This is a genomic window from Trinickia sp. Z7, from assembly GCF_056498045.1.
On sequence record NZ_JAUEQW010000002.1, the window covers coordinates 173015 to 229565 of the forward strand.

Annotated in this window: 54 protein-coding genes and 1 pseudogene (1 of these 55 only partly in view); 25 read left to right on the forward strand and 30 right to left on the reverse strand. The window is 63.9% G+C overall.

Annotated features, from left to right (window positions below):
• The first annotated feature begins 34 nt into the window (after positions 1-34).
• Complete coding sequence (locus QQS38_RS04825; protein WP_479644236.1) at positions 35-562, forward strand: PRC-barrel domain-containing protein; 528 nt, start codon at positions 35-37, stop codon at positions 560-562.
• Positions 563-723: 161 nt separating this feature from the next.
• Here the strand turns inward: QQS38_RS04825 and QQS38_RS04830 are convergent, their stop codons facing one another.
• The 7 genes from QQS38_RS04830 to QQS38_RS04860 all read right to left on the reverse strand — a co-directional run bounded on the left by QQS38_RS04830 (position 724) and on the right by QQS38_RS04860 (position 6832).
• Positions 724-1035: a hypothetical protein gene (locus QQS38_RS04830; protein WP_479644237.1), complete on the reverse strand. Its 312-nt coding sequence runs from the start codon at positions 1033-1035 to the stop codon at positions 724-726.
• Positions 1036-1155: 120 nt separating this feature from the next.
• A complete protein-coding gene (locus QQS38_RS04835; protein ID WP_479644238.1) occupies positions 1156-2421 on the reverse strand; it encodes a c-type cytochrome in 1266 nt (421 codons plus the stop codon).
• A 110-nt stretch (positions 2422-2531) separates the two neighbouring features.
• Positions 2532-2948, reverse strand: coding sequence for a hypothetical protein (locus QQS38_RS04840; protein ID WP_479644239.1), 417 nt, complete (start codon positions 2946-2948; stop codon positions 2532-2534).
• Between the two features lie 3 nt (positions 2949-2951).
• Positions 2952-3566, reverse strand: coding sequence for a cytochrome c oxidase subunit 3 (locus QQS38_RS04845; RefSeq protein WP_479644240.1), 615 nt, complete (start codon positions 3564-3566; stop codon positions 2952-2954).
• A 1-nt stretch (position 3567) separates the two neighbouring features.
• Positions 3568-5577, reverse strand: a complete 2010-nt coding sequence (ctaD, locus tag QQS38_RS04850) for a cytochrome c oxidase subunit I (RefSeq protein WP_479644241.1) — start codon at positions 5575-5577, stop codon at positions 3568-3570.
• A 10-nt stretch (positions 5578-5587) separates the two neighbouring features.
• Positions 5588-6550, reverse strand: coding sequence for a cytochrome c oxidase subunit II (gene coxB, locus QQS38_RS04855; RefSeq protein WP_479644242.1), 963 nt, complete (start codon positions 6548-6550; stop codon positions 5588-5590).
• 12 nt (positions 6551-6562) lie between these two features.
• Positions 6563-6832: a hypothetical protein gene (locus QQS38_RS04860; RefSeq protein ID WP_479644550.1), complete on the reverse strand. Its 270-nt coding sequence runs from the start codon at positions 6830-6832 to the stop codon at positions 6563-6565.
• Between the two features lie 228 nt (positions 6833-7060).
• Between QQS38_RS04860 and QQS38_RS04865 the strand changes: the two genes are divergently transcribed.
• From QQS38_RS04865 to QQS38_RS04890, 6 genes are all read left to right on the forward strand, one after another.
• A complete protein-coding gene (locus QQS38_RS04865) occupies positions 7061-7207 on the forward strand; it encodes a TolC family protein (protein ID WP_479644243.1) in 147 nt (48 codons plus the stop codon).
• A gap of 86 nt (positions 7208-7293) precedes the next feature.
• Positions 7294-8472 (forward strand): enolase C-terminal domain-like protein, encoded by a 1179-nt coding sequence (locus QQS38_RS04870; RefSeq protein ID WP_479644244.1) that lies wholly within the window; start codon positions 7294-7296, stop codon positions 8470-8472.
• 16 nt (positions 8473-8488) lie between these two features.
• Positions 8489-9487, forward strand: a complete 999-nt coding sequence (locus QQS38_RS04875; RefSeq protein WP_479644245.1) for a hypothetical protein — start codon at positions 8489-8491, stop codon at positions 9485-9487.
• A complete protein-coding gene (locus tag QQS38_RS04880; protein WP_479644246.1) occupies positions 9484-10197 on the forward strand; it encodes a gluconate 2-dehydrogenase subunit 3 family protein in 714 nt (237 codons plus the stop codon). Before QQS38_RS04875 ends, QQS38_RS04880 begins: the two co-directional genes overlap by 4 nt.
• Complete coding sequence (locus QQS38_RS04885; RefSeq protein ID WP_479644247.1) at positions 10187-11830, forward strand: GMC family oxidoreductase; 1644 nt, start codon at positions 10187-10189, stop codon at positions 11828-11830. Before QQS38_RS04880 ends, QQS38_RS04885 begins: the two co-directional genes overlap by 11 nt.
• 76 nt (positions 11831-11906) lie before the next feature.
• Positions 11907-12479 (forward strand): DUF3005 domain-containing protein, encoded by a 573-nt coding sequence (locus QQS38_RS04890; RefSeq protein ID WP_479644248.1) that lies wholly within the window; start codon positions 11907-11909, stop codon positions 12477-12479.
• Between the two features lie 57 nt (positions 12480-12536).
• Here QQS38_RS04890 and QQS38_RS04895 read toward each other — a convergent pair whose 3' ends face one another.
• Both QQS38_RS04895 and QQS38_RS04900 read right to left on the reverse strand, forming a co-directional pair.
• Positions 12537-12899, reverse strand: coding sequence for an HVO_A0114 family putative DNA-binding protein (locus tag QQS38_RS04895; RefSeq protein WP_479644249.1), 363 nt, complete (start codon positions 12897-12899; stop codon positions 12537-12539).
• Complete coding sequence (locus QQS38_RS04900) at positions 12896-13180, reverse strand: toxin-antitoxin system TumE family protein (protein WP_479644250.1); 285 nt, start codon at positions 13178-13180, stop codon at positions 12896-12898. The genes QQS38_RS04895 and QQS38_RS04900 overlap by 4 nt, the downstream gene beginning before the upstream one ends.
• 162 nt (positions 13181-13342) lie before the next feature.
• On the opposite strand from QQS38_RS04900, the gene QQS38_RS04905 reads away from it, so the two are divergent.
• Positions 13343-14350, forward strand: coding sequence for an SDR family oxidoreductase (locus QQS38_RS04905; RefSeq protein ID WP_479644251.1), 1008 nt, complete (start codon positions 13343-13345; stop codon positions 14348-14350).
• Here the strand turns inward: QQS38_RS04905 and QQS38_RS04910 are convergent.
• The 4 genes from QQS38_RS04910 to QQS38_RS04925 form a co-directional block, all read right to left on the reverse strand.
• On the reverse strand, positions 14347-15858 hold the full coding sequence (locus QQS38_RS04910; protein WP_479644252.1) for a hypothetical protein: 1512 nt from the start codon (positions 15856-15858) through the stop codon (positions 14347-14349). The genes QQS38_RS04905 and QQS38_RS04910 overlap by 4 nt on opposite strands.
• A complete protein-coding gene (locus QQS38_RS04915) occupies positions 15851-17305 on the reverse strand; it encodes a hypothetical protein (protein ID WP_479644253.1) in 1455 nt (484 codons plus the stop codon). The genes QQS38_RS04910 and QQS38_RS04915 overlap by 8 nt, the downstream gene beginning before the upstream one ends.
• Positions 17302-18081: a hypothetical protein gene (locus QQS38_RS04920; RefSeq protein WP_479644254.1), complete on the reverse strand. Its 780-nt coding sequence runs from the start codon at positions 18079-18081 to the stop codon at positions 17302-17304. The genes QQS38_RS04915 and QQS38_RS04920 overlap by 4 nt, the downstream gene beginning before the upstream one ends.
• Before the next feature lie 106 nt (positions 18082-18187).
• Positions 18188-19897 (reverse strand): hypothetical protein, encoded by a 1710-nt coding sequence (locus QQS38_RS04925; RefSeq protein ID WP_479644255.1) that lies wholly within the window; start codon positions 19895-19897, stop codon positions 18188-18190.
• A 733-nt stretch (positions 19898-20630) separates the two neighbouring features.
• On the opposite strand from QQS38_RS04925, the gene QQS38_RS04930 reads away from it, so the two are divergent.
• A complete protein-coding gene (locus QQS38_RS04930; RefSeq protein ID WP_479644256.1) occupies positions 20631-25745 on the forward strand; it encodes an autotransporter domain-containing protein in 5115 nt (1704 codons plus the stop codon).
• A 22-nt stretch (positions 25746-25767) separates the two neighbouring features.
• Here the strand turns inward: QQS38_RS04930 and QQS38_RS04935 are convergent, their stop codons facing one another.
• From QQS38_RS04935 to QQS38_RS04970, 8 genes are all read right to left on the reverse strand, one after another.
• Positions 25768-27561: a thiamine pyrophosphate-requiring protein gene (locus QQS38_RS04935; protein WP_479644257.1), complete on the reverse strand. Its 1794-nt coding sequence runs from the start codon at positions 27559-27561 to the stop codon at positions 25768-25770.
• A 78-nt stretch (positions 27562-27639) separates the two neighbouring features.
• Entirely contained in the window at positions 27640-30471 is a 2832-nt protein-coding gene (ligD, locus tag QQS38_RS04940; protein ID WP_479644258.1) for a DNA ligase D, read from the reverse strand.
• Positions 30472-30516: 45 nt separating this feature from the next.
• Positions 30517-31335, reverse strand: coding sequence for a non-homologous end joining protein Ku (gene ku, locus QQS38_RS04945; protein WP_479644259.1), 819 nt, complete (start codon positions 31333-31335; stop codon positions 30517-30519).
• 146 nt (positions 31336-31481) lie between these two features.
• The gene (locus QQS38_RS04950; protein WP_479644260.1) at positions 31482-31640 is read right to left on the reverse strand and encodes a DUF1328 domain-containing protein; all 159 of its coding nucleotides are present in this window, start codon (positions 31638-31640) and stop codon (positions 31482-31484) included.
• A gap of 271 nt (positions 31641-31911) precedes the next feature.
• The gene (locus QQS38_RS04955) at positions 31912-32526 is read right to left on the reverse strand and encodes a hypothetical protein (RefSeq protein ID WP_479644261.1); all 615 of its coding nucleotides are present in this window, start codon (positions 32524-32526) and stop codon (positions 31912-31914) included.
• Positions 32527-32595: 69 nt separating this feature from the next.
• The gene (locus QQS38_RS04960) at positions 32596-32865 is read right to left on the reverse strand and encodes a DUF1488 family protein (RefSeq protein WP_479644262.1); all 270 of its coding nucleotides are present in this window, start codon (positions 32863-32865) and stop codon (positions 32596-32598) included.
• A gap of 67 nt (positions 32866-32932) precedes the next feature.
• Positions 32933-33496, reverse strand: a complete 564-nt coding sequence (locus tag QQS38_RS04965) for a type 1 glutamine amidotransferase domain-containing protein (RefSeq protein ID WP_479644263.1) — start codon at positions 33494-33496, stop codon at positions 32933-32935.
• Positions 33497-33562: 66 nt separating this feature from the next.
• Positions 33563-34117, reverse strand: a complete 555-nt coding sequence (locus QQS38_RS04970; RefSeq protein ID WP_479644264.1) for a ferritin-like domain-containing protein — start codon at positions 34115-34117, stop codon at positions 33563-33565.
• Between the two features lie 250 nt (positions 34118-34367).
• On the opposite strand from QQS38_RS04970, the gene QQS38_RS04975 reads away from it, so the two are divergent.
• Together QQS38_RS04975 and QQS38_RS04980 are read left to right on the forward strand one after the other, a co-directional pair.
• Positions 34368-34763, forward strand: coding sequence for a DUF3175 domain-containing protein (locus QQS38_RS04975; protein ID WP_479644265.1), 396 nt, complete (start codon positions 34368-34370; stop codon positions 34761-34763).
• Between the two features lie 30 nt (positions 34764-34793).
• Positions 34794-36116, forward strand: a complete 1323-nt coding sequence (locus tag QQS38_RS04980; RefSeq protein WP_479644266.1) for a cation:proton antiporter — start codon at positions 34794-34796, stop codon at positions 36114-36116.
• Here the strand turns inward: QQS38_RS04980 and QQS38_RS04985 are convergent.
• The gene (locus QQS38_RS04985; RefSeq protein WP_479644533.1) at positions 36113-36616 is read right to left on the reverse strand and encodes a hypothetical protein; all 504 of its coding nucleotides are present in this window, start codon (positions 36614-36616) and stop codon (positions 36113-36115) included. The genes QQS38_RS04980 and QQS38_RS04985 overlap by 4 nt on opposite strands.
• A 207-nt stretch (positions 36617-36823) precedes the next feature.
• Positions 36824-37258 carry a response regulator gene (locus QQS38_RS04990; RefSeq protein WP_479644534.1) on the reverse strand — a complete coding sequence of 145 codons (435 nt, stop codon included), beginning with the start codon at positions 37256-37258 and terminating at the stop codon, positions 36824-36826.
• A gap of 237 nt (positions 37259-37495) precedes the next feature.
• Here QQS38_RS04990 and QQS38_RS04995 point away from each other — a divergent pair, with 237 nt between their 5' ends.
• Positions 37496-38350, forward strand: a complete 855-nt coding sequence (locus QQS38_RS04995; RefSeq protein ID WP_479644267.1) for a MipA/OmpV family protein — start codon at positions 37496-37498, stop codon at positions 38348-38350.
• Between the two features lie 100 nt (positions 38351-38450).
• Here QQS38_RS04995 and QQS38_RS05000 read toward each other — a convergent pair whose 3' ends face one another.
• Positions 38451-39917: a PAS domain-containing sensor histidine kinase gene (locus tag QQS38_RS05000; protein WP_479644535.1), complete on the reverse strand. Its 1467-nt coding sequence runs from the start codon at positions 39915-39917 to the stop codon at positions 38451-38453.
• 278 nt (positions 39918-40195) lie between these two features.
• Between QQS38_RS05000 and QQS38_RS05005 the strand changes: the two genes are divergently transcribed.
• From QQS38_RS05005 to QQS38_RS05035, 7 genes and pseudogenes are all read left to right on the forward strand, one after another.
• On the forward strand, positions 40196-40576 hold the full coding sequence (locus tag QQS38_RS05005; RefSeq protein ID WP_479644268.1) for a response regulator: 381 nt from the start codon (positions 40196-40198) through the stop codon (positions 40574-40576).
• A 249-nt stretch (positions 40577-40825) separates the two neighbouring features.
• Complete coding sequence (locus tag QQS38_RS05010) at positions 40826-41173, forward strand: hypothetical protein (protein WP_479644269.1); 348 nt, start codon at positions 40826-40828, stop codon at positions 41171-41173.
• A 206-nt stretch (positions 41174-41379) separates the two neighbouring features.
• Positions 41380-41568, forward strand: a complete 189-nt coding sequence (locus QQS38_RS05015; RefSeq protein WP_479644551.1) for a hypothetical protein — start codon at positions 41380-41382, stop codon at positions 41566-41568.
• Positions 41569-41623: 55 nt separating this feature from the next.
• Positions 41624-41808 (forward strand): annotated as a pseudogene (locus QQS38_RS05020) (phophatidylserine decarboxylase associated domain-containing protein); the annotation flags it as partial.
• Between the two features lie 227 nt (positions 41809-42035).
• Positions 42036-44225, forward strand: a complete 2190-nt coding sequence (locus QQS38_RS05025) for a PAS domain S-box protein (protein WP_479644270.1) — start codon at positions 42036-42038, stop codon at positions 44223-44225.
• On the forward strand, positions 44222-44869 hold the full coding sequence (locus tag QQS38_RS05030; protein WP_479644271.1) for a response regulator: 648 nt from the start codon (positions 44222-44224) through the stop codon (positions 44867-44869). Before QQS38_RS05025 ends, QQS38_RS05030 begins: the two co-directional genes overlap by 4 nt.
• A gap of 162 nt (positions 44870-45031) precedes the next feature.
• The gene (locus QQS38_RS05035; RefSeq protein ID WP_479644272.1) at positions 45032-45442 is read left to right on the forward strand and encodes a response regulator; all 411 of its coding nucleotides are present in this window, start codon (positions 45032-45034) and stop codon (positions 45440-45442) included.
• 34 nt (positions 45443-45476) lie between these two features.
• On the opposite strand, the gene QQS38_RS05040 is transcribed toward QQS38_RS05035, so the two are convergent.
• Together QQS38_RS05040 and QQS38_RS05045 are read right to left on the reverse strand one after the other, a co-directional pair.
• A complete protein-coding gene (locus QQS38_RS05040) occupies positions 45477-45794 on the reverse strand; it encodes a hypothetical protein (protein ID WP_479644273.1) in 318 nt (105 codons plus the stop codon).
• 194 nt (positions 45795-45988) lie between these two features.
• Complete coding sequence (locus QQS38_RS05045; RefSeq protein WP_479644274.1) at positions 45989-46882, reverse strand: LysR family transcriptional regulator; 894 nt, start codon at positions 46880-46882, stop codon at positions 45989-45991.
• A gap of 162 nt (positions 46883-47044) precedes the next feature.
• Here QQS38_RS05045 and QQS38_RS05050 point away from each other — a divergent pair, with 162 nt between their 5' ends.
• The gene (locus QQS38_RS05050; protein ID WP_479644275.1) at positions 47045-47452 is read left to right on the forward strand and encodes a DoxX family protein; all 408 of its coding nucleotides are present in this window, start codon (positions 47045-47047) and stop codon (positions 47450-47452) included.
• Positions 47453-47468: 16 nt separating this feature from the next.
• Here the strand turns inward: QQS38_RS05050 and QQS38_RS05055 are convergent, their stop codons facing one another.
• Positions 47469-48653 (reverse strand): YVTN family beta-propeller repeat protein, encoded by a 1185-nt coding sequence (locus QQS38_RS05055; RefSeq protein WP_479644276.1) that lies wholly within the window; start codon positions 48651-48653, stop codon positions 47469-47471.
• Positions 48654-48708: 55 nt separating this feature from the next.
• Positions 48709-49524: a creatininase family protein gene (locus QQS38_RS05060; RefSeq protein ID WP_479644277.1), complete on the reverse strand. Its 816-nt coding sequence runs from the start codon at positions 49522-49524 to the stop codon at positions 48709-48711.
• A 186-nt stretch (positions 49525-49710) separates the two neighbouring features.
• On the opposite strand from QQS38_RS05060, the gene QQS38_RS05065 reads away from it, so the two are divergent.
• Together QQS38_RS05065 and QQS38_RS05070 are read left to right on the forward strand one after the other, a co-directional pair.
• Positions 49711-50019, forward strand: coding sequence for a DUF4148 domain-containing protein (locus tag QQS38_RS05065; protein ID WP_479644278.1), 309 nt, complete (start codon positions 49711-49713; stop codon positions 50017-50019).
• 285 nt (positions 50020-50304) lie between these two features.
• Positions 50305-51300, forward strand: coding sequence for a DedA family protein/thiosulfate sulfurtransferase GlpE (locus QQS38_RS05070; protein ID WP_479644279.1), 996 nt, complete (start codon positions 50305-50307; stop codon positions 51298-51300).
• Here QQS38_RS05070 and QQS38_RS05075 read toward each other — a convergent pair.
• Positions 51297-52112, reverse strand: coding sequence for an alpha/beta fold hydrolase (locus tag QQS38_RS05075; protein WP_479644280.1), 816 nt, complete (start codon positions 52110-52112; stop codon positions 51297-51299). The genes QQS38_RS05070 and QQS38_RS05075 overlap by 4 nt on opposite strands.
• A 232-nt stretch (positions 52113-52344) precedes the next feature.
• Here QQS38_RS05075 and QQS38_RS05080 point away from each other — a divergent pair, with 232 nt between their 5' ends.
• Entirely contained in the window at positions 52345-53277 is a 933-nt protein-coding gene (locus tag QQS38_RS05080; RefSeq protein ID WP_479644281.1) for a LysR family transcriptional regulator, read from the forward strand.
• 214 nt (positions 53278-53491) lie between these two features.
• On the forward strand, positions 53492-54220 hold the full coding sequence (locus tag QQS38_RS05085) for a pirin family protein (RefSeq protein WP_479644282.1): 729 nt from the start codon (positions 53492-53494) through the stop codon (positions 54218-54220).
• A 215-nt stretch (positions 54221-54435) separates the two neighbouring features.
• Here the strand turns inward: QQS38_RS05085 and QQS38_RS05090 are convergent, their stop codons facing one another.
• On the reverse strand, positions 54436-55101 hold the full coding sequence (locus QQS38_RS05090) for a DUF1345 domain-containing protein (protein ID WP_479644283.1): 666 nt from the start codon (positions 55099-55101) through the stop codon (positions 54436-54438).
• Positions 55102-55273: 172 nt separating this feature from the next.
• Here QQS38_RS05090 and QQS38_RS05095 point away from each other — a divergent pair, with 172 nt between their 5' ends.
• Positions 55274-56551, forward strand: the 5' portion of a protein-coding gene (locus tag QQS38_RS05095; protein ID WP_479644284.1) for a VRR-NUC domain-containing protein. The gene runs 408 nt beyond the window's last position; 1278 of the gene's 1686 nt are visible here — the first part of the coding sequence; its start codon is at positions 55274-55276; its stop codon lies beyond the right edge, outside the window.

Here is a 56551-nt window from a genome sequence, read left to right on the forward strand (position 1 = left end):
CCGAGTGCTTCACCACACGATTAGGAGAGATGCTATGCGTACCCATACCACCCCAACGACTCCCGGCATGACGCAAGGCGCGCGCATCGTCGGCAAAGGCAGCGAAACGGCGTCCGGCCCAGGTCCGGATGTCATGGCCGCCAGCACCTTGGACGGCGATAAGATTCTGAGCACCGACGGCGACGAGGTGGGTAAGGTCAAAGACATCATGCTCGACGTGCAAAGCGGCCGCATCGCGTATGTGGTCATGTCCTCGGGCGGCTTCCTCGGCATCGGGGATAAATTGATGGCCATTCCATGGAGCGCGTTGACGTTGGACACCACTCGCAAGTGTTTCCTACTCGCGCTCTCTTCGGAGCGCATCAAGAACGCGCCGGGGTTCGACAAACAGCACTGGCCGTCGATGGCCGATGCGACCTGGGCAACCTCGATCCACCAGTACTACGGACGAGAGCCCTATTGGCGCAGCCTCGGGGCCGATGACGAGTACGAAGCCGACTACGACGTGGCGCGCGACGACTTGGACCCGGATGCCCCTGAGGCTGGCGGAGTCAAGCTTTAGGGTTGGTCGTCATAGACGGCGCGTGTCGAGCAGATAAGCGTCGTCGGTTCGCGCTTCGGCGTTAGCCCCGTAACCGCAAATGACGAGCGCGGCCGCCCGCATGGGGGCCGCGCTCGTCGCTTGCAGCCTGCCAGGCAAACGCCGGGCAGCACCGGCATTCGTTACGGCTTGGTGGTCGAGGCCGCCTGGGCGGCGGTCGCATGGCGACGATAGTGGTGCGATTTTCCGTGCTTCTTGTGATGCCTGAGCGCAGGGGTCGACGCCCCATCGTCCGGCGCCGGCGCAGCGGTCATCCCCGGCGGCGCCGATGCCCCTGCAACGCCCGCAGCCCCTTCGCCGCCCGGAGTCCTTCCCATCCCCGGCGAGCCGCCGCCTGTCGTCGGCTGCTGCGCGAACGATGGTGGGCAAAGCCACGCCAATGCCGCCGACATGACCGACATCAGAAGCGCTCGGCCTATGGTTTGGCTCTTCATTCAATTCCCTCCTTCAACGATGACGATTCCAAGGATCGACACGGCGCGTCAAAAGCGCAGCATGTCGGTCCGATGCGCCGCAACACGCATGCCTCGGCGCATGACGCAGACGCTCGCGCCTCATCGGTGCAAGACGCTTCTCATCCGGGAAACTTCGCGCGGTGCGACGGGCCGCGCCTCGTTGCCCCATGCATTGCGGACAAACGTGAGCACGCGCGCTATCTCCGTGTCGCTCAACTTGTCTTTGAACGAAGGCATCCGCTGCGGCTTCGGTCCACCCTTCGTCTCGGCGCTGCGACCGCCTTCGAGCAACAAACGAACGAGCGAAGTCGCGTGCGGCGCGACCACCGTCGGATTGCCCGCCAACGAAGGGTACTTGCCCGGCTCGCCGCGGCCGTCGGCATGGTGGCAGCGCGCGCAATAAGCGTTGTAGAGCCCCGCACCCGGATATTCGATCGCGCCCGTTCGCAACACGCCGACCGTGGCCGCGTTACGAGCCGGGTCCGTATCCACGTGCCCGCTCCTTTGTCGCGGCGGCAGCGTCTTCAAGTAAGTCGCGATCGCATGAAGATCATCGTCGGTCATGTATTGGCCGCTGTTTTCGATTACCTCCGTCATGCTGCCGAACGCCGCCAATCCGGCGCCATGACCATGCTCGAGGAATGCAGCGATGTCATCGGGCGAGAGGCGGCCGAGCCCGGAATCCGGATCGCCCGTCAAATTCGGCGCGAACCAGTGATCGTTCGTTCCGCCCGTCAAATAAAGCGGATCGCCGTCGTTGTACCCGCGCTCTTCATAGGCAGGGCCGCGCGGAGTGTGGCAAGCGCCGCAGTGACCCAACGCTTGGACGAGGTAGGCCCCGCGATTCCACTGCGCGCTTCGGTCCGTACGCGGATCGAAGCGCTCCTGCGGCGCAAACAGTTCATCCCAGACGGCAAGCCCCAGGCGCTGATTGAACGGAAACGGCAGCTTCGTCTCGGGCGAAGGTTTCGGTACCGGTGCGACACCGTGCATGAAGTACGCGTAAAGCGCATGCATATCGTCGTCGCTGATCTTCGAGAAGGACGGAAACGGCATGGCCGGATACAAGCGTTTGCCGCCCGGCGCGACTCCCTCGCGCACCGCGCGCTCGAAGTCTTCGTAGCTGTAGCGGCCAATGCCGTAAGTGGGATCGGGCGTGATGTTCGTCGTCCAAATCGTGCCGAACGGCGAGCCCATGGGCAAGCCGCCCGCGAAAGGCGCAGAGGGCCGCGGCGGTTGACCTGTCGGCGCATTCGTATGACAGCCGGCGCAATCGGCTAGCTTGGCAAGATAAGCGCCGCGCGCAATCAGCGCGGCATCAGCCGATTCGCCGGCGCGGCACGGCAACGACACTGTCATGCTCATTGCCATTGCCCAGACGCAGGCGAATCCGCATACGCCACGCACAGCGCGCCGAACGAGCGCACGAGTCCACGAGCCGGGCACCATTTCTCCCTCGTTATCGACGCATTGCATCAGAGGCACGCCTTGACGAGCGCGGTGGCGACGTCGGTCGCCACGAGCGCGAACAGAAACAATCCGCTTGCCATGAGCCCCACCCTTGCCACGAAAGCTTGTCCCTCCACTCTCGCATCGGGCGCATCCGGCGCCTGGCCGCGCTGCGCGCGCGCAAGGCGGCGCCAGTTGCGCCATGCGAGCGACGCGCCGAGCGCCCCGACGATCAGCAACAGCGCGCTCATGCCGGCGACACCCCATCCCACCGCCGGCGCGAGCGGCACGTGCAACGGCACGTCGTGAGGAAAACACGTTTGAGCGATCAACGCCTCCCCCGCGCAAATTTGCAGGAGCCACGCGGCCGGCGTCGCCAGCACGCCGACCGTGAGCGTCCATTTCGAAACGGGTTCGCCGCTTACGGCACGCTTCGCTTCCATTTGCTAAAACCAATAAGGCGTCAGATACAGTGTCGTGAAGATGAAGAGCCAAACGACATCGACGAAGTGCCAATACAAGCTGCCGATGGTCAACGCGGCATGGCGTCGTTCGTCGAAATAGCCGAGTGCAGTCCACCATCCGAGCAACACGAGCACGAAGAGGCCCACGAGCACGTGGGCCAAATGAAACCCCGTTATCGTGAAATAAAGCGAGCCGTAAAGGTGCGACGTGGGGCCATAAGGATGGTCGTGCCATTCGTGCAGTTGAATGCCGACGAACGACACGCCTAGCGCCACGGCCACCGCCATTGCCGCCACGGCCCACTTCTTCTTCCGACGGCGCACGAACCGCTCGCACAGCCAGGCGAACACGCTACTGGTAATGAGGATCGCGGTATTGACCGACGACAGGCCGAGCTTGGGCAACCCCTCGGGCGGCCAATGCGTCGTCTGCTGCACGGCCAGGTAGAGGTACGAGAAGATCAAATAGCCGAACAGCGCCGCCTCGGTTGCAATCAGCATCACGCATCCGAGCAAGCCGCTCGCACGCTCGCCTGCACTGCCGACGGGCAGCGCATTGGCCGGACGCAGCAGGACCGCTTGCGCATCGTCGCTCATTTCACCCCTCCTCGATAGGCGCGGGCTCGCGTTGAATCAGTTCGCGCTGCGGCCAGAGCCAGAGCGCGATCGAGACCGCACAGCCGAGCAACATCGCAAGCGCAGCGCCCCACCACTGCAACGCGAGCGCCGCGAAGAACAACGCGGCGAACACGCTCAACATGAACGGCGCGTACGAATCCTCGGGCATTTTCAGAATGACATAGGGCTTGCCGCTCAACGCGGTCGTGCCGAGCGCTTCGCGCCCCTGCACCAGCAGGTAACCTTCGTCGAGATGCGAGCGCGCCTCGACCAGTTTGTCGGCCTCGCCTTCCATGCGCGCTTCCCATAGCGGGTGCCTGCTTGCGACGATCGGTAGGACTGCGAAGTTATAGGGCGGCGGCGGCGAGGGCACGGACCATTCGAGCGACGGCGCATCCCACGGATTGGGCCCTGCGATCGGCCCGCGCTTCAGGCTGCGGATGACATCGACGAGGAAGACGAGAATGCCGAAGGCGAACACGAACGAGCCGATCGAAGTCAGCATGTTCACCGTATTCCAGCCCATGTCCGGCGGATACGTGTAAATCCGGCGCGGCATGCCGAGCAGGCCGGCGATGTGCATGGGAAAGAAGCCGAGATTGAATCCGACGAACATGAGCCAGAACGCAATGCGGCCGAGCCGTTCGCTCATCATGCGGCCCGTGAACTTCGGAAACCAAAAATAAGTGCCTCCCACAACCGGGAAGACGTTGATGCCGATGAGCACGTAGTGCAGATGCGCGACGACGAAGTAAGTGTCGGTCAGTTGCCAATCGAGCGGCACGGCCGCGGTCATGACGCCCGATACGCCGCCGATGACGAACAGCAGGACGAATCCGGCAAAAAACAAAAACGGCGTTTTGAACACCGGACGGCCGAGCCAGATCGTGGCGATCCATGCGAACGTCGCCACGGCGCTCGGAATGGAGATGATCATGCTGGCCGAGCCGAAAAACGCGAGCGCGAGCGGAGGCAAACCCGTCGCGAACATGTGATGAATCCAGACGACGAAGCCGACCACCATCGTCGCCACCGTCGAGATGGCGACGGGTCCGTAGCCCACGAGCGGCCTGCGGCAAAACACCGGCAACGCATCGGAGACGATGCCCATGGCAGGCAGCACCACCACATACACCCACGGATGCGCGAAGATCCAAAAAAGATGTTGCCAAAGCAGCGCCCGCCCGCCGCCGCCGGTGACGTCGAAGAAATGCATGCCGATGCGGCGATCGAGCCACAGCATCAAAAACGCCAAACTCACCGAAGGAACCGCAAACAAGTTGCCGACGGAAATCGTCAAGGTGCCCCAAACCAGCACCGGAATCCGATCGATCGACATGCCGGGCGCGCGCATGCGCAGCAACGTCACGACGAAGTTGGCCGCGCCGACCGACGTGGAGACGCCGAGCAGCACCATGCCGAGCGCGTAGACGTCGATATTCGGACCGACATCGTAGGTCAAGCTCGAAAGCGGAACGTAATTGAACCAGCCTGCGTCCGCCCCCTGCCCCAGCGGAAAACTCGCATACAGGAAGATGCCGGCGAACAGGAACACCCAATACGAAAACGCGTTGAGCCGTGGGAACGCCATGTCCCGGCTGCCGAGCACGAGCGGCCACAGGTAATTCGAAAAACCGGAAAGCACCGGCAGCGCGTAAAGAAAGATCATCGTCACGCCGTGCATCGTGAACAGTTGATCGTATTGCTCGGGCGTGAGGATGCTCGCGTTCGGACGCGCGAGCTGGACCCGCATCACCAGGGCTTCCAAGCCGCCGATCAGCAAGAACACGAACGCCGTCACGAGGTAGCGCAGGCCGATGGCTTTGTGATCGACGGTCGAAAGCCACCCGCGCCAGCCGGGGCGCGTCTCCCACAGCTCGTGCAAGCGCGCTTTCCCGGCTTCGTCGAGCACGCCGCGTTGCAGCGGGCGGGAAAGGCGAACGGTGCCGGGCGGGTCGCCGGGCAATGCGGAGATAGGCGTCTCTGACATCGTGCTTCGCTCACTGCAAAGTGGAGAGATAGGCCGATAACGCCGCCGCTTCGGAGGCGGGCAGCGCGATCGACGGCATCAGCGAGTCGGGCTTGATGCGCTGCGCGTGCTCGATCCAATCGAGCCGGTGCTCGGGCGTGTTCGTCATTTGCCCCGCGGCAATCAAGCGGCGCGAGGCCAAGTGGGTGAGGTCGGGCGCTTGCATGCCGGCCGCCTCGGTGCCGCGCACCGCATGGCAGCCCGCGCAGCGTTCGCCGAAAATATGTTGGCCCGCGCGCGCATCGCGGGTGGTCGCGGCCTGCGCGCTGCGCCCCTGGGCGTCGCGCCAAGCATCGAATTCGGCCTGCGATTGAGCGACGACTTCGAACGCCATATGCGCATGTTGCACGCCGCAAAACTGGGAGCATTGGCCGCGGTAGACGCCCGGTACATCGGCCTCGATCCATTGCATGTTGGTTTGCCCCGGGATCATCTCCGTCTTGCCCGCAAGTTTGGGCGCCCAAAACGTATGAATCACATCGGCGCTGCGAAGCTCCACACGCACGGGCACCCCCACCGGAATATGAATTTCGTTAGCCGTGACGAACGGGCGCGAGGGATCCTCGGGGTCGAGATAGTCGACTTTCCACCACCAGTCGTATGCGGTGACGACGATAGTCAGCGGCGCTTCGCGCGAGGGCGAGGCCACCGATTCGAGCGTGACCATGGCATAGACCAGTGCGGCGAACAAGGCGACTGAGGACAAGCCCGTCCCGATCGCGAGCCACCGCAAGCCGCCGGCGTCGGCGGGCAGCCGCTCGGCCTCGCCGGCCGCCGGCACACGCCGTCGCCTCGCGATCGCGGCCACGAGCAGGACGGCGATGAGCACCGTCACTGTCGTGACGAGCGCGATCAGCGCCCAACCGAGCCGATAGGTCGGAGCGGCCGCCGGCCCGGCCGCGTGAGTCAGATATTGCAGCGGCGCAGCACTCATCGCCGTTCGCGCTCAACCTGCAATTCCGCTGAGACCGTTATCGCTGTCGGCGCTGGGGTTGGCCCCACCGCGCTTGGCGCGCGAATCCTTCGTGTCGTCGCTGCCGCCGCCGTCCTCGCTCGCCCCGCCTTCGCCGGGCTTGGGCGATCGCTTCGGATCGATGCGCGTGGCGCCACCCACGGCAGGCGAATCGCTCGCGGGAAAGCTTTCGTCCACCCCGTGATCGATGCGCGCCTCTTCATGGCTCTTTTCATCCGATTGCTTGCCGCTTGCGTTCGACATGGCCTGTCCTCCACAACGCTTGAAAACGAGCGTTGCCGTGCAATACGCATGCCCGGCGGCGCGAGCCCCGCAAGCCTTCGCGTTCCCGGCCGATCGTCGCCGCGGAGCGCTTCTCGCAGAGCCGCATGCGCTCGCCTTCTATCGACCGGACCTCGCGTATCGGGATGCGCTCTCCACCACCGCGGATACCCAACAAAGCGCTTGCGCGCGGATGCTATCGAAAAGGCTTTGTCAGCTTCGTTCATCGACGTGCTCGATGCCCAACGGCAATTGGCGCAGGTACGGGCGCAATACATACAGGCGCGAACACAAATCGAAACCGACCTCGCCACGCTTCACAAGGCACTCGGCGGCGGATGGCAATTGGCGGCATAGTGCTTGCTGGTTCGTCGAAGGCGACAGCATCGCGCCTTCGAGCATTGCCCGATGCACCCACCCGCATCCGCACGACCGGTAAGATAATGAGGCCCGTTTCCAGCGATACCTACGGCAACACACCCGCACGAACGCAAGCCACCGCTTGCGCGTCGCGCGTGACCGATGCGCTGGATGTGACGCCGATCGCCGCGGTGCGCGCGCACGCCTATCGAATTCCCACCGACGCACCGGAAGCCGACGGCACGTTCGAGTGGACGTCGACCACGCTCGTCGTCGTGGAAATCGACGCGGGGGGATGCACGGGCCTGGGCTATACCTACACCGACGCCAGCGCGGCCGCATTGATCAGGGAAACGTTAGCCACGACGTTGCTTCACGAGCACGCGGCGCGCGTGCGGGCGTTGACCGCGCGCCTATGGCGTCGTGTGCGCAACATCGGCCGCTCCGGTCTGTGTGCAACGGCGATCTCCGCACTCGATTTCGCGCTGTGGGACCTCAACGCGAAGTTGCTGGAGGTTCCGCTCGTGCGCTTGCTCGGCGGCGGGCTGCGCGAGCGCGTGCCGATTTACGGCAGCGGAGGATTCACGAGCTACGACGATGCCCGATTGCGCGAGCAGTTGGCGCATTGGGTCGAAGCGGATGGTTGCGCCGCGGTGAAGATGAAGATCGGCGCGCAGCCCGAGCGCGATCCGCAGCGCGTGAAAGCCGCGCGCGAAGCGATCGGCGACGCCGAACTGTTCGTCGATGCGAACGGCGCGCTCACCGTCAACCAAGCGCTGCAGTGCGCCGATCGCTTCGCAGGCGAGGGCGTAGCGTGGTTCGAAGAGCCGGTTTCGTCGGATGATCTTGCTGGGCTGCGTCTCGTGCGCGAAGCTGCGCCGCCCTCGATGGACATCGCAGCGGGCGAATACGCGTATACAGGCGACGATTTTCGCCGAATGTTGGAAGCGCAGGCGGTCGATGTGCTGCAAGCGGACGCTACCCGCTGCGGCGGCGTCACCGGCTTCATGCAGGCGGCGCAGCTGTGCGACGCGTGGCACATTCCGCTCTCGGCGCACTGCGCCCCGGCGCTGCACCGCCACTTGGCCGCGGCGGCCCCGCGGCTACGGCACATCGAGTGGTTTCACGATCACGTACGGATCGAATCGATGTTGTTCGACGGCGCGCCGCGCGCCGAACGCGGCGCGATCGCGCCCGACCTCTCGCGCCCCGGTTGCGGTCTCGAGTTCAAGCGCACCGATGCGACACCCTACGCCTTATGAACGGAGAACATCACCCATGAATCGCAAGGCGGACGGCATCGTCGCCGTCTTGGGCCTCACCGCCAGTGCGTTAGCCGCCGCGGCGCTGACCAAAGGCGCCGCGGCCCGCTACACGAAGCGCGGCGAGCCAGCCGCGCACGCGTTGCGCGCTGTGCGCGACGCGGGTGCGTCGGTCCTACCTCGTGCGCATGCACATACGCAACAGGATGCCCACATCCATGCGGCCCGCGCATTCAACCGCAGTTCGGCCTTGCTTGCGTGGTCCGCGCTAGCGGACTCGGCCGTCGAGCATTACCGCGGCTCGTTCGAGAACCGCGCGATGTATGCACCGCTCATCGTCGGCGCGCTGTCATTGACTGCGGGCCTTCATGGGGGCGCCGATCCCGCGGGTAATCGCCACCGCGTGCGCAACGGCATTTATTTGGCGGCTGCCGGTGTCGGTATCGCGGGCACGGGCTTCCATCTTTACAACGTCACGAAACGGCCGGGCCGATTCAACTGGCACAACTTGTTTTATGGCGCGCCGCTCGGCGCGCCGATGTCGCTGCTGCTTTCCGGAGCGCTCGGCGCGGTGGGCGAGCGGCTGCGCGACGAACCATGGCACGACCCGCAATTGTTCGGCATGCCGGCGGGCAAAGCGCTCGCGTTGTTCGCGGCCGCGGGCATGGCAGGCACCGTGGGTGAAGTCGCGCTGCTGCATTTTCGGGGTGCCTTTCAAAACCCGGCCATGTATGCGCCCGTGACCGTGCCGCCGATCGCCGCCGCGCTGCTCGCGCGCGCCGCGCTCGGGCCGCCCCGGACGAATTGGTGGACCCGCCTATGGTTGCGGATGACAGCCGCACTCGGGGCGATCGGCGTCGGTTTTCACATCCGCGGCGTCGCGCGCAATCAAGGCGGCTGGCGCAATTGGTCGCAAAACCTTTTGAGCGGACCGCCGCTGCCTGCGCCACCGAGCTTCACCGCACTGGCAACCGCGGGCCTCGCCGCGTTGCGTTTGAGGGACACGGAACGATGAACACCGAGCGCCGCACGCGCTATCCGGGCTATGACGTCATGCGCAAGCGCGACACGCCGTCGTGGGACGACGCGACGCGTGAGGTGATAGACGCGCGGCTCGCACAGCGCAACACCCCGAGCTTTTGCAACGATGTGCAGTGGCGCGCACTCGATGTGCTATGCGCGGTGATCGTTCCGCACTCACGCGCCGCGCCGCAAGAAACGACCGCGTCCGAGGACGGCACACAAACCGGCCGCCTCGATTGGAGCCAAGCGAGTGTGCCAGTCGCGGCGCTCGTCGATATGAAGCTTCTTCATGACGGCCGCGATGGCTATCGCGACGCGCGGCTGCCCCCCCTGCGCGACGCATGGCGCATCGGCCTTGCCGCGCTCGACGCCGAGAGCCGTCGCGCTCACGGCGCGGCGTTTGCCGACATCGACGATATGCATCGACGCGAACTGGTGACGCGCATGCAGCGGGGCGAGCTGGCCGACCCCGCGTGGGAAGGCATGGCGTGCGATGTCTTCTTCAGCTTGCGTGTGCTCAATGACATTGTCAGCGCGTACTATGCGCATCCGCAGGCCTGGAACGAGATCGGCTTCGGCGGGCCCGCGAATCCGCGCGGCTATGTGCGGATGCAGGCGAACCGGCGCGATCCGTGGGAAGCGGCGGAAGCCACGCCCGGGGACGAAGCGCGCGCGCTCGAGGAGAACCGCCGTGCGCGATGACGCACTACACACCCCGCGCGGCAAGGACGGGCGTGCGCCCGACGTGTTCACCGTGGGCGGATGGGTGCCGATGCAGGAGTACCGGCAAGACGACGCAGTCGATTTCGCGATCGTCGGCACCGGGGCGGGCGGCGGCACGCTCGCTTGCCGCTTGGCCGAACAGGGCTTCCGTGTGGTGGCGTTCGACGCCGGGGCTTGGTGGCGACCGCTCGAGGAATTCGCTTCCGACGAGACCCATCAATCGAAGCTGTACTGGACCGACGAGCGCATTTGCGATGGCGAACAGCCGCTCAAGATGGGCAGCAACAACAGCGGTAAAGCGGTGGGGGGCAGCACGGTCCACTTCGCGATGGTATCGCTGCGCTTTCGTCCCGAATGGTTCAAGGCGCGCAGCCTGCTGGGCTACGGCGCGGATTGGCCCATCGATTGGCGCGAGATGTGGCGCTATTACGCTTACGTCGAAGACGCGCTGAAGATTTCCGGTCCCGTCAATTACCCCTGGGGGCCGCATCGTCCTCGCTACCCCTACCGCGCCCACGAACTGAACGCAGCCGCGTTGGTGCTCGCGCGCGGCTGCGACGCGCTGGGCATCCCGTGGACCCCCACGCCGCTCGCCACCGTTTCGGCGCCGCGCGGCAAGTCCCACCCGTGCGTCTATCGCGGCTTTTGCGTGACCGGTTGTGCAACGAATGCGAAGCAAAGCGCACTCGTCACGTGGATTCCCCGCGCCGTGAAAGCGGGGGCGGAAATTCGCGACCTGTCGATGGTGGGACGCATCGTGCTCGACGAGCACGATCGCGCTCGCGGCGTCGAATATTTTCGCGAGGGACGCTGGCAATTTCAGCCCGCCCGCAATGTGGTGGTGGCCGGTTATGCAATCGAGACGCCCCGATTGTTGCTGATGTCGGCCACGACTCGCTTTCCCGATGGCCTCGCGAATCGCTCGGGCCTCGTCGGCAAGAATCTGATGGTGCAGTCCAATCAAGCCGTGTGGGGCCTGATGGACGAAGAGATCCGCTGGTACAAAGGTCCGCCTTCGCTGGCGATGACCGAGCACTGGAATTACACCGATGAGGGCAAGGACTTCTTCGGCGGCTACTGCTATATGAGCCAAGGTCCGTTGCCGAACGCGTGGGCCGCCGTGCAAACTGGCCGGGGCCTTTGGGGCGAAGCACTGCATCGCGAGATGGAGAAATACAACCATCAAGCAGGGTTGAAGATCGTCGGCGAGACGCTCCCGCAGGAAATGAATCGCGTCACGCTTGCCGACGAGAAAGATGCTTACGGCTTGCCGATCGCACGCATCACGCATTCACTTTGCGACAGCGATAAGCGTCTGGTTCGACATGCGCTCGATTTCATGACGAATGCGCTCGAGGCCGCCGGCGCGAAAGAAGTGTGGCGTCAGGAGGACGATACGTGCCATTTGAACGGCACCGCGCGCATGGGGGACGATCCGCGCACGAGTGTCGTGAACGCCGACTGCCGCAGTTGGGATATTCCGAACCTTTGGATCTGCGATGGTTCCGTGTTTCCAACGGTCGGCGGCGTCAATCCATCGTTGACCATTCAAGCCATCGCATGCCGCACGGCCGATCGCATCGCGGCATTGCGCTCGCGCGGCGAACTGTGAGGGAGCGAGGCGGTCCCACGGGCATGATCGTTGCGCGAAATTCCGCAGGACGTCCAACTTTCAGAGGACAGCTACCGTGGAAAACGCGCAGAACAATCCAACTCAGAGCCAGCAAAACGAAATCGCGGCCAAGAGCCCGGCGAAGACGCCGGCCGCGGGTGATATGCCCGATGCGAAGACGCAAGGGCGCGAATTCGCTCAGAACAAGGGTACGACCTCGCCCGCATCGGTGGCGGCCAAGGAGCCCGCCCCGTTGCCGTCGATCGAGCATGGCACGAAGGATATCGACAGTCCCGATCCGGTCGCGCGAGCCAATGCGCGGACCGTGTCCGTCGACAATGCGGGCATGGCGGCGTCGGACGACACCGTCGATACGGACGGCAAGGGTCTCGAAGCGCGACGCGGGGCCTCGATGTGGCAGGACAACGTCATCAATTCCAACGCAACCCTTGAAAACAATATGCCGGTGCCACCTGTGGGGCTGGTCGATCTCGACAGCCGCCCGAGCGGCAACGTGCCGGTCATCGCGACACGAGCGGGCTGGCGCGTGGCCTATCACGGGACGGTCGAGGTGAAAGAGCGCAATGGCTCGCGCGCCGAACAGGTGATCAGCTTGGAGCGAACCGGGAACGGATACTCGCACGGATAGCCGCCGGGTGACGGAGCGCCTGCGCGCTTTGGGCGCGAGGCCGCCTGGCGCGAATCGTCAGGCCGCGGCTAACAGGTCGAACTCAGTATGAATTTTTTCGTACGGCACATGGATCTTCCCTTCGGGCGTGCGTTGTACGAGGCCCCACTCCAGCAATATCGCGACGTCTTCATGAACTCGCTTGACGTCTCGCGACAGACTACGCGCGAGCGCACGTAGGCTGATCTCGCCGAGCGCCTGCAGGCGTTCGATGAGTTCCCACCGTTTTGGAGTCAGTACGGAGAACAACGCCCTAGGGGATTCGAACTCGAACGTATCGGTGTCGGATTTGCCGTCGTGCCAGGATTGAACGAATCGCTCGCTCATTTCCGCGAGCGCTGTGGCCGTATCTCGACGGATGCGAATAATGGCGGTTTTCATAGTGTCCTCCTGCGCTTGACTTCCGCGATGAACGCCCCAATTAGGTCCTGCGGCCCGGTGAAACGATAGGGTTCTTCGACGCCATCGACATGCCGATGATCATCCTTCGGCCGCTCATTGTCGTATCCAACGAGCCGGTGGCCGGGGTAGCCGTAGAACAATCGATATTTATAACGATGAGAACCGCCTTCGACCGGTTCAGGCACTTCCCAAATCACCATCTCGAGGATCGCGCCGTCGTCGAATGCCATCCTGTCACGGTGGATCAGTCGTGCTTTCATGTTGGCGATCATGCCAACAATTTTGACTGTTGTCAAACATGCCAACAGTACGGCGACTACACCGTGCAGACAAGCGTGGCACGGCATATGCGGCTTGCTACCCGGCGGCTCGCGCATGACATCGCGACTCGCGGACAATAGAACCCTTCCCAGGAGCCCGGCATGCCGCACTCGCGTCGTTTTCCGAACATCGTAGTCATCACCGGCGCCAGCGCGGGTGTAGGCTGCGCCGCAGCGCTCGCCTTCGCCCAACAGGGGGCCGATGTCGCCCTGCTCGCCCGCGACGAAGAAGCGCTCTCCCAAGTCGCGCAGATCGCCCGCGGCTACGGCGTGCGTGCATTGACCATCGCCACCGACATGAGCTCGGTGCAAGCGGTCGAAGCCGCCGCCGAGCGCATCGAGAACGAACTCGGCCCCATCGACGTCTGGGTCAACAACGCCATGGTGACGATGTTCGCGCCCGTCGCGGGCATGACCGCCGACGAGTTCGCGCGCATCACCGAAGTGACCTATCTGGGATACGTTTGGGGAACGATGGCCGCGCTCAAGCGCATGACCGAACGCAACAAAGGCGTGATCGTGCAAGTCGGCTCGGCCCTCGCCTACCGCGCCATTCCGCTGCAATCGGCGTATTGCGGCGCCAAGCATGCGATCCGAGGGTTCACCGACGCATTGAGATGCGAATTGATGCATGACGAAAGCCGCGTGCGGGTAACCATGGTGCAGATGCCCGCGCTCAATACGCCCCAATTCGATTGGGCGGCCAGCCGTATGCCTGGGGCGCCGCGCCCGGTCGCTCCCGTCTACGAACCGGAAGTGGCGGCACGCGCGATCGTATGGGCCGCGCGGCATCCCCGCCGCGAACTGTATGTAGGGCTTTCGTCCATCAAAGCGATCGTCGCCAACAAAATCGCACCGGGCTTGTTGGATCGCTATCTGGCCAAACGCGGGTTCAAAGCGCAGCAACGCAAGAGCGCCACCGATCCCGGCCATGCGGTCGACCTGTGGCAGCCCGTCCCGGGACTGCATAGCATGCGTGGCTCTTTCAGCAAGGAAGCGAAGTCGACATGCGCCTCGCTATGGATCGACACCCATCGCGGCGCGGCGGTGCTCGCGGCGCTCGCGTTGGGCTTGGGCGTCGCGCGGTTGCTCGCCCCGCGGCGCGGTTAGTGTTCGTCGTCCCCGTGCGGCAGCGAAGATCGCTGCTGGACCGGCGGATCGTAAAAGGTGAAGAACTTCGTCGCGGGGCAAGAGCCCACGGAGTTGGCAACCTGAAGGATGACCCACTCCGGGATGGTATCGGTGAAGTACGCGTCGGCGACGACCTGATTCAGCTCGCCCACGTAACTCGGCACCACGAACAGCATCCGGCTGGTCGAATTGGGTTGAACCGAACCGCAATCCGTCGGCTTGGTCGTATCGAACTTCGGCGATCCACTCATGAACAGAAATCGCACGGCGAGCGTCCAATCTTTGGGCGGCAGACCGTTCCAGGTAACGATCGCTCGAGCGTGAATCTCGGCTTTTCCGTCCGCCGGTTGGCCGTCGCGTGTGAGCGATACGAGCGAAAAGTTCAAGCCCGATGGCGGCGGAAAAAACTCGAACGGTTGCGTTTGGGGCTCCACCTCCGGATGGTCGACGAGGGAGGCGATGACCGTGACCGCTTCGGGAGAGGTATCGGCGAAGCACGCTTGCGCGATGTGGTAGCCGTATAGCGGGCGCGCCTTCACATACAGGACGGCGCTGGTGGAATTCGGCTGTATGTAAGACGACCCCTGAATATTGAACGTTGCGGAAGATCCGGGCGAAAATTCGAATTTTACGATTCGCTCGACTTGGGACGTTGCGTCGCTGCAGCTGATGACGGCTCGCGCGAGGTTCTCGGCAATTCCGTCTGCGACCTCGCCACTGCGCGTGATCGCATACAGCGCAAGGCCGTAGACCGGTGGCGAACTGGGCGTGACGAATTCGAAGACTTGCGCTGCGGCCGGCACTTCGGAGTGATCGACGAGACTTGCCGTCAACGTGACGTTTTCTGCAACCGTATCGTGGAAATAGGCATCTGCGATGTCCTTGCGCGTCTGTTCGTCGAAATGCGTTTTTACATTAAGGACGGTGGCGCTGGAATCCGGTTGAACGTATCCTGCGGGCTTGGTTATATCGAAGAGGGTCGACGCTGCGCGATCGAATTCGAACTTCACGATCTGCGGCTGTGCGAGCTTTTCGCCGTTTTGCGTGACGATGGCGCGTCCCGCGTTCTCGGCCTCGCCGTCTGCCGGTTCCTCGTCCGTGAGCGAGCCCAATCGCACACCATAGCCCTGCCCGACGCGGAACGTATAGGGCGCCGTGCTGCCAACGCTCGGGTTGCGCTTCATCCAAGCTTGCATCTCGCCAGACTCGGACACCGTGTCGGTAAACGTCACGTATGAGCGACCGAACGCGTCGGTTGCCGGACCGACCTTTTCGGTCGTTCCATCATCGAATACGGCCGACCCGCTCGTGATTTGGAAGACAACGACTTCCTGCGGCTCGAGCCAATCGTCGAGCGTTAGCTTCGCGCACGCTCGATTGGTCATCTCGCCGTCGGCCACTGGCGGAATATCGAGGGAAAGGGTGTAGCCCGAAGCATCGGCCTCGCCGGCCGGCTGCGACGCAAGCGAGTCTGTCGATTCATTCATGGACGACCCCATGGATTGACGATACCGGTCGTTGGACCGCTTCGGCCGATGAAGCCGTTGGAAACGAAATGAATTCCACCGGCGCGGGCAATTGGACCGATTGCGGCTGCCCGGTCACCGTCAAAGTCACATTGACTTTCTCCGCGCATGTGTCGACGATCTGCGCGAACCCGCTGCCGTCGTCATATAGCCAGATCGTACGGGTATGGGGCGTATCTTTCTCGGCGCCCACCACCATCGCTCGACTGTTTTCGTCGACGATCGTGACCGTCACCGTTTGATTGACGAAAGCGGGCATCACTTGGAAGAAGATCGAACAGGCCGTCACGCCGTCGCTCGGCACGTAGGTGGTATAGATGTACCCTTCGATGCCCGCGGCGCTTCCGTCCAGATAGTTGTCGAACGTCGTGGTTGCCAATGGCGGCTTGCCCACCATCGCATCGGAGCGAGCGATGATCGCAACGGTGCGTTCGTTGCTCGACGACACACTGAAGCTGGCCAGGCCGGCGCCATTGAGCCGCGTTCGATAAGTCGTCGGGTCGCTCGGGCCCGCCTCGACGATCGCGCCGCCGGACACGTAAATCGTCACGTCCAGCCCGGGCTCGCCGAATACGGTGCCGCAATTGCAAGGGTTGAAGTTGGGCAGTTGCGGGGATATCAACGGTGCGCCTACCGTGGACGTCACCTGCAACGCAGTGATGTCGGACCAAGAAATTTCGACCCTGGTAGGCAGCGAACGATGCGTCACGCCCTCGCGCAGCACCTCGTAATAGGCGACGCCCGAACCCAGGTTGCCGAGCGGTTGGATGCAACGCAAAGGGATCGTATCCGACGCATAACCGTTGCCCACATCGCGCTGACCGACCTTCAACGACGGGGACGTCTCGTAGGCCGCTTCCGGAATCTCGTTTCCCCAGATATCGAAACCTTGCCAGTAGAACGTCACCTCATCGCCTAGCTGCAATAGATATTGCGTGTCGAGGCTCGCTCCGTTTTGTCCGGAAATCTTCGCGTAAAGCAATACGCCGTTCGCGGCATCGGGAAAGATGGGCCCGGGATAGCGCTGAGCCGTGGACCCTTTGATCATGACCGGAATAGGCAGAGAGGGGGCGACATCGCCTACTAGGTTCGTCTTTTTATATGTCGCGACGTACGATCCATCCGGCACCTTGCTCGGATCGAACTTCGCATCCCAGGAAAGCCGATCCACGCTGTCCACGACGACCGCGATTTCGGAAGGTAAATCGTCGAGATACGCCCAAACGGTATCGCCCGGCGTGGGATGCCAAAAATCCTGACCATTCGGAATTCGGACGACGATCATCTCGCCGGGCGATAGCGCGCCGATATCGATCGCACCGTCCTGACCGGCTTGCGGGAGACTCGGTGGAACCAAGACGATATCCAACCCCGATAGCGCCTCGCACGCTGCCGTTTCGAAGCTCATGCCGCACTCGCTCGATCCTGCGAACTCGGCGCTGGATAGCCCGGATATTCACAAAAATTCACCGTGAACGGCTTGAGCTGATCGGTTCCGGGAGCATGCGGCAAGCCGATCGTGAATTGCACGATTTCCGCCTTGATATCGGTAAGCACGATCACGGCGCTGCCGTCGCTTTGCAAATTGACCCAGCCTTCGCGCGTCGCTCCGACCACTTTGGCGAGCGAATTCTTGGTGACGATGTCGATTTGGACGACACCCCACTTCGCGCTATCGGCCTTCACGTAGATGCAGCAAGGCGTGAGGCCGTCGGCAGGCGCGCCGGTCGTATAGTTATACGCGACGAAATGCTCGGTTTTGAGGTTCTGCGGATTAGCGTCCGTGTACGGTTGAAACGTCGGGTACCCGAACAGCGGAGGGCCGCCACGCGGGTCCCTCGCAGACGCGGTCACCAACAGCAGGTTCGATCGCGCATTGATCGACGGCGATGGGAATTGCGCTCTGACGATGAACGAAGCCATCCCATTCACGTCGAGGATCGCGTTGTAGGGTCCCGTACCGTAAGAGGCGCCATCGCCGTCATAGGACTGCGGCGGCGGCACGAGCAGCGTCGCATTTTCCGACACGTTGCACACCATCGTATCGCCCGGCGGGCCGTACACGTTGACCCAACAGCAGGGTTGCAGCGAAGTGCCCTCGGCATAATAAGCCGCCTGCGCGGTACTGATGATTGCCGGCGTGCCGGTAGGAGGCGCCGTCGCTTCACGGTTGTCGCTGCCCATGGGTACGCTTTCCTCGAAATGACCCAAGCGTGGTGTGCAAGCGGCGGCCACCGCAGTGCATGGGGAGCCGCCGCTCGCTCGGAACGAGCGATAACGATCCGACTCGTCAGCTTCGATTCGCCGTATTCAATATGACCGACAGTACGCCGGAATTGAGCGGATAGCGCTGCCCCACCGGTTGAACCGTATAGACGATATAGCACATGCTATTCGCGAATTTCGGATCCTGCTGCGAATCGTATCCCTCGAATTTCGTGATATCGGGAAACGGCAGCGTTACCGTAGTCGCGGCGTTGGGACCGAAGTTGCTAGGACCAAGCGTCATGCCGGTCGCGCTCGCAGAGCCCGATTTCGGCTTGCGACCGCCGGGGCCGTAGCCCCTCATGAATGCGACCGCCGTCAACCGGTCGCCCGCTTTCGGTGTCCAGCCGTAGTCTTGAGAAGACTGCTGCAGGTCGACCGTGATCGCCACGCCGTTTGCCTTGAGCCACGCTAAGCTGATGTGTCCCGTCGCCGGGAATAGCCGAGGTGTCTCGAGCGGCCCGGCTTGCGGCACGCCCGGTTGATTCTCGCCCGTGCCATAAAAGCCATTGATCCCGCTCGGCAGGATCTCTCCCGAACCGGGATTGGCGACAACGAAAAGCACCTGGTTCAGATCGCCTGCATTGGGTCCCTCGTTGCTGTGACAAAGGCTGTCGGGAAACGTGGGGCTCCATGTCCAGGAGTCGCCGTTGGGGGCGATATGGGGACCGGCGACGATCGCGCCGTTCACGACCAGATAGACTTGATCGCCCGGCCTTTGATATTGATAAGCGTTGATATCGGCTTTGACGTTGGGCGGGTCGGTGAGCGTGGCGAAATCCAACCAATATTCCGTGCCGCTGCCCGTATCGATCGACGTCACGCCTTCAACGATCGGGCTATACCCGGAAATCTGCGTGTCGCCCGAATTCACGATCAGGAACGACAATGGCAGCGGCGTGAAATCCGTGAAATCGTACTGGGGAATTACGCTGCTTGCCAGTGCGAGGCTACTGCTTTTTGCAACCAAGTAAAGGCTCGCCACCCCTTCGCTGTTCGTGACCATGCGAACGTAATAGCCATCTTGCTGCGAATTGTAGATGAGCGACCCGTCACCGATCGCCAGGCGGTCATCATAGGTCGCCGTGGCCGACGTATAAGCGTTGACCAAGGCGCTGAAAAGCCCCGAGGACTTCAATCCCCCTTCATGCCATTCGACTACATAGTCGGAAATCGAAACTTCGGTAGGCGGATCGATGACGGTATCCACCACTTTGCAGGAAACCTGCGTCGTGTACTTGCCCTGCGCGCTGCCCGGAGCGAGTTCGTCGCCGTCCGCATGGCTGGGCAGCGGAAGCAGGGTCTGCGTGGGACCCGATAAGGTGATCGTCGGGTCGTAATCCAAGACGGTGTATGTCACGGCAGTTGGGGCCGCGGGTGGGATGACCGATCCCCAACCGGACGCCACCGGCGCCACCGTTATCCGATTCGTGCCGTCGGATGGATCATGGCGAATGCAAACCCTCGCGGTACCCTGCGTTTTGTCGCTTTGATCGATGTCGATCTTCACTTTCAGCTGCTCGCCGGGAAGCGCGATCAGGTTGGCGCTGGGGTCGCTCGGGCTCCCGCTGAAATCGATCATGGCGCCTGCTGGAATATCGACGTCGCCGTTTTTGATGGTCGCCACGATATAGCGCCCCTGGTGCCGATACAGCTTCGTACCGTCGGCGGGGCTGATGGTGATGGTTCCGGAGCCACCAAGGTCCTGGCTGGTTCCTAGTTCACTGTGCGACATGGGAGTGCCTCCATGATTGGGCGCTGGCTGCTTCGGGACCTGCCGCGGGACGATCGATTGGCGCGTGCCGGAAAAGACGCTTTCACTGTCGCCCCTCTGTCTCTCGCGGCGCCCAGTAGGCACCATATTCTCGATACGTATCCTCGATGTCAAACCTGCAATTGCGAACTTTCTCAAGTCATCTCAATTGACGGGAATATCTGAAATTTCTGTAACTCGACGGTACCCGCAATATTTAGAATTTCAACGAGAACGCCTCGCAAGCGGCATCGATCTCCGCAGAACGGTCTTACTAAGATTCAGAAGATTCTCGCGCCGCCTAACACAAGGACAAGGCGATTTCATTCCCATTATTTAAGAACATGTCGCACACTCACACTCCATAATATTGCAATTTTCTTTCAACCCATGCTAGATCGATATTTGTCAAAAGCGATTCAAAAAGACAAAGATCGAATTTTGGAAGCACTTCTCAATTATTGAGCACGCTCGCTCCGACCTTGATTCCCAATAAGCCGCCATTCGAGTCATGAAAATTCGACCAAAAGCGGGGGTTCGAAACGCCCCACGACAAGACGCCGCGGGTCGGGGCATCTGCGACGACATCGCAGGCCCAGGCCAATCCGCTCGTTGCGCGTCGCACCGCCCGCATGGCGCCAAGTGCTCGCCTAGTCCGACGATGCCTCGTTTGCGCGCTTGCGCAGCACTTTTATCAATGGCCGGTGCGATCACCGTGTCCGGGATCTCCCCCTGTGTTGCACAAGTCGTCAACGCCGGAGGCGGGGCCGGTGCGTCGGCGGCGTCCGGCAACGGCGGCAGCGGCGGCGGCAACAACGGCGGCGGGGCCGGCGGCAGCGTCGGTTCGACGGCGGGCCTGACCGGGACGCTGCAGCGGGGCGGCGACGGCGCGGGCGCAACGTGCGACGTCAACGTCTATCTGACGGGCTGCGGCGGCATGACGCAAGTCACCAACTCGCCGTTCAGCGGTCCGGTGACGGGGGCAAACGGGGCCGACGGCGGAGCCGGTATCGGCGGCGGGGGCGGCGCAGCCGCTGTCGTCATGACTTCCGGCGACTTGGCGATCGGCCCACCCGGCAGCTCCACGGTGCGAGGCGGCGCAGGCGGCGCAAGCGGGTCGGCCGGCGCCGGAGGCGGTGGCGCGGCGTTGATCTTCACCGGCGGCACGCTGGTCGTCGACGGCAACAACGTATACGGCGGCAGGGGCGGCCCCGGCACATCGGCGAACGCGGGCGGTGGCGGCGGCGTCGGCCTGTACTTCCAGGGCCAGAGGTTCACGTTCAACGCGGAAGGCACCTATCAGATCAGCGGAGGCTGGGGCGGGCAATCCGGCGGCAACGGCGCCGCGGCCGTCGTGGTCAGCAGCGACGGCGCGACGATCACCAACATCGGCCTGAGTGTCGGCACGGGCTTCAACGGCGGCACGGGAGCCTCCGGAGTAGGCGCGATCCCGGACGGCAGCGGCGGCGACGGCATCGACATCTTTGGCAGCAACAACACGCTCGTCAACCGGGGCCTCATCAACCCCGGCGCTTCGGCGGGCAACGCGGCGCTCGCGACCGGCGTCCACGTTCACGGCGACGGCAATACCCTCATCGACGCCAATGGCGGGGACATGGAGGGAGGATGGCGGCTGACGGACCCAACGCAAGCCGCGCCTGGCGGCGTCGCGGTCAGGATCGACGGCAACGGAAATACGCTCGTGCTGCAAGCGGGCGCCATCGTCGGCGGCAAGGCCATTGCAGCCGGGGGCGGCAACATCCTCGCGCTGGGCGGTCCGGCGGACGGCACGTTCGACCTGTCGAAGATCGTCACCGCGCTCGACAACACGTCCAGCGCAGCGCAATACCAAGGCTTCGCCGAATACGAAAAAACCGGCCTCGGCACTTGGACCGTCACGGGCCGCGTGGGCGACGGTCATCCGTGGGCCATCGAACAAAGCACGCTCAAGCTCGGCGCCGACGGCGATCTCTCGCCCGCGAGCAACGTGAGCGTCGACGCCACGCTCGATGTATCCGGCGTTGCGGCAAACAGCACGAGCATTCAAAGCCTATCGGGCGCTTCGACGGGCGCCGTCGCGCTCGGCGCTAAAACGCTCGTCCTGACCAACGGCCAAGGTGGCAGCACCCCCGTCGATGCGGGCAACTTCGCCGGCAACGTCTCGGGCGCCGGCGGCGTCGAAATCGCGGGCGGCACTCAAGTCTTCTCGGGCATCAATACCTATGCAGGCGGCACGCTTCTGAGCGGCGGCACGCTATCCGTATCGACGGACGCCAATCTCGGCACGGGCGCACTCTCGTTCAACGGCGGGACGCTCGAGAACACGGCGGCCTTTCATTCGTCGCGCACGATCGCATTGAACGGCGGCGGCGGCACATTCGAAACCGACGCTGCGCTCGCGCTCGCAGGCACGATCAACGGCGCGGGCGGCTTGACGAAGACGGGATCGGGCTCGCTGACCCTCACCGGCGCAGGCACCTATTCAGGGTCCACTACGATCGCGGGCGGCACGCTCGCGATCGGCAACGGCTTCGATAGTTCGTTCGTTAGCGCCATCGTCGATAACGCCACCCTTCTGTTCAACGATAGCAGGGCGTTCTCCTACAGCGGCGCCATCAGCGGCGCCGGCAGCATCGTGCAAAGCGGCGCAGGCGTCGTGACCCTATCCGGCAATAGCGGCAGTTTTTCCGGGGTGACAACGGTCAATGCAGGCACGCTTTCCGTCAACGGCGAACTCGGCGGCGCCGTGACCGTCAACGGCGGTACGCTCAAAGGCACGGGCACGATCGCAGGCGACACTACGGTGGGGGCGGGAACGCTCGCGGGCCGGCAAGGCGACGTGCTCGATTTCGGCGGCAACCTGACCTTGTCGAGCAACTCGTCGGTGAACGCCTCGCTCGGCGCGCCGGACGGTTCGGCGGGGCTGTTCAACGTGGCGGGCAATCTCACGCTCGCGGGCGCACTCGATGTCACGGACCTCGGCGGCTTCGGCCCGGGGCTTTATCGCTTGTTCGACTATGCGGGCAACTTAACCGACAACGGCTTGCAGATCGACCGCGTTCCCGCCGGCATCAGTTCGAGCGACGTGTCCGTGCAAACGTCGATCCTCCACCAGGTCAATCTAGTCAACACCGGCGGCGCGGCGGTCAACTTCTGGGACGGGGGCAATGCGGCGAACCACAACAACGGCGCAGTGGATGGCGGCAGCGGCATCTGGAACACGGCGAACGACAATTGGACGAGCGCAAGCGGCGCCGTCAATGCGCCCTGGCAAGCGGGCCAATTCGCGGTCTTCGCCGGACAAGCGGGGACCGTCACGGTGGACGACAGCGCCGGCGCCGTCTCCGTCGCCGGCATGCAGTTCGCAGCAGATGGCTACGTGCTCGACGGCGGCCCGGTCACGCTCGCCAACACGCCGACGATCATCCGCGTGGGCACGGGAGGCGGCGCCATCAGCCGGGGCATTACCGCGACGATCGCCGCGCCGCTGACGGGCTCGGGCGCGTTGGAAAAAACCGATAACGGCACGCTCGTCCTATCGGGGGCAAACAGCTATACGGGTGGCACGTTCGTCGAAGGCGGCACGCTGTCGGTTGCATCGGACGCGAATCTGGGCGCGGCTTCCGGTGCGCTCACGCTCGATGGGGGCACGCTCGAGAGCACGGCAAGACTCACCTCCGCGCGCAGCGTCACGCTCGGGGCCAGTGGCGGCGAACTGAAGACGGACGCCGATCTCGCGTTGACAGGCGTCGTCGGCGGCGCCGGAGGGTTGCTGAAAAGCGGCGCCGGCACGCTAACGCTGAGTGCGAACAATACGTACGCGGGCGGCACGGAGATCGCGGCAGGAACGCTGCAATTGGGCAACGGCGGGACCTCGGGCTCGATCGTTGGAGATATCGACAATGACGCCAAGCTCGTTTTCGATCGCTCCGACGCTTGGACGCTGGCCGGCGCGATCAGCGGCAGCGGCAGCGTGACGCAAGCCGGCGCCGGCACTGTCGTGCTGACCGGCGACAGCAGCTATCAAGGCGGCACGACGATCTCGGCCGGGACGCTGCGACTGGGAGACGGCGGCGCCTCCGGTTCGATCGCGGGCGACGTAGCCGATAACGGCACGCTGGCCTTCGATCGCTCCGATGCCATCGTCTTCGACGGAAAGATCAGCGGCAACGGCAAAGTGCAGCAGATCGGCGCGGGGCTCACCGATTTGACCGGCGATTCGACCGCATTCACAGGCACGACCGCTGTCGCGAACGGCACCCTGGCGGTCGACGGCACGCTCGGCGGGATCCTGTCGGTGCTCGCAGGCGGCACGCTGGCCGGCACGGGCACCGTGGGCACGACCACGGTCGCGGCAGGCGGCGTCATCGCCCCGGGGCATTCGCCGGGCACGCTGCACGTGAACGGCGACTTGACCTTCAATGCCGGTTCGACCTATGCCGTCGACATCAGCCCGAATCAAAGCGGCGATCTCATCGCCAGCAGCGGCAAAGTCACGATCAACGGGGGTACGGTAGAGGCCGTCAAAGCGGGGGGCGTCTATACGCCCGCCAGCCAGTGGACCATCGTAGCGGCAAACGGCGGCGTCGCGGGCAAGTTCGACGGCCTGACGCAGAACTTGCCGTTCGTCGACCTGTCGCTCGCCTACGACGCTAATCACGTCTACATCGGTTCGGCGCGCAATAACGCCGCATTCTGCAGCGTCGCGCTCACGCCGAACCAATGCGCCACCGGCGGCGGCGTGGAAAGCCTCGGCCAAGGCAACGCGCTATACAACGCCCTGGCAGCCGCGCCCGACGACGCCACCGCGCGCCGCGCGCTCGATGCGCTGTCCGGCGACACCTATGCTTCGCAAAAGAGCGCGATGATCGACGACAGCCGCATCCCTCGCGACGCCGCCGTGGCCCGGCTGCGCGTCGCCTTCGACGATGTCGGCGCGGCCATGGCGACGCAGGTCGCCTCCACCGGCGACGGCTTCCTACCGCTGGCCGCCGGTGCGAAACGCGTAGCCTTCTGGGCGCAAGGCGCCGGCGCATGGAACCAGTGGGACGGCGACGGCAACGCAGCGACTTACAGCCGCTCCAGCGGCGGCTTGTTCGTCGGCGCGGACACCCCGGTGATGCGAAACTGGCGCGTCGGCGTCATGGCGGGCGCCAGCAACTCGCGCTTCGATGTGGACGCGCGCAACGCGTCCGGCTCCATCGTGAATGGCGATCTGGCGCTCTACGCAGGATCGCAATGGGGACCGCTCGGTTTGCGCTTCGGCTTGGGCTACGCCTGGCACGACATCGATACGCATCGCTCGATCGCCTTCCCGGGGTTCGCCGCCGATCTGAACTCGCATTACGGTGCGCAAACCATGCAAGCGTTCGGTGAAGCCGCTTACCGTCTCGTCTTCCCCGCGCTCACGCTCGAGCCCTTCATCGACCTCGCAACGATCGACCTGCATACGAACGCCTTCACCGAAACGGGGACGGGCAGCGCCGCGGCGTTGACTAGCCCCGGGAGCACGAGCAACGTCACGTTCTCCACGATGGGCGTCAGGGGCGAAAAAGCCTATGTGTTCCACGGTTGGAAGACGACTGTGCATGCGACGCTCGGCTGGCGTAATGCCGCTGGCGATACGAGACCGCTGTCATCGTTCGCGTTCCCGGGCGGCAGCGCCTTCACCATCGCGGGCGTGCCGATCGCCCGCGACGCCGCGAGCGTGGACGCGGGCGTCGATTTGGCATTGAGCCGTGCGGTGACCTTGAGCATCGACTACTCGGGACAATATGCGCACCACGCTGCCGACTACGGCGCCGAAGCCAAGCTCATCGTGGCGTTCTGAACCTGCGGATCGGATCGATCGGCTATTCCTTCTTCCCCGGCAAAACCGAGGCCATGACCTGCTTCGCCGTATTGACGATGACGCTGCCCTCTTCGGGATCGCCCTCCATCAACGTGCGCGCGAACTTGCGGGCCTGCACGAGCGTGACGTGCGGCGGCAGCGGCGGCACTTCGGGATCGGTCTTGATTTCGAGCACGACGGGACGGCCCGCCGCGAGCGCTTCGTCCCATGCCGGGCCGATCGCTTCGGGCGTATCGACGTAAATCCCCCTCAGCCCGATCAATTCCGCAAAACGGTGGTACGGCACGTTCGGCAGTTCCTGCGACGCCTCGAACTTCGGATCGCCCTCCATGACGCGCTGCTCCCACGTCACTTGGTTCAGGTCCTCGTTGTTCATCACCATGCAGATCCAGCGGCCGTCCTTCCATTGCTGCCAATACTTGGCCACGGTGATCAGCTCGGCCATGTTGTTCATCTGCATGGCGCCGTCGCCCACGAATGCAATCACGGGGCGATCCGGATGCGCGAACTTCGCTGCGATTGCATAGGGCACGGCCGCGCCCATCGACGCGAGCCCGCCCGATAGCGAGCACATCATCCCGCGCCGCATCTTCAGATCGCGCGCGTACCAGTTCGCGCATGACCCCGAGTCGCTCGTCAAGATCACCTCGTTCGGCAACTTCGGCGAAAGCTCGGTGAAAATGCGCTGCGGATTGACGCCGTGCTTGGCCGATTCCATCGCGCGCTTATCGAGCGTCTCCCACCATTCCGCGGTCCACCCTTCGATGCGCTTGTGCCATGCGTCGTCGGTCTTTTGATCGAGCAGCGGCAACAGGGCGCGTAGCGTCTCCGCGCTATCGCCCACGAGATTGACTTCCATCGGATAGCGCAGGCTCAACATGTCGGCGCCGATGTCGATTTGCACCCCGCGCGCATCGCCTTCCTTCGGCAGGAATTCGGAATACGGAAAGCCCGAGCCGACCATCAACAACGTGTCGCAATGCGTCATCAGCTCCCAACTCGGTTTCGTGCCGAGCAAACCGATCGAACCCGTCACCCAGGGGTATTCATCCGGCACTACGGCCTTGCCCAAGAGCGCCTTCGCCACCCCCGCTTTCAATCGTTCGGCCACGGCGATCACTTCGTCGGTGGCATGCAAAGCGCCCGCGCCCACCAGCATCGCGACGCGGCGGCCGGCGTTGAGCACTTCGGCCGCGCGGGCCAGATCGGCAGGCTCGGGCATGATCCGCGGCCGCGAGTAGCCGACGCCGGAATGCGCCGTGCCGTGTTTGCGCGGCGGCGGGCAATACTCGAGTTCCTGCAAATCGTTGGGCAGAATGATGGCCGTCACGCGGCGCTGCGAGAGCGCGATGCGCACGGCGCGATCGACCATGTGCCGCACTTGCGCGGGCACGCTCGCCTGCTGCACATACGATCCGGCTACGTCTTTGAGTAGCGAGGCGAGATCGACTTCCTGCTGGTAATGCGAGCCGAGCGCCGCGCGCGCTTGTTGGCCGCAGATCGCGAGCACGGGCATATGGTCGAGCCTGGCATCGTAAAGGCCCGTGACGAGGTGCGCGGCGCCGGGGCCCGACGTCGCGATGCACACGCCGAGCTCGCCCGTGAACTTCGCGTGCGCGCTCGCCATGAATGCCGCCATTTCCTCGTGGCGGGCCTGCACGAACTCGATCTTGCCGTCCGCGCGGCGCAGTGCGCCGAACACCCCGTTGATGCCGTCGCCGGGGTAGCCGAACATGCGTCGCACGCCCCATTGATGCAACCTTTCGACGATGAAATCGCCTACCGTGTGCGCCATCTGTGCCTCCGATAGAGTGTGTTTGCCAGACTCTATGCAGCGCAAAAAGTGCGCCCGAGACAACGCTTACGGCAGCCGTCAAATACCCTTCAATCCCAAGCGCTCGCGCATGCCGTTCGTAATGCGCTGCTTGGCCGCGGCATAGTCGTCCCACGGGTCCGCCCCCAGCGATCGAAGCCGCTCGTGCACGTTTTGGACGGTCCATTGCGCCCCGCCCGTGGTGTCGGCCAGTTCGTCCCACGCAAGAGGAACCGAGACCCCCATGCCCGGCCGCGCCCTGGGAGAGAATGCCGCGACCGTGCTGGAGCCGCGGTTGTTGCGCAAGTAATCGACGAAAATCCGGCCGCGGCGGTTTTGCGCCCCCATCTTCGCGCTGAAGCGGTCGGGCAGCGTCGCGGCCATGTGCTGCGCGGCCGCTTGAGCGAACGCCTTGACGTCGTCCCATCCGGCATGGCGCGCGAGCGGCACCACCACATGCAGGCCCTTGCCTCCGCTCGTTTTGCACCACGATTGCAAGCCCAGCTCGGTCAGCAGATCGCGCGTCAGTTGCGCCGCTTCGATCATCCGCTCCCAGCCCAGCGACGGATCGGGGTCGAGATCGAACACGATCCGGTCGGGCTTTTCGATGTTCGTCGCGAGTGCATTCCACGTATGGAGCTCGACGGTTCCCATTTGAGCGACGCCGACGAGCGCTTGCGCGCTGTCGATCGTGAGCAATGGCGGATGACCGGGATCGAGCCCTTCGTGTTGCGTGATATGGGGAAGCGACAGGCGGGAGCTGTGCTTCTGAAAGAACAGCTCCCCGCCGATGCCGTCGGGCGCCCTCACGAGCGCGACCGGCCGCCCCTTCACATGGGGCAGCAGCCAAGGGGCGATGCGTTCGAAGTAACGCACGAGGTCTTGCTTGGCGAAGCCGATCGACGGGTCGATCATCCTGCCGGGGTGCGAGATTCGAACCCCCGCCACCGTATCGCCCTCTTTGATTGCGTCGTCCATTTGATCTGGATTCCTAACTGTTTTGCTTCTTGGTTCATCATTCGTGACCTTGGCTGTTTTCTTTGTCGGAGTCTTTTGTTTTCCGCCTCGCTCGGCCCGGCTGTCCCCTTGCTCGGCCGCATCCCGCGCCGTCGCCTGTTCCGCTTGCACGGCATCGGCCCGATGCGGCGCTTCCTGCACGATCTCGCGCGCCGGCTTGTCTCGGCGCAGGCTGATGAACGAAGCCTGCCGCACGATGCGCTCGCTCGTCCATTCCGAAAAATTGCATTCGGCGACGAGTTCGGGACGTACCCAATGAATCTTCGTCCGGCTGCGCTCGCTGGGCGGCTCGGCGAACGGCGAGTGCGTTGTCTCTAGCGCGTCGAGTTCGCGCTTGATGGCGCGCAATGCCGTCGCACCGAAGCCCGTCCCCACACGCCCGGCATAATGCAGCTTGCCCCGGGCGTCGAAGACGCCGAGCAATAGCGCGCCGAAGCCGCTGCGGCTGCCGGAGGGCTCCGAATAGCCGCCAATCACGAATTCTTGCCGGCGGCGGCATCGCAGCTTGATCCACGCACCGCTGCGCGTCGAGGTATAGCGGCTGTCGCGCCGCTTGCCGACGATTCCTTCCAGCGCCATTTCGCAGGCGCTATGCAGTAGGTCGTGCGCATCGAGGGCGAAGTCTTCGGAAAAGCGCACCGTGTCGTCGCCGAAATCGGCCAGCAAGGCCCGCAACAGCGCTCTGCGCTGAACGAGCGGCACACCGCGCAAGTCATAGCCGTTCAGGTAGGGGAGATCGAACGCGAAGAAGACGATGTCCTGCGGACGATTCGCATCGAACGCGTTCTGCAGCGCTTGAAAACTCGGCACGCCATGTTCGTCGAGCACCACGGCTTCACCGTCTATCCAAGCCGTTTCCACCTCGATCGCGGCGAGCGCCTGGGCCTGCCGTTCGAACTTGGCAGTCCAATCGAGACCGCTGCGCGTCAACACGCGCACCGGCTTCGCCGCGCCGTGGTCGATGCGGATCAACGCGCGATAGCCGTCGAACTTGATCTCGTACGACCAATCGTCGCCGCTCGGCACATCGTCGACCAGCGTCGCCAACTGCGGTTTGAGCGAGTCGGGCAAGCGCGCTTTGACCGCGCCTTCGATCGACGGCGAGACGGCAAGCTCGCGCAGCGACTGAGTCGTGCGCGTGGCGACGATGTCCGGGTGCCCCGAGGCCGATTGCCCCGCGTGGGCGGCGTGGGCGGGCACCGGCAAGTCGCTCTTGCGGGATTTTTTGGCCGCGCCGCCATTCGCGGCGCGCTTGCCCGCTTTGGCCGGCTTGCTCGCCGCAGCGTCGCCGCCAGATAGCGCGCTGCCCGGTCGCTCCGCAATCACGTCGAACTCGCTCTCGGGCCGCGCCTCGTCGTCGCGCTCCTTGATCAACAGCCATTGTTCCTTGTCGCCGCTGCCGCGCATACCGCTGCGCACGAGCGCCCATCCTCCGTGCAGCTTCTCGCCGTGCAGCGTGAACTTGAGCTTGCCGGCCGCGTAGGCTTTGCGGGCTTGCTCGACGCCACCGGCCGGCTCCCACGTGCCGCGATCCCAGACGATGACCGTCCCGGCGCCGTAGTTGCCGGGCGGGATTTCACCTTCGAAGGTTCCGTATTCGACGGGGTGATCCTCGACGTGAACCGCGAGCCGCTTGACCGACGGGTCGAGGCATGGCCCCTTGGGCACCGCCCACGACTTGAGCGTTCCGTCGAGTTCCAGTCTGAAATCGTAGTGCAAGCGTCGCGCGTGATGTTCCTGAATCAAGTAGGACAGCGCCGGACCTGCGCCGCGCCGCGCCGCCTGCTGATCGCGACGTGCGCGCTCGGCGCCCGACGGCTCCGGCGTGTCCGCGAAGCGGCGTTTCTTGCGATAGGTTTCGAGTTTGTCCGCCATGCTGTTTCACTCGCCTCGTTGCGCCGACCAGCCGCGGGCGGCATCTCATGCGGCATGCTTGCCCTTGCCTCTGCCCAAGCTGCGCTTGAGCAATTCCGACAAATCGACGACATCGGCCGTGGCGCGCGTGCGTACGGGCGCTGTGCCGCCTTCGCTGATCTCATGCGTCTTGCCTTCACGCACTTTCCGATCGACGAGCGCGAGAATATCGTCGCGAAACGTGTCGTGATACCGCATCGGCTCCCATTCCTCGGTCATGTCTTCGATCAACTTCTTGGCCATGTCCAACTCGCGCGGACTGACGCCCGCGGATTTGGCGTCGGCCGGCGGCAATGAAAGATCGCCTGCGTCGAGCACTTCGCCGCCCCAGCGCAGGGTGTTCAGCGCCAGTACGGGTCCGGCGGGGATCAGCGCCGCCAGGTGCTGCTTGTTGTGCAGCACCACGTTGGCGATGCCGATCTTGCCCGATTGGGCGAGCGCCTCGCGCAAGAGTGCATACGCTTTCTTGCCTTGCCGCTCGGGCACGAGATAGTACGGCGTGTCGAGATAGAGGAAGGAGACGGCGTAAGCTTGGACGAACGCGAGAATGTCCACCGTCTGCGTGGACTCGGGGCTCGCCGAGCGGATCTCGTCGTCGGTGAGAATGACGTAGTTGTTTTTTTCGTATTCATAGCCGCGCACGATGTTCTCGCGGCGCACTTCCTTGCCGGTCCGCTTATTGATCTGCTTATAGCCGATCGGATCGGCCGTGGCTTTATCGAGCAGATTGAAGCTCGTGCGCTCCGCTCGCGTAGCCGGATGCAATTGCACCGGCACGTTGACGAGACCGAAACTGATCGCCCCTTTCCAAATCACGCGTGACATGGCGGCTCTCCTTGTGCTGCCGGTCCCCGCTGCCGACGGCGGGTGCGGGAGCCGGCCGCGCTTGGCTCGCAGGACGAGCGCCGAGCATTCCTTGCAAAGCGCTCGTAATCCCTGCAACGCCAGCAACGATTACGTTCCTCGCATCGTCACCTGAGCACACCTATCAGGAGCGTCGCCAGGAAAATGACGAGGAAGATGAAAAACAAGATCTTCGCGATCTCCGCGGCGCCGGCCGCAATGCCGGTGAAACCGAAGATAGCCGCGATGACCGCGATGATGAAAAATACGACTGCGTATCGAAGCATGGCGTCCTCCTGATGAAAGCCGGCGCGCCGGCAAGCGTCGCCGCCGCGCTGGCTTACCGCGGCAGGCACTCAGCGTTGTGGTTGTTCAAGTCAACGCTCGATCTGGTACTGCAATGACTATGCCCATCAGCGACGGCCGCGACCGTGGGATGCGCCGCATTGCCGGATCTCGAGCGCGCTTCGGGTCGCTGCGGCTCGATGCGTTGGAAAAAGACCGCGACGGCCTATCGGCCGATCGCGGTCCAGGACACAGCTGTCGGATCTCTTCCTACTAATGATGCGCGGGCGCTTGCGTGCCCGTTGCCGAAGGGGGGCGCGCAGCCGCGCCGCCCTCGATCGGCTCGACGTCCTTGGTCGGATCGAAGTCGGCCCAGCGGCCATGCTGCCACCTTCCGTGGGCGCGCTCCACTTCGAGGCTGCCCGCTTCGCGCAATACGCGCGCCGCTTCCTGCTGGTTATCGGGAGACACGTGCACCGCAACGAGCACCCCCGAATCGCGCGCCTCGTGCATGACCCGATGCGCGGGCACGTTGCCGCCGCCGCGCGTATGCGTCATCGCACCGATCAACGAACCCAAGTAGGCGCCCACCCCGGCGGCCACGACCAATATCAGAAATGGCGAGGAAAATGCGCTGAACAACGCAACGCCTATCACGGCGCCTATCACCGCGCCGATGGCCCCGCCTTTACCCGCACCTTTGGACGCGTTCGCCGCCTGCGGGTCGGCGTAGTGATCGCCCCCGATCGGATAGCGCGCGTGCTGGCCGCGCGGATTGACGAAGAACAGCGTGACATCCTCTTGCACGAACCCCGCCGCGAAGAGGCGGTTTGCGGCGGCCTCGGCATCGGCGAACGTGGTGAAGCGGCCTGCGACGATGAGCGACATGACATGTCCTCCTAGTTCGTTTTGGCGCGACTTGGCAACTTGGCGACGTAGCGCCCGACGGCAAGCGCGCTAGATGCGGAACAGGCCGCTGCGCAATACGACGGCGGCCCCGCCGCTTTGTTCGATGGTGCGCTTGCATACCTCGTGAATACGTTCGCGGCCTTGCTCGAAGGCGCGCAGCAATTGAGCCTCGAGCGTGGATTCGGCGCCGAAATGGTCTTCCAACGCCTCGGCCGTGATCGCGCACGACACGGGCACCCCATCGACGATGGCAACGAAACGCACCACCATCTGGGCACCGTCGAACACCGGGACGTCATCGGAAAAGATTACGCGCATGGCCGGCCCCGCGCTCTTCGCAGAAGCGGCCGGCCACCCGCGCTTCGCGGCATGCCTCGCGCGCGCCTCATGCGGCCTGCCCGCGATGTTCGAGCTGCTCGATCAGCTTTTGATTGAACGCCGGGATGTCGTCGGGTTTGCGGCTCGTGATGAAGTTGCCGTCCTCGACGACTTCCTCGTCCACCCAGGTCGCTCCCGCGTTGCGCAAGTCGTCTTGCAAGCTCGGCCAGCTCGTCATGGTGTGACCTGCGACGATGCCCGCAGAGATCGGAAGCCAACCGCCATGACAAATCACGGCGACGGGCTTATGGGCTTCGTCGATGCCGCGCACGAACGCCTGCGCCTCGGGCACCGTGCGCAGCGCATCGGCGTTGACCACGCCCCCGGGCAACACGACCGCGTCGTATTGCTCGGGGCGCACTTGGTCGAAGGTCGCATCGACGGTTACGGTGCCGCCGCGTTCGACGTGGCGAAAGCCTTGAATTTGCCCGTGCTTGTTCGAAATCACATGCACGAGCGCGCCCGCCTCCGACAACGCCCGTTTCGGTTCGGCAAGCTCCGCCTCTTCGAAGCCGTCCGTTGCCAGCATCGCGACCTTGCAACCCTCTAGCGGTTTGATCTTCGTGGTCATCGGCCCCGCTCCTTTCATTGGATGAAGTGCTGTACGCACCGCAGCAATCGCGGTGCCCAGCGTCGATCAACGCCCCTTGTGCTCACCCGGCAAACCGGCCAGCAAGTCCGCCATATCGTCGGCATGCTCCTCTTCGACGGCGAGGATGCTTTCCATGACGCGCCGCGTAGTAGGGTCCTTTTCGCCCAAGTATTGAATGATCTCGCGATAGCTGTCGATCGCCACGCGCTCGGCGACGAGGTCTTCCTTGATCATGTCGACGAGCGAGGTCCCCTCCACGTATTCGGCATGGCTGCGCGAAAGCAGTCCCTCGGGGGAAAAGTTCGGTTCGCCGCCGAGCTGCACGATGCGTTCCGCCAGTTGATCGGCGTGGCCTTGCTCCTCGTTCGAATGCTGCAAGAACTCATCGGCGATGCTTTTCGATTGAATGCCTTTCGCCATGAAATAGTGCCGGCGATAGCGCAGCGTGCAGACCAATTCCGTGGCCAACGCGTCGTTCAGCAGCTTGAGCACCGTTGTGCGGTCGGCCTGATAGCCGGCGGTCACGGCCCCTTCCTCCATATGCTCGCGCGCACGTTTTCGAATGGCCTGGACGTCCGACACGAAAGGTTGATTCGCCATGGGATTTCTCCATCGATTTGTATTTACGAAATGCAGCTTAGACTGCGCGCCGCCTGGGGTGGGGGGCGAAGCGCGACCTATCGCTTGGCACGCATCAATCGTGCCAAAACGCATGCCGCGTCACAGCAACACGCCGGGCATAGGCATTGCGTGACTTCCGCCCGACGAACAACGCGGGCCAAGCAGCCGATGCTCCGTGTGCACTGTGCCGCTCCCGGCCCGTGCCACCTATCCACATGGGAGACGACCAATGGCCTCCAACACTGCTCACGCATCGACGCGACGCCGCGCCGGCCGTCCGCCGCGACAACGCCACGCCCATAGCCGGGCCGAACACAACAAAACCAACCGGCATGCACGAGCGCGCAAGCCATCGCAACGCTGGTCGCACGAAGTGATGGCGCGTAGCGATGCCCTCGATCTCGAACCGGGCATTTTCAAATCGGGGAGCGCGCAAGAGATCGCGCAATCGCTCAAACGCTCGTCGCTCGCCAGCAAGCGCAGGCGCGGGACGCCTTATCAATCCGCGATGTCGATGCTCAACTTCTTCATCAACCGGGCGGGCAAGAACCTGCCCAAGACGCGCCGCAACGTGCTGCAAGCCGCCAAAGGCAAACTGCGCGAAGCGTTCGGTCGTCCCCGATAACGCCGCACGAGTTCGATTCACCTCAATCGCATGCGCGAAACAACCTGGTTTCTGATCGTCGGCGGCATGTTCGTCGGCATGGGCATCGCAAGTTCGCTGCTCAAGCGCTTGCCTCTGACGGGCGCGATGCTGTATTTGGCGACCGGGTTCGCACTGGGGCCGAGCGGCGCCGGCCTCTTGGCGATCGATATCGTCAAACAGACGCCGCTCGTGCGCATCGTGACCGAAGTGGCACTGCTCGCTTCATTGTTTGCGATCGGGCTGCGTTTGCGAGCGCCCATTCTCGCGGCGCTCTGGTCACTCCCCGTGCGTCTGGGCTTGCTGGCGATGATCGTCACCGTGCCCTTGCTCGCGGCGTTTTGCGCTTGGGGGCTAGGGCTCGAATGGGGTCCCGCTTGGGTCCTGGCGGCGATGCTCGCACCCACCGACCCGGTGCTCGCGCACGACGTGCAAGTGCGCGACGCGAACGATCTCGACATCGTGCGGTTTTCGCTCTCGGGCGAAGGCGGGCTGAACGACGGCATCGCTCTGCCCTTCATGTTGTTCGCGCTCGCCTTCAGCATCCACGGCGCACCGCACGCGGACGCGCTCGCCACGCTGCGTGGGCTGGGAGTAGCAGCATGGGGCATCGTCGGGGCCATCGCCGTCGGCGCGTTGCTCGGCTTTGCGACGACGCACGCGGTGGCATGGCTGCGAACGCGCTACGCACAAGCGCTCGGGCTCGAAGGCTTCTTCGCCCTGGGTCTGATCGAGCTGTCGTACGGCACCGCGCAATTGCTCCATACGTTCGGGTTCCTTGCCGCCTTCGCGGCCGGCGTTGCGATGCGCCGCGTCGAGCATCGGGCGACGGGCGCGCGTTCGCCGCAGGATGCGATAGGCGCGATCGACTCATCCGACGTCGCGGCCACCGCGGCAGACCCGGCGAAAGCCCATGCGTACATGGCCGAATCCGTGCTGCATTTCACCATCGAGCTCGAACGCATCGCCGAAATGGGGATGATGATCATGATCGGGAATTTGCTGAGCACGGTCTCGGCGCCGCTCGTCACGTGGCGCACAGCCGCGCTGGTGCTCGCGCTGTTCGTGGCGATCCGGCCCGCCGCCGTCGAGCTCGCGCTCTTGGGCTCCCGCGCCGAGCCGGTGGAGCGGCGGATGATGAGTTGGTTCGGCATTCGCGGCATCGGCACCGTCTACTACCTGGCCTACGCGCTCGAAAGCGGTCGCAGCGAGGACATCGCACCGCTCGCGCCCTATGCGCTCGCCGTCGTAACGGCTTCGGTGTTCGTGCATGGCATGTCCGCCATGCCGCTCATGAAGAGCTACCGGCGCGCGCGTGCGGCAACGCGGCGCTAGTCTGCACCGTGCGGATAGGCGGGCTTATCGGGATCGGCCAACGTGCGATAGGGCAGCGACGAGGATGCTGGATCGGCCGTCGTCTCGTCGATGACGCGCTCGACGTCGGCCGTTTTCCCCAGCTCGGAAAGAAACGCTTGCTTGTCGAAGTCCGGCGCGACGCACCCTTGCACGTAAATGAAGCGCCGCTGCAAGGTCAACCAGAGCGTCGTGCGCTCGCGCCAGTGCGTCGCGGCCTCGATATTGGTCAGACGCCGCTTGGCCGCTTCCTCGACTTCCTTGTCGTAGAGATAGCCGTTCGGCAACCTACAGCGCCCCTCCCACCAGCAACTGTTGCCGCGCTCGATTCGATAATGCGATTCGCCGAGCCACTCCTGCTCGGTCTCGAGCGGCCCGAGCGGGGCCGGGCACCCAGGTATGGCCTGCGAAACCTGAAAGAACGGGTCGTTGCCATGATTTGCGCGCGAGGCGTCGGCCCAGGCCGGCCCGCTCACCGTCATGGCGACCGCTTCGACGGCCGCGATGACGCATGCGTGCAGCGAATGCTTCATCGTCTGTCCCCCCCCGGATTGGCGCTACGCCTCACGGTATCGGCGCAGCCTCGGCTCGGCGCGATTGGATCACGCCGTAACGGCCTTGGCAAGTGGAGTGGAACGTTGGGAACGTTGCGCGCGCAACCTATGCGACGACCGCAGCGGCCGCGCCGTTCAAAGACGCGTGCAAGCCGCGTCGCCGCTCGACCCGTCCATCTCGTCGGCGGCGCGACGCGTGCCTTCGCTCGCGAACTCGAGCACGCGCAAAATCAGTTGCGGCGTGAGCGGCTTCGCGCAATGAGCGTCGAAGCCTGCCTGGCGCGCGCGCGCCCGATCCTCCGAGGAGGCGTAGCCCGTGCACGCGATCAGCAGCATGTGCTCGGTGGCGGGGTCAGCTCGCAGCCGCCGCGCCAGTTCGAGACCGTCGATACCCGGCATGGCGATATCGAGCAAAACGGCGAACGGCTGCCATTCACGCGCGATCGCGCAGGCAGCGTGCGGATCGCTCGTCGCCCGGCATTCGAAGCCATCGGCATCGAGCAAAAGTTGCAAGGCCTCGGCGGCATCGCGGTAGTCGTCGACCACCAGCACCCGGCGATGATCGGCCATCGCCGGTCTGAACGATCGCCACAGCACGACGTCTTCGCTCGTTTTGTCAGGCTCGGTCACAGCCGCTTCTCCTAGGTTGGTCTCGACGCAGAGCCGAAGCAATGCAATTTGCGAACCCGAGCCGCACACTGCGACAAAAAAAAGGCATGCGCTTTGCTGTCAGCTCTGGCACGATTTGCTCAGGCAGCGCGCGCACCGTTCGCATGCCGTCGGGCCGTTCCATAAGGAAAACAGTTTATGTCGACCTCACACGCGGCATCGCGCATCGTCATCGCCGGCGCGGCTCTCGCGGTCCTCGCGCCCGCATCGGTCCGTGCGCAAACGCCCTCGCCGCTCGCCGAGTGGCAATACTCGTCGGGCATTCTGCTCGAGCAAATGTTCGAGCCGCAAATGCCGACCTGGCGCGTTCGCGTCGGCCCATCCGCGAGCTTCCAACCGCTCTACGACGGCTCCGACCGTTACCACTGGCTAGCCGGCCCCAGCATCGACGTTCGCTATCGCGATCGTTTCTTCCTTTCGACGGGAGAAGGCATCGGCGTGAACCTCGCGACCGGACCGAATTGGCGGCTCGGCATCGCAGCCAGCTACGATCTCGGAAGGCGAGCAGCGGACGATCTAGGTCACCTGAATGGAATGGGCAACATCAATCCCGCTCCAAGCCTGCGATTGCTCGGCGAATATGCGATTTCGAAATCGTTTCCGCTCGTGCTGCGCGCCGATCTTCGCCGCAACTTCGGCGGCGACAACGGATGGATAGGCGATCTGGGGGCTTATATGCCGATGCCCGGGAGTTCGGAGCGATTCGCATGGTTCGCCGGCCCGACGATGACGATCGCCGATTCCCGCTACATGAACAGTTGGTTCGGCGTCAATGCGCAGCAGTCGGCGCGGTCGGGGTACCGGCAATACAATGCATCGGCCGGGATCCGATCGGTCGGGTTCGGCGTCACTGCGTCGCTGACGCTCAACAAGCATTGGATCGTGAGCGCCGACGGGGCATTCCAGCAACTCGTGGGCGCGGCCGCGCACAGCCCCATCACGCAAACGCGCGCCTCCGGCGTGTTCGACGTTTCCGTCAACTACCAATTCTGAACCGCGCGCCCCGGTGCCCCCGCCTCGGGGAAGCCGCTCGTTTGCGGCAGGCTTGCGGCGCGGCGCGAGCCGCACATCGCGCGGCGTCGCTGGGTGAGCGTCAGGACGATGCCGGCAATTCCACGGCCGCGCGGGGCACCGACAAGCGGATCGAAAACCCCTCGCCCGATTCCCTGCCGATCGCTACCGAGCCGCCGAGGCGGCGCACCCGCTCACGGATCCCCGCAAGCCCGGAAGGACTCGGCCGCCCCTCGTGCCCGGCCGCGCGCGCATCCCCTTCCACGCCGTTATCGCGAATCGCCACCTCGCACGTCGTATCGTCGCACGCGAGTTCGATGCGGACGGCGGTCGCGTTGTGCGCATGCCGCACGACGTTGGTCAGTGCTTCCTGCACGATGCGAAAGATCGCTGTCGATGCGGCCTCGTTGAACATGACATCGTGTGCGTCGCTCTCGATGTCGATTCGCAAGCGAGAACGCTGGCGAAAATCGTCGACGAGCCATTCGAGTGCCGGCAGCAAGCCGAGATCGTCCAGCACCGCGGGACGCAGGCCGGCCGCGAGCCGGCGCACGGAGGCGATCGCATGATCGACGGCGTCGCGCATCGCGAGCGCCCGTGTTCGCACCGCATCGAGCGCCTGCGGCTCGCTTTCGAACGCCCGGGCGTCCGCGGTCGCGAGTGTCGCTAGATCCATCTTCAGCGCGGTGAGCTGCTGCCCCAAGTCATCGTGCAACTCGCGCGCAATGCGCTTCTTCTCTTCTTCGCGGGTGGCCTCGATCCGCGCGGCGAGCTCGCTCGCGTATTCGAGTTGCCGCAACTGGTTGCGCTCGGTGATGTCGCGCACCACCTTGGCAAAGCCGACGAGTTCCCCTGCCACGCCATGAACGGCTGTCACGACGATATTCGCGCAAAAGCGCGTGCCATCGCGGCGCATCCGCCAGCCTTCCTGCTCGATCCGGCCATGGGCGGCGGCCTCGTCCAGGTCGTGCTCCGGGCGGCGCGCGGCCGTCTCCTCGATCGGATAAAGACGCGAAAAATGCCGGCCGATGATTTCCTCCGCGCGAAAACCGAGCACGCGCGTAGCACCGCCATTCCAACTCGTGATCTGCCCTCGTGGGTCGAGCATGAAGATCGCGTCTTCGACGGCATCCATGAGCCGGCGCAAACGCTCCTCGCTTTGGCGCAGTCGCTCCTCGTTGCGGCGCCGTTCGGTCAGGTCGCGCGTGATCTTGGCGAAACCCAACAGATCGCCCTTCTCGTCGCGCATTGCCGTAATCACGACGTTGGCCCATAGGCGCGAGCCGTCTTTGCGGACCCGCCAGCCCTCGTCCTCCCAACGGCCGAGTTCGGCGGCGTGACGCAGCTCTTCGTCGGGATAGCCGCGCGCGGCGACCTCTTGGGGATAAAACACCGAAAGATGGCGGCCGATGATTTCCTGCGCCCGATAACCCTGGATCCGCTCGGCCCCCGCATTCCATGTCGCGATCCGGCCCTTCGCATCGAGTAGAAAGATCGCGTAATCCTTGATCGAATCGACTAGCGCGCGATAGCGATCTTCCGGCGAAATGCGGGCCGATAGCGTGTCGCCAAAAGGCGTGTTCGAAGGTGAGGGTTGACTATCCACTGACCCGGCTCCCGCTTGCGCAGATACCTCAGTCTAGCCTCAGCGCAAGAAACGTGTCACGCAAGGCCGCCCCGCGTCGCAAACGTTTGCCTCGACCCGCTTGTAGGCTTTGCCTGACAAGGCGGCCGAAAGGCGCACAGAAATCACGTCCACCGCTGATTTTCTCGGCGAATCGTTTCATGGAAACTCGGAGCGTCAAGTCGAATTCATAGCTGTCAATCATGAAGGTGTTACTCGTAGAAGACTTTGCGCCCATCCGCGACCGCTTGTGCGAACTCGTGCAGATGGTCCCGGGCGCACACATCGTGGGGCAAGCCGACGAGCCCGTCGCCGCACTTGCCGCCATCCGCGACAGCGAACCCGACGTCGTGATCCTGGACCTGCAGCTCAGAGCCGGCACGAGCGGCCTCACGATCCTGAAGTGGTTGCACGAGCATCGGCCGGCAATTGCGGCGATCGTGCTCAGCAATTCAGCCTACGCGCAGATGCGGACGGCTTGTCTGAAGCTCGGCGCGCGGCTTTTTCTCGACAAGGCGAGCGAATTTGCGCGCCTGCCCGGTGCATTGGCCGAGTTGAGCGCTCAGTTGCCGCCTTCGGCCTAGCGCTCGGACTCGGGCTCGGGCTCGGGCTCGGGCTCGGGCTCGGGCTCGGGCTCGTGCGCGTTCGGAAAGGCTCGCTGCCGCGCAAAGCCGTCGCTTTACTTTCTTTGTCTTTTCGATTGACTTTCATTAACGATACAACGCTCACAAATACGTTGCAGGACCAAGGCGCTGCGCTTTACCGGTTGATTCATGTCAAAAGCGTGGCGTCGACGCCCCCATAGAGTGAAGCCGACACGGACGGAGATCGTCATGCAGCAGACTCATCACGTTGATCGCACAATCGCGCCGCAGGGCGCGCCCACGTACCTGGGCAGCTATGTCTTTCCCGTGCTGCTTCTCGTCTTCGAGGTGTATCGGGTGGGCCATTGGATGGCCGCGCACGGAGTGGACTTCGCGGGGTTCGGCGAGCGCAGTTTCGAATATCCGCTGATGCTCGCCATGTTCGCCGTTCAACTCGTAGCCGAAGGCGTGTTTCTCGCCATCGCGTGGGTGAGCCGGCAATCCGACCTCGAGCGCCGCTTCACCACGCTCTCGCTCGGCCTCGTCAGCTCGTTGCTCGTCCTCGCCTTCGACTACGGTTTGCAAATCGCGTTTTGACGGTCACCCAGCGCGGCGCAACTTCACACGCTCGATGTAGGCAAATGCCGACAACGATGCTCGCGCACCTACGCGAAGTTCGGCGGCCCCTTATTTTCAACGCACGCGGCGCAGCCAATACTTTAGACAACGGATACCGATCCGCAGAGCCGCGCACCGGACTTCCCAATCTCGGCTCTCGATCAAACGCCATACGGAGAGCCGCCATGTCACCCCATGTCACGAAAAAAGCCCCGGCCGGGAGCGTCGAAGCCATCCTCGAGCTTGCGCGCGACGCCGGTTTGCTCATCACGCTCGATGGCCAGATCGGACGCGAGAAATACCAAAGCGTGGCCGGTTCGCTCACGTCGTTTTTGCGGTTCGTCGACGCGCTGCGCGAGACGAACGGCAACTGAGCTTGGCCGCTTGGCGCACGCGCCGGGCAAGCGCGTTGCTCCCTGTCTACCCTGTTTGCTGTCGCAATGCGAGCGAAGCGCAAGCCAAAGCCGGAACGACACGAGCATCGACGAGTTGATGGGCGTCATCGATCATCCGATGACCTACCCGCGCCATTCAGCAGATCGAGCCTCATCCATTGCCCACTCGATGCCGTGCTGGGCTGGCTGATGTGCATGCCTTCCGAATATGCGCCGTTTTCGCAATCAAGTGCGCGCTAATTCATCGCGTCTTTTTCTTCTCTGATCTATTCTTTGCGTGAGCGGCGCCGGTACGCACGATAAACGCCCGCCATTGGCATGCGGGCGTTTATCCAGCACAATTGCCCGGTGCACGCATAAAGCGCGCCAGGCAGTCAACAGCCAGCACCACCCATTTCGGCCCCGGCCTGTTGGCGGCACGGGAATTGGACCTCCGCAGGATGCGCATGCCCGCAGCAGGAAACACGCCCTCATCCGCCACACCAGCCGCTGCACGAAAGGACGGCGGCACGCCGCTGCGCGCGCCCTCGCTGGCAGCTGCGCTGACGGCGGCCATTTTCCTGGCCGCGGCCCTCGTCGCCGCATTCGTCGTGCGCGACCATCTACTAGACGTCGCGCAGGCCAACTTCGATGCGCGGGCCGCGCACGTCACCTCCGACATCAGGCGCGAACTGTCGCTGTGCACCGAGTTGCTGCGCGGCGCCAGCGGCCTCATCGTCGCCCAAACGCAGTCGAGCGGCGACGGCAAGCCGTCGGCGGAGGTCTGGGACCGGTATATCTCGCGCCTGGATTTGGACGATACGCCGCCCTGCGTACGCACATTGGGTTACGCCGACGCATCGCCGGCTGCGATCGCGGCGGCCCCCGTGGGCGCGAGCGGGGGCGCGGCGACGGGTCCGCTCGCTCATGCGGTCCTGATGTGGCCGCCGCGCGGGGACGCGACCGATGGCACGGACCTCGGCGTTAGCGAAGCGACGCGCGCCGCCCTGATGCGCGCCGCCAATAGCGGCGACGTGGCGATGTCGGTGCGGCCGATCGCACGAGAAGGCGCGAACGCGACGGAGCCCGCCGAAAGCCAAACGCGCGCGCGGGTCGACCTCTATTTGCCCGTCTACCGAGTGGCGCCGCCGCCCGTGCTCGTGCCCGAGCGCCGCGCCGCGCTACTCGGTTTCGTCCTCGCGCGTCTGGACACCGAGTACCTGTTCGCGAGCATCGCCGCGCATGAACCCAATATGCAAATGCGTGTCTCGGCCGGCCAGCCGCTCATCGCGCTTTATCCACCGGGCGCCGCCGTTTCGGCGCAAGACGACCGCAACCAGCGTTTTCGCCATACCGATACGCTGCGTGTGGGCGGCCAGCCGCTCTCGCTCGACTACGCGACGAGCGATCCCGCACTCACGGCCTCGGCAGATTTCAGCAGCAGCGCGATCTTGTCCGCGGGCTTCGCGGCCGCTCTGATTACCGGCGCGGCGGTGTTCGTGTTTATGCGCAAGCGCGGCATGACGCTTGCGGAAGCCGGATTGGCGCGTTCTCGCTCTTCCGTGAACGAAGCACGAATGATGGCGATTTTTCACTCGTCGGGTGAAGCGATCATCACGCTCGACGAACGACAGCGGATCGTGATGTTCAATCCCAGCGCGGAACAAGTGTTTCGCTGCTCGGCGATGGACGCGATCGGCACGTCGATCGACCGCTTCATTCCCGCGCGCTTTCGCGAGGCGCACCGCAATCATGTCGAGCGCTTCGGCGAAACGGGCGTCACGCAACGCAAAATGGGCCGGCAGCAGTTGGTGCTCATGGGGCTGAGGGCCGATGGCGAAGAGTTTCCGCTCGAAGCCTCGATCGCGCAGGTGAGCGACGGCCAGGGCGGAAAACTATTCGCGGTCATGCTGCGCGACGTCACCGAGCGCGTTCAAGCGGAAGAGGCGCTGAAGGCGTCGCGCCAGGAGCTGCGCGAGCTGTCGGCCAACTTGCAGAACGTTCGCGAAGACGAGAAGACCCGTATCGCGCGGGAGCTGCACGACGACCTCGGTCAGCAATTGACCGCATTGAAGATGGATTTGTCCTCGGTCGAGCAGACCTTGGCCGAAGTGCCGACGGCGCCCCCGCCCGTGTTGGCGCAACTGCATGGCATGCGACGGCTCATCGATTCGACGGTCGGCTCGGTGCGGCGCATCGCGGCCGATTTGCGACCCGTCATGCTCGACGACCTAGGCTTGCTGCCGGCGATCGATTGGTTGCTCAACGATTTCACGACGCGCTATGGGATCGACATAGAGCGCCGCATCGAACCGGGCAATACGAGCTTTTCGAAGAGCGGTGCAACGACGATATTTCGCATCGTCCAAGAGGCGTTGACGAACGTGGTGAAACACGCAGAAGCCACGCGTGTGTCGATTTCGCTCGTCGGCGAAGATGGCCACTGCACGGTGTGCATTGCCGACAACGGGCGCGGAGCGCGCGATGCGCAAGCAACCGAAGGGCATGGGGAAAAATCCTTCGGGTTACTGGGGATACGTGAACGGGTGCATATCTTGGGCGGGTCGGTTTCGATCGATACGGCGCTCGGCCGCGGCTTCGCGCTGACCGTGCGCATCCCGCTGGCCGCAATACAACAGGAAGAGGCCCTGCAATGACCAAAGTACTTCTGGCAGACGACCATGCGCTCGTGCGCGACGGCCTGCGCCATATTCTCGAAGGCACGAGCGGCTTCGAGGTAGTCGGGGAGGCATACGATGGACCCACCACCATCGCGCTCGTGCGCAGCACGCCCGCGGACGTTCTCGTGCTCGATCTGTCGATGCCAGGGCGCAACGGCATCGAGCTCGTCAAGCAAATCAAAGATGAGTTGCCGATGTTGCGGGTGCTCGTATTGACGATGCATGCCGAGCAACAATACGCCGTACGCGCGTTCAAAGCGGGCGCCTCGGGCTATTTGACCAAGGAAAGCGCGAGCAAGGAACTCGTATCGGCACTGAGCAAAATCTCGGCCGGCGGCGTATACGTGAGCTTGTCGATGGCGGAGCGGCTCGCGCAAAGCCTGAACGAGCCCACCGATATGCTGCCGCATCAACGGTTGTCGGACCGTGAATTCGACGTCTTCCGGCGCATCGCGTCGGGTCAGACGATCAGTGAGATCGCGCACGAGCTGTGCGTCAGCGCAAAGACCGTCAGCACCTACAAGACACGCATTCTCGAAAAGATGCAGATGCCGCACGAAGCGGCCCTCGTCCGCTACGCGATTCAGCACAAACTGTTCGAAGACAGCGAGGATTTGTAACGATCCGTTACCTCGCAGTCGCCCTTCCTCGCGCCGAAGAGCCGCCGCACGGGAGGGTCGAGCTTCCTGTAGGCAAAGGCTGACAAGCGCCTTCCGCATGACTTACAACACATTCCTACCGGGACGATATTTATTTGACCGAGCGCTGACGATACTGTGCTCATGAAATCGAGCCTCCCTTCACCGCTAAGAGTGTTCGTCGTCGACGAGTCGACCCTCGTGCGCGAACGTCTCACCCAGCATATCGGCCCCGATGGCGCTGCATGCATCGTCGGCGAAGCCGAGGACGTCGAAATGGCGCTACAAGGTATCGCCGATACGGATGCCGAGGCCGTCGTCCTCGATCTGCGCCTGATCGACAGCAACGGTATGGACTTGCTCCACGCCTTGCGCGGACGAACCGATCCCATCGTCACGATCGTGCTGACCAACTACGCGTCTCCGGTGTTCCGCGAGGCGAGCGTGACCGCCGGTGCCGACTACTTCTTCGACAAGACGACGGAATTCGATTTGGCGATGGAGACGATTGCCCGCTTAGCGCGCGAAAAGGCGCACGGCGCCGGGCATCATTGAACGCTCGGGGCGGTCGAGCCGAAACGCGCCGGCTTCATGCGCCGCCGCGCGCGAAATCGCTGCCGTGGTGGGTCAGTTCCCGTTCGGCATAGTCGAACGCCGCGCGCACCGCTGCCTCCGGATCCTGGTCGGCACAATGCGGCAGCGGAATGAATTGCTTCGCGGGCGTCACGATATCTAGTCGAGCATCGTAATAGCGCCCGTTGGGTCCGCTCAGCGCTTCGATCGCGAGATGGCAATGGCTCACCTGCCCCGCAAAGCGCATGAGGCGCAGTAGTTGGACGCCCGCCTCGGCCTCTATTCGCGCCGCCCCGGGAAAGCCGACGTACACGATTTGCATGCCGATGCCCATGTCCCATTCCTCACCTTGGTTCGGTGACCGGTCGGCCGCCGCAAGCATGCGGCCGCCGACTGGCTGGTTCCCATGTTGGCGCATCGGATTCGGAGCCGATTGACCTGGGTCAAGGGAGCGCGACGGTGCAGACGCGCATATCGTGGCCGGCCAGCGCCGGCCCGATCCAGGGTCGCCCTTCGAAACGGGGGGCCTCAGCGCAAGCGCACGTCCTCGCAGAGAAAATCGAGGAAGGTTCTGACCTTCGGCGAAAGATACTTCCGATGGCTATAGACACCATAAAGCTGGGTGCCGAAGAAGCGATAGTCGGCCAGCACCGCCACCAGCGCGCCCGCCTCGAGATCGCGCGCGACCAGCACTTTCGGCAAGAACGCGAGTCCCATGCCTTCTAGCGCAGCCAGGCGCAGCAACGACTCGTTGTTCGTCTGCAAGACAGGATCGAACTTCAGCGCTTCGAGGCCCCGCGGCCCTTCCACCTGCAGCGTGTTGTTGGCGGGCAGCATGGAATAGCCGAGCACGGCATGGCTAGCCAACGCTTGCGCATCGGCCGGCACGCCTGCCCGACGCAAATAGGCGGGCGAAGCGACGAGATGAAACGTCACCGGCGCGATCGGCCGCGCGATCAGCGCCGGCCCCAATGAAAGCGGATGGGTCACACGCAGTGCAAGGTCGAAGGCCTCTTCGACGAGATTGACGAAACGGCCCGACAAATCCACGTCGAACATGACGTCGGGGTACCGCTTTCGATAATCGTTCAGCACGCCGACGAAGTCGGGATTGGCCATCCAAACCGGCACGCTGAGTTTGAGCGTGCCGTGCGGCGCAGCCGTCGATCGAGCGAGCGCCGCTTCCGCATCGTCCATTTCGTCGAGCCATTGGCGCACGTGCTCGAAATAGGTCGAACCCGATTCGGTGAGACTCAGATGCCGGCTGGTTCGATTGAGCAGCAAGGCCCCCAAGCGGCGCTCCAGATGCATGACGTGCTTGCTCGCCATGGCCGGAGACATCTCGAGCCGGCGCGCCGCCGCCGCGAAACTCTTCAGTTCGACCGCAAGCCGAAACACTCGCATGCTCGTAAGCGTATCCATCCATCGTCAACCAGGAGTAAATGATGGATCAATCATAGTCGAGTTGATCGGCGCCGCCGGCAAACGTATCGTGGCGAAACGCGTGGGCATCCGCGCTCGCCTGGAAAAATGTCTTTGACGAGTGCCCGCCCCAACCTTTCTTATTCGTTACGGTAGACCATCATGATCAACGACAAAGCCGCACCGCTCGCCGCGCTCCTGCTGCGCGTCGGCCTGGGCGTTCTGTTTCTCGCGCACGTCGGCCTGAAGCTGTTCGTCTTCAGCGTGCCGGGATTCGTCGGCTATTTCGCCTCGCTCGGTTTGCCGGCCGTCGCGGCCTATGTGACGATTGCCCTCGAACTCGTCGGCGGGTTCGCGCTGATTCTCGGCATTTATGCGCCGTGGGTGGCGGTGCCGCTCGCCGTGGAAATGCTCGGCACGATCGTCCTCGTTCACGGGGCGAACGGGTGGCTTTTCACGAACAAGGGCGGCGGCTGGGAATATCCCGCGTTTTGGGCCGTCGCCCTCGTCGTGTTGTTCTTGCTGGGCGATGGCGCCTACGCGTTGCGCCCGTCCAAGCGCAGCGCGTAGCACGCGGCCATATCCTTCAACGCATGTTGCCCGTATGCCCGAGCGAGTATCGCCCGGGCTGCGGCCATACCGTCAGGCCATGCGGCTCCATGCCCACCGGAATCGACTTGACCGCGCCTGTCGCGGTATCGAACGCATAAACGACATCGTCGAAACGGCCCGAAAGCCACAGCGTCTTGCCGTCGGCGCTGACGTTGCCCATATCCGGGCTGCCGCCGCCGGGAATCGACCACGTCGCCACGACCTGACGCGTGGCGAAGTCGAGCACCGAGACGCTGCCCTTGCCGTGCCGCGAACCGTGCACGCGGTTCGACCCGCGATTGGCGATATACAGCTTCGTGCCGTCGCGGCTCGGATACAGTCCGTGCGTGCCCACCCCGGTATGGACGAAGCCGATGCGCTGGAAGCTGTCGCCATCGACGAGATACACGCCATCGGCCATCATATCGGCCACGTAGAACACCTTGCCGTCGGGCGAGACGCGAATGTCTTGCGGCATACCCTTGCTGTGCAGTTCCAGATAACCGGCAACCTTACGCTGCACCATGTCGATTTTGGCGAGCTTGCCGCCGAACTCGCAAGTGAAGATCGCGTATTTACCGTCGATCGAAAACTCGGCGTGATTGATGCCCTTGCATTCGGGCACGTCCAGGCTCGATAGCAGGCGCATGGTGTGCGGATCGCGAAAATCGAGCCGCGCGTGGGCCTCCGCGACGACTATCGCTTCCTTGCCGTCCGGCGTGAAATACATGTTGTAGGGATCGTCGACCGTCACGTCCTTGCCGGGCTTCCCAGTGGTCGGATCGATCGGCGTGAGGCTGCCGTCGGTGCGGCCTTCGGCATTATTCGTCACCCAAAGGGTATGCAGGTCCCACGACGGCACGATGTGCTGCGGACTGCGGCCCACGGGAAACTTGTCGACGACCTTGAACGTCGACGGATCGATGACGTACACGTCGTTGGAGCGCAAGTTCGGCACATAGACGCGCGACAGTGCGCCGGTCACGGCTGGGCTCAGGTGATTCGCGCGCGCCTCGCCGTAGAGATTCGAGGCGTCGGCGACACTCGGCATGCCCGGCACCGTTTGTATGGGCGATGCCGCTGCCGATGCCGTGCTTGCCCCGAAAGCCATGGATGCGCCGACGAGCGCCGCGCCGATAGCCGATCCCAATTGCGTGTACCGAAAGCCTTTGAAGCGCATGACGCCTCCTATCGAGGACCCGCGCCGCAGGCAGGCGGCGAAGGCCACGTTTGTTTCAATGGCCCGCCGTCTCCTTGCGAATGGCCTCGGTCGTGCGGGCAACGATTGCATCGATACCTAACCGACCCAATTCGGCGCTCGCGCGCCGCGGGTCTCCACCGTAGACGCCATCTGCCGCGCCAAGCTTCGGCGCGTGGCGCAGCGCATCGAGCCGCACCATGTTCGGGGCAACGGCGAGCAGCAACGACGTATCGGCCAGTCCCGCATGCGTGCCGATCTCGTCGTCGCGATAACCCTTCTCCCGCAGCTTGCGCGCATAGCCGTCCGAGCTTTCCGCGTAATACTCGGGCGGCGCGAAAGCGCGCGCTTTCGAGCCGGCCCACGCTTTGTTCAAACGCGCCACTGCGCGCTTGATGTCGTCCTGGTAGCCGCCGTGATCGCCCAGGAACACCACGTTCTCGATGCCATGCACTTTGAAGCTATTGGCCGCCGATTCCAATGTTTTCTCGAAGACATCGTCCGATACCGTGATCGTGCCTGGAAAACGCATGTGCGAGGTAGGCGGCAAATAGCCGCCCTCGGGAACATAAGCGACGACCGGTGCGACGAGCGCATTGCCGAGCGCCCGAGCGATGCGTGTCGCAAGAAACTGAGCGCGCGCGTTGTGCTTGCCGAGCGCGACGTAGGGCCCGCTTTGCTCCGTGCCGCCGATGGGAACGATGACCGTCGTCTTGCCCGCGGCGATCTGGTCGCGAAATTCCGTCCACGTCAGCGCTTCGAGCTCGACCGTATCGGGTGCTTGCGCAAACGAATGAATTTGCAATACGGACAGACTCAGGCCAATGAAAGCTTTTTGTAACGTCAATCTCATGCCGAACTCCGCAATGAAGCTGCAATGATGCGCCGGGCAGCGCGTCGATTATGACCAATTTTGTAACGATGATTTCTCCAATTAGGCGTTAACCCTAGCGCTTTCGATCGCTAGACTGCAGTCATCGGTTCCACACAACGAACCCGATGCAACAGCCAGGACAAACAAACTTTGGAGGTCGTTATCATGAAATCCCTCATTCAATCCGTCGTCATCGCCGCCGCTCTGACCGCTCCGGTTGCCGTCTTTGCCCAATCGAGCGCCCCGGTGAGCCGCGCGCAAGTCAAGGCCGAACTCGTGCAATTCGAGCAAGCCGGCGGCCCGCGCAGCTTCAGCAACGACCCGTACTACCCCACGGATGCGCAAACGATCCAAGCGCGCGTCGATGCGCAAAACGGCAACAGCCAAGCGGTAGGCGGCGTCCACGCCGGTTCGTCGGCCTCGGGCGTGCCGCTGCAAACGGCCGGCGCCAAGTCGCTGTATTTCGGCAATTGAGTTGAGCCGCTGTGACGCGGCGCGCAACGGTGGTGCGCTGGCCGCAAAGGTCGATCTGAGGCATCTTCCCCGTATCGAAGCGAAACCGGCTTGCTTCGTCATCGCGACGACAAGCCGGTTTTGCGTTTCTTGCGCGCTCTGCGTTTCTCGGGCCGCCCCGGCGACCTCGCTCCGCGCGGCAGGGCGCCCCGCCGTCCGCTCTCGCTTCACGCGCAACGACGCATCGATCGCGGCATAATTCGCGAGTACCGTGTACCAGCGGTCGCTCACCGCGAGGAAAACCCCATGCTCCACGATCTAGTCGCGCGCTACGGCCCCGCCCTGGTCTTCGTCAATACGCTGGCGGCGGCGCTGGGGCTGCCTGTGCCCGCCATGCCGACGCTCATTGCATTCGGCGCCATGGCCGCGTTGCACCCCGCTTCGATCGGCGAGCAACTGCTGCCGGTGCTCGTGCTCGCGGTGTGCGCGTCGGTCGCGGGCGATAGCGTTTGGTTCTTCGCGGGCCGCCACTACGGCGGCGCCACCCTCAAGACACTCTGCCGCCTCTCGCTCTCGCGCGATACCTGCGTGAAGAAAACCGAGCGCTTTTTCGGCCGCTGGGGGGTGCGTGTGCTGACCGTCTCCAAGCTCGTGCCGGGATTGTCGCTGTTGTCCGTGCCGATGGCCGGCGCAGTGGGCGTCCCGTATCGCGCGTTCGTCGCGCACGACGGCATCGGCGCAGCGATCTGGGCGACGCTCGGCTTAGCCGTGGGCGTCATGGTCTCGCGCCAAGTCGATTGGCTGCTCGGCGCCGTCAACCGCTTGGGTCCCCGCAGCTTGTTCGTCGTCGCGGCCCTGTTGGCCGCTTACGCGGGCTATCGCTGGCTGCGGCGGCGCGCGCTCAAAACCAAACTCGTCGACGCCCGTATCGCCGTCGACGAGTTGCATGCGTTGCTGTCGGGCGAACCGGCCCCGGTCGTGCTCGACATTCGCTCCGATGAAAAACGGCAACTCGAGCCCTATGTGATCCCGGGCGCGCAATTGGCGGACGAACGGCGGCTCGACGAGATCATTGCCGCTTATCCCCCCGATCAAAAGCTCGTGATCTATTGCTCGTGCCCGAACGAAGTGTCCGCCGCGTGGATGGCGAAAAAGCTGGTGGAGGCGGGCTTTCGCGATGTATTGCCGCTCAAGGGCGGCATCGACGCCTGGCGTGACGCCGGCCGAGCCGTTGCCGCACTGCCGCTTCGCGCGGACGTCGCGGCTCAGGCCGAGCGTCACTCGGCCCCCCGCGCAGCCTAATCGTGCACGCTCGACCCGCCTCGAGCGAGAAACCCTGACACCGCGTCGACGAACGCGCGTTCCGCTTCGACGTTCGGCAGGTGGACGCACGGCAGCACGAGATATCGTGCGCCGGGTATGGCCGCGGCGATCGCTTCACCGTGGCTGGCGGCCGTGACCGTGTCGTGTTCCCCCGCGATGACCAGCGTGGGCCGCCTCACGAGCTTGATGACGGGCCGCAAATCGGCGTCGCGCACCGCTGCAAAGCTTCCGGCCAGCCCTTGCGCCGGCGTTTGCAGCACCATGTTCCGAAACGCCTCGACCACGGGTAGGCGCGCATCCACCATGCGTGCCGGAAACCAGTTTCGAATGAACCCTTCGGCCGTCTCGATCATCTCGACATCGTGCGCGAGCTCCACAATGCGGCGATCGAATTGCTCGGGCGGTCCGAGATGGGCGGACGTATTGCTCAGCACGAGCCGATCGATGCGCTCCGGCGCATGCACGCCCAGCCATTGGCCGATGAACCCGCCAAGCGACAATCCCAGGAAATGCACCCGTTCGAGACCGAGCGCGTCCAGCAGTTCGATGACGTCGCGCCCGAGTCGATCCAGCGAATAGGCCCCGGCAGGCGCTTGCGACGCGCCATTGCCCCGCGTGTCGTAACGCAACACGCGAAACCGCTCGGCGAAATGGGGCATCACGCCGTCCCACATATGCAACGACGTCGCGATCGAATTGGACAGCATCAGCACCGGCGCGCCTTCTGGTCCATCGAAGCGATATGCGATGCGCACACCGTCGCCGGTGGTGAAGAACGATAGGTCTTGCATGAAGCTTTTCTCCTCGTGAGTCGAATCACTCGATTCGGTATTGGGATCGTAGGTGTCCCCTGTCCGAAAAGACATTACAAAGTTTTGATATTCTTTGTAATGCCGCCGTTTGGTGGTCAGCTTGCCGCGCCATGCAAACGGCTCGTCACGCGCCGCGATCCAGAAGCGGCCTTTCGGCAGCTAGCGCTGCGCGCCATCCTGAAGCGCGAGCTTCGACCGGAGCCTTATTGCCATGAACGAATTCACACTGCACGACCTGCAGTGCTTCGACGCCGTCGTCCGCGCAGGCGGATTTCAAGCGGCTGCCACCGCATTGCACCGGTCGCATCCGGCCGTCTTCGCAGCGGTGGCAAGGCTCGAGCGGCAGTTGGGGCTCGCCTTGCTCGATCGCAGCGGCTACCGCGTGCGCATGACCGCAGAAGGCCGCGCGCTGCACCGCAAAGCGCAAACTTTGCTGAGCGAATGCGAGGGGCTGCGCACCTACGCCACGCAGTTGGCGATGGGGGAAGAAAGCGAGTTGCACGTCGTGATCGGCGACTTGTGCCCGAGGCAACGGACGCTCGAACTGCTCGCCCGCTTCTTCAGAGCGTGCCCGGGCACGCGCCTGCATCTGTACTTGGAAGCCGTGGCCGGCCCGCAGGAGCGCTTGCTCGACGGCGATGCCGATTTGATCGTCCACCCCGTCGACAAAGCCGATCCTCGGATCGAATGGATCGATATCTGCAAAGTCGCGCTCGTCCCCGTGATCGCCCCGGCGTTGTTGCCGCCGGGACTGCCGCGCGCCGTCAAGCCCGAGCATTTACGGGAACTGACGCAATGCGTCATGCGAGATACCGCGCGCCATACGCCGGCGCGCAACTATTTCGTGATCGAAGGCGCCGCTCAGTGCACCGTCGCCGATCAATCGATGAAACGCGACGTCATCCTGCAAGGGCTTGGCTGGGGACATCTACCGCGCTATCTGATCGAAGAGGATCTGCTGCGCGACCGGCTGCGCTCGTTGGCCGGCCGTCATTTGCCGGGTGCGAGCGAGCACGTCGTCATCGCGCGCCGCGCCGACCGGCCTCACGGGCCCGTCGCCGAGCGGCTTTGGCGCTATCTGGCCGAGCGGGCGCCGACCGCCATCGGCGCGCCCAAACCGCCCGAGAAGAGGGGGCGTGCATAAGGAGGGACTGGGCCGGAAGCGGCCGACGAAACGGCGAGCGCGGCCCATCGGAGCACTCGATCCATCGGCAGCGCGAATGCGATTATCCCACCCATGAGACGGTGAGTGCGTCCTGTGAGCCTTCTTGCGGACGGTGCATTGGCCTAGACTTCTTAGTCATCGACGCTGGCATGTATCTATTGGTTCGGCGTCCTAACGTTTCGGAGAAACGATAATGATCGACATCAGAAAAGCGGCTGACCGCGGCGTTGCCGAGCATGGATGGCTCAGTTCACGGCACACGTTTTCGTTCGCCAACTACTTCGACCCGGAGCAAACGGGCTTCTCCGACCTGCTCGTCATCAACGACGATCGGGTCGCCGCGGGCCAAGGCTTCGGCCGCCACCCGCATCGCGACATGGAGATCTTCTCGTATGTGCTCGAGGGCGCGCTCGAACACCGCGATTCGATGGGCAACGGTTCGACGATCGTGCCGGGCGACGTGCAGTTGATGAGCGCCGGCACGGGCGTCGCGCACAGCGAATACAACCCGTCGCCAGATGACCCGGTGCATTTCCTGCAGATTTGGATTCTTCCTTCCGAATCGGCGCTGGGGGCGCAGCCTCGCTATCAGCAAATGCATGTGGAGCCGCAAGAGAAACGCGGGAAGCTGCGCCTCATGCTTTCGCCTGACGGTGCGGCTTCCTCGCTTGCGCTGCGGCAGGATGCGCGCGTGTACGCCGCGCAGCTCGATGGTGACGAAGCGGTGTCGCTATCGCTGCCGAGCGGCCGTTACGCATACGTGCACGTGGCGCGCGGCGAGGTGACGCTCAACGGCATCAGGTTGAACGCAGGCGACGGCGCGAAGCTGCGCGATGAGACGGCGTTGACGCTCACCGACGGCGACTCGGCGGAAGTGCTCGTGTTCGATCTGCGTGCGCGGGAGACGCCGCGGATGCGGTGAACCCATGAATGCGCGGGGCGGGCTGACCGGGTCACGGCCCTGATCTCGCACCGGCCCGTTTCTTCTTCGTCCAAGATGCATTCGGGCCGATGGCCGGACGAGCATCCCAGATGCATTCGCACGCGCATCGGGATCGCCGCCCGGCCCTCCAACGTCACAGCCGCAACACCCATCGGCCGCCTCCAAAGGCGTCGCCCGCGTTGAAGGATTGCCCCTCAAGACCCGAGCAGCCCCGCCGCTATATTCACCGAAAGCCCCACCACGGCGGCATTGAAGAAAAACGACAAAATCGATTGCGCCAATGCCGTGCGTCTAGCGCGACGCGAGCACAGCGAAACATCGGAGGTCTGCGATGCCACCGCGATCGTGAACGAGAAGTACAGGAAGTCCCAGTAATCCAGCGGCTGGGAAGGCTCCGGAAATTTCAGCGATGCTTCGTCCTTTCCCGCCTGGTGGTAATAGCGGGCGTACTGCAGGGTGAACACGGTCGGAATCAGCAGCCAAGTCCCGATCATCGTTGCGCCCGTCAACGAGTAGTTGATGCTCGCTTGAGCCGCCCCCAGCCCCTTCGCGGCCGATAGCTCGACGACGATCGCCACCAAACTCGCAATGGCCGCGACCGTGATGATCGCCAATACGGCCGTCGCGCCCTCGTCCTCGCGCTCGGCCACGCGCTGCACGTCTTCCGGGCTCGCCCGAGCCATGAGGGCCCATATCATCGCGAGATACATCCACATGCCGATGTCCCACGCGAGCAGCGCCCGCTGGATTGGCCTCAAATGCCAAGGCTCGATCAAATACGCCACGACACCCAGTACGGCAGCGGCGAAAATGCGCGGGCGGTTGCGCAAAAAGCGAACGATGCGAGTCGACGTAGCCATACGGCTCCAAACAAGTTGAACAAAACAAAGCAAGAGCCCGCGTAGCGGGCCGTCGGCCATTATCGCCGCGCTTGCCCCGCAGCGCGGATTCAATCTACCGGCTCGAACCACCGCCCGTGGGCGTGAATTTGCTATTATTCCTGTATATTTATACAGTGCCCGTGAAACCGTCGTGTCGCCCCCCGCTCCGTCCCCCTACTACTTGTCGAACTTCGAGCGTGCGCTGGCCTGGATCGCCGAGCGCTACGAGGACTTGCTCGACACTCACGAGCACGCGTTTCTGCGAAATTTCACCCAGTTGCCCCAGTCTTCGCGCGCGTTGCTCGTGCGCATGCTGATGCGGCAAGGGCCGCTCTTTCGCGCAAGCCGGCTCGTATACGAAGAGATCGGATGCGCGCTCGAAGCCGCGGCGCCTTTGGCCACGCTCGGTTGGGTCGAGGCCGACGCACCGGTGACCATCGACGAACTGTTCTCGCTCGCCACGCGCCCCGAGTTGTCCCGCATGTTTCCATGCGCATCGGGTAGCAAGCACGCGCGTAAAGCGGCCTGGCTGGAAGCGTTGCGCGAGACGCATCCCGAGCCGCGCCGCTACGGCGAATGGGACGCGGCCGCAACCGAATCCGACGCCGCGTTGCGCACGACGATCGATGCCCTTTGCGAGCGCCTGCGGTTGATGTTCTTCGGCAACCTCCACCAAGACTGGTCGGAGTTCGTGCTCGCCGATTTGGGCATCTTCCAATACGAATCCGTGCCTTTTCCCGCGTCGGCTCGCGCGTTTCGCCGGCGCGCCGATATCGACGCCTATCTCGCGCTCCATGCGTGTCGCGCAGCACTCGATCCGCTCCTCGATGAAGAGAGCATGGTCCGCTTGCTCGCGGCGGCTCGGGCCATCGACATCGACAACCCGTGGCTCGAGACGCGGCGCGCCAAGCTGCTGTTTCGCATCGGCCAGCATGCCGAACGACTCGCTCGCTGGCCGCTTGCGCTCGATGCCTACGCGGGCAGCGAATGGCCCGGCGCGCGGCATCGCCGAATACGCGTGCTGGAACGCGACGGGCGCTGCGCCCAAGCGCTCGATTTGGCGAAGCGAGCGCTGCACGAACCGGAAAGCGAAGCCGAACGTCAGCGCGTCGCGCGCATGCTGCCGAGGCTGCACAAAGCAATGGGACTGCCTGCACGGCGCCCCGCGCGCGAACATGCAATCGAGCGCGAAACGCTCGTGCTGCCCTACCCCGACGCACCGTTTTCAGTGGAGTACGTGGCGCGCGATCATTTGAGCACGGAAGCGGCCCCTGTCTTTTACGTCGAAAACGGCCTCGTCAATTCGCTGTTCGGGCTGCTGTGCTGGGAAGCCGTATTTGCCCCCGTGCCGGGCGCGTTCTTCCATCCGTTTCAACGCGGCCCGGCCGATCTGCACGCGCCCGATTTCCTCTCGCGCCGCGCGCACGAG

Coding starts and splice junctions, on each gene's coding strand:
- QQS38_RS05040 (WP_479644273.1), bottom strand. CDS start 45,794: ATGGGCATCGGCATGCAAATCGTGTACGTCGGCTTTCCCGGGGCGGCG.
- QQS38_RS04880 (WP_479644246.1), top strand. CDS start 9,484: ATGAACACCGAGCGCCGCACGCGCTATCCGGGCTATGACGTCATGCGC.
- QQS38_RS04870 (WP_479644244.1), top strand. CDS start 7,294: ATGAGGCCCGTTTCCAGCGATACCTACGGCAACACACCCGCACGAACG.
- QQS38_RS05035 (WP_479644272.1), top strand. CDS start 45,032: ATGAAATCGAGCCTCCCTTCACCGCTAAGAGTGTTCGTCGTCGACGAG.
- QQS38_RS04920 (WP_479644254.1), bottom strand. CDS start 18,081: ATGGGCAGCGACAACCGTGAAGCGACGGCGCCTCCTACCGGCACGCCG.
- QQS38_RS04825 (WP_479644236.1), top strand. CDS start 35: ATGCGTACCCATACCACCCCAACGACTCCCGGCATGACGCAAGGCGCG.
- QQS38_RS05090 (WP_479644283.1), bottom strand. CDS start 55,101: ATGGCTACGTCGACTCGCATCGTTCGCTTTTTGCGCAACCGCCCGCGC.
- QQS38_RS05080 (WP_479644281.1), top strand. CDS start 52,345: ATGAACGAATTCACACTGCACGACCTGCAGTGCTTCGACGCCGTCGTC.
- QQS38_RS05045 (WP_479644274.1), bottom strand. CDS start 46,882: ATGGATACGCTTACGAGCATGCGAGTGTTTCGGCTTGCGGTCGAACTG.
- ku (WP_479644259.1), bottom strand. CDS start 31,335: ATGTCACGCGTGATTTGGAAAGGGGCGATCAGTTTCGGTCTCGTCAAC.
- QQS38_RS04875 (WP_479644245.1), top strand. CDS start 8,489: ATGAATCGCAAGGCGGACGGCATCGTCGCCGTCTTGGGCCTCACCGCC.
- ctaD (WP_479644241.1), bottom strand. CDS start 5,577: ATGTCAGAGACGCCTATCTCCGCATTGCCCGGCGACCCGCCCGGCACC.
- QQS38_RS04960 (WP_479644262.1), bottom strand. CDS start 32,865: ATGCGCGTAATCTTTTCCGATGACGTCCCGGTGTTCGACGGTGCCCAG.
- QQS38_RS05055 (WP_479644276.1), bottom strand. CDS start 48,653: ATGCGCTTCAAAGGCTTTCGGTACACGCAATTGGGATCGGCTATCGGC.
- QQS38_RS04840 (WP_479644239.1), bottom strand. CDS start 2,948: ATGGAAGCGAAGCGTGCCGTAAGCGGCGAACCCGTTTCGAAATGGACG.
- QQS38_RS04925 (WP_479644255.1), bottom strand. CDS start 19,897: ATGTCGCACAGTGAACTAGGAACCAGCCAGGACCTTGGTGGCTCCGGA.
- QQS38_RS05065 (WP_479644278.1), top strand. CDS start 49,711: ATGAAATCCCTCATTCAATCCGTCGTCATCGCCGCCGCTCTGACCGCT.
- QQS38_RS04900 (WP_479644250.1), bottom strand. CDS start 13,180: ATGAAAGCACGACTGATCCACCGTGACAGGATGGCATTCGACGACGGC.
- QQS38_RS05085 (WP_479644282.1), top strand. CDS start 53,492: ATGATCGACATCAGAAAAGCGGCTGACCGCGGCGTTGCCGAGCATGGA.
- QQS38_RS04905 (WP_479644251.1), top strand. CDS start 13,343: ATGCCGCACTCGCGTCGTTTTCCGAACATCGTAGTCATCACCGGCGCC.
- QQS38_RS04995 (WP_479644267.1), top strand. CDS start 37,496: ATGTCGACCTCACACGCGGCATCGCGCATCGTCATCGCCGGCGCGGCT.
- QQS38_RS04910 (WP_479644252.1), bottom strand. CDS start 15,858: ATGAATGAATCGACAGACTCGCTTGCGTCGCAGCCGGCCGGCGAGGCC.
- QQS38_RS05075 (WP_479644280.1), bottom strand. CDS start 52,112: ATGCAAGACCTATCGTTCTTCACCACCGGCGACGGTGTGCGCATCGCA.
- QQS38_RS04935 (WP_479644257.1), bottom strand. CDS start 27,561: ATGGCGCACACGGTAGGCGATTTCATCGTCGAAAGGTTGCATCAATGG.
- QQS38_RS05030 (WP_479644271.1), top strand. CDS start 44,222: ATGACCAAAGTACTTCTGGCAGACGACCATGCGCTCGTGCGCGACGGC.
- QQS38_RS04845 (WP_479644240.1), bottom strand. CDS start 3,566: ATGAGCGACGATGCGCAAGCGGTCCTGCTGCGTCCGGCCAATGCGCTG.
- QQS38_RS04950 (WP_479644260.1), bottom strand. CDS start 31,640: ATGCTTCGATACGCAGTCGTATTTTTCATCATCGCGGTCATCGCGGCT.
- QQS38_RS04835 (WP_479644238.1), bottom strand. CDS start 2,421: ATGAGCATGACAGTGTCGTTGCCGTGCCGCGCCGGCGAATCGGCTGAT.
- QQS38_RS04915 (WP_479644253.1), bottom strand. CDS start 17,305: ATGAGCTTCGAAACGGCAGCGTGCGAGGCGCTATCGGGGTTGGATATC.
- QQS38_RS05025 (WP_479644270.1), top strand. CDS start 42,036: ATGCCCGCAGCAGGAAACACGCCCTCATCCGCCACACCAGCCGCTGCA.
- QQS38_RS05005 (WP_479644268.1), top strand. CDS start 40,196: ATGAAGGTGTTACTCGTAGAAGACTTTGCGCCCATCCGCGACCGCTTG.
- QQS38_RS05070 (WP_479644279.1), top strand. CDS start 50,305: ATGCTCCACGATCTAGTCGCGCGCTACGGCCCCGCCCTGGTCTTCGTC.
- QQS38_RS05010 (WP_479644269.1), top strand. CDS start 40,826: ATGCAGCAGACTCATCACGTTGATCGCACAATCGCGCCGCAGGGCGCG.
- QQS38_RS04970 (WP_479644264.1), bottom strand. CDS start 34,117: ATGGCGAATCAACCTTTCGTGTCGGACGTCCAGGCCATTCGAAAACGT.
- QQS38_RS04980 (WP_479644266.1), top strand. CDS start 34,794: ATGCGCGAAACAACCTGGTTTCTGATCGTCGGCGGCATGTTCGTCGGC.
- QQS38_RS04990 (WP_479644534.1), bottom strand. CDS start 37,258: ATGGCCGATCATCGCCGGGTGCTGGTGGTCGACGACTACCGCGATGCC.
- QQS38_RS04975 (WP_479644265.1), top strand. CDS start 34,368: ATGGCCTCCAACACTGCTCACGCATCGACGCGACGCCGCGCCGGCCGT.
- QQS38_RS04955 (WP_479644261.1), bottom strand. CDS start 32,526: ATGTCGCTCATCGTCGCAGGCCGCTTCACCACGTTCGCCGATGCCGAG.
- QQS38_RS05060 (WP_479644277.1), bottom strand. CDS start 49,524: ATGAGATTGACGTTACAAAAAGCTTTCATTGGCCTGAGTCTGTCCGTA.
- QQS38_RS05015 (WP_479644551.1), top strand. CDS start 41,380: ATGTCACCCCATGTCACGAAAAAAGCCCCGGCCGGGAGCGTCGAAGCC.
- QQS38_RS04895 (WP_479644249.1), bottom strand. CDS start 12,899: ATGAAAACCGCCATTATTCGCATCCGTCGAGATACGGCCACAGCGCTC.
- QQS38_RS04860 (WP_479644550.1), bottom strand. CDS start 6,832: ATGTCGAACGCAAGCGGCAAGCAATCGGATGAAAAGAGCCATGAAGAG.
- coxB (WP_479644242.1), bottom strand. CDS start 6,550: ATGAGTGCTGCGCCGCTGCAATATCTGACTCACGCGGCCGGGCCGGCG.
- ligD (WP_479644258.1), bottom strand. CDS start 30,471: ATGGCGGACAAACTCGAAACCTATCGCAAGAAACGCCGCTTCGCGGAC.
- QQS38_RS05050 (WP_479644275.1), top strand. CDS start 47,045: ATGATCAACGACAAAGCCGCACCGCTCGCCGCGCTCCTGCTGCGCGTC.
- QQS38_RS04985 (WP_479644533.1), bottom strand. CDS start 36,616: ATGACGGTGAGCGGGCCGGCCTGGGCCGACGCCTCGCGCGCAAATCAT.
- QQS38_RS04965 (WP_479644263.1), bottom strand. CDS start 33,496: ATGACCACGAAGATCAAACCGCTAGAGGGTTGCAAGGTCGCGATGCTG.
- QQS38_RS04830 (WP_479644237.1), bottom strand. CDS start 1,035: ATGAAGAGCCAAACCATAGGCCGAGCGCTTCTGATGTCGGTCATGTCG.